Raw genomic sequence first — 57,671 nt, 5'->3', positions numbered from 1 at the left:
GCGTGTAAAAATGCGTGCTAAAGCAACTTTTGAAGAGGTTCAAGGTAGAGAGTGTATCGTTGTTCATGAAATCCCTTATCAGGTGAACAAGGCAGATATGATAAAGAAGACTGCTGATCTTGTAAATGATAAGAAAATAGAGGGTATTTCCAATATTAGAGATGAATCGGATCGTAACGGTATGCGTATTGTTTACATCTTAAAGAGAGATGCTATCCCTAATATCGTTTTGAATATGCTGTTCAAGTATACGGCATTACAAACTTCATTTAGTGTTAATAACATTGCCTTGGTTAATGGTAGGCCTCAGTTATTGAATGTGAAGGAAATGATTCACTATTTCGTTGAGCATAGGCATGAAGTAGTCGTTAGACGAACGCAGTTTGAACTAAAGAAAGCTGAAGATCGTGCGCACATATTAGAAGGATTAATTATTGCATCAGATAATATAGATGAGGTAATTGCTATAATAAGAGCTTCTAAAAATGCCGATGAGGCAAGAGCAAACTTAATTGAACGCTTTAAATTAAGTGAAATTCAAGCTAAGGCAATTGTAGAAATGCGATTGCGTCAACTTACTGGTTTAGAGCAAGACAAGCTTAGAACCGAGTATGATGAGATTATGCTTCTTATTGCTGATTTAAAAGATATTCTTGAGAAAAAGGAGCGAAGAATGCAAATCATAAAAGATGAGCTTCTTGAGATTAAAGATAAATATGGTGACGAGAGAAGATCTGTAATCAATATTGCAGGTGGTGATCTTAGTATGGAAGACATGATACCAGATGAGCAAGTTGTAATTACAATTTCTCATGCTGGTTATATTAAAAGAACTCCGTTAACAGAATACAAAACACAAAATAGAGGCGGTGTTGGTCAAAAAGCATCATCTACAAGAAATGAAGATTTCTTAGAACATTTGTTTGTTGGTACCAATCACCAATATATGTTGTTCTTTACACAAAAAGGAAAATGTTTCTGGATGCGTGTATTCGAAATTCCTGAAGGAAGCAGAACATCAAAAGGTAGGGCTATACAGAATCTAATAAATATTGAACAAGATGATAGTGTAAAGGCATTCATCTGTACACAAGATTTAAAAGATGAAGAATATATCAATGCTCACTATGTAATTATGGCAACTAAGAAGGGTGTTGTTAAGAAAACATCTTTAGAACAATATTCAAGACCACGTCAAAATGGAATTAATGCCATTACCGTTCGTGAAGGTGATGAGTTGTTGGAAGCTAAATTAACTACTGGTTCAAGTGAAATTTTCTTAGGACTTAAATCTGGTAAAGCGATTCGTTTTGAAGAAAGTAAGACAAGACCAATGGGTAGAAATGCTTCTGGTGTTCGTGGTATTACTTTGGCAAATGATGACGATGAGGTAATCGGAATGGTATCGGTTCATAACTTTGAAGATGAAATATTGGTTGTTTCTGAAAAAGGTTATGGCAAGCGTTCAAGTATCGAAGATTACAGAGTAACAAATAGAGGTGGTAAAGGAGTTAAAACTATTAGTGTGACCGATAAAACTGGTGGGCTGGTAGCTATTAAAAACGTTACAGATTCTGATGATTTAATGATTATTAATAAATCTGGTATTGCAATACGTATGAGCGTAGAAGATTTACGTGTAATGGGTAGGGCGACACAAGGTGTTAGATTGATAAACATTAAAGGTAATGACTCTATTGCGGCAGTTGCAAAGGTTATGAAAGATGAAGATGATTTGGAGGAATCAGAAATACTTGATATTGAGGTAGATGCTGAAAATGGCACGGAGATTGATAATTCTGAATCTGAAGAAGGAACAGAGACTGATAATTCTGAAACCGAAGATTAAGTATCAAAAATTTTAAACACTAATAATTAATATAATTAAAGATGAAGAATAGATTATTACTTGTAGCGGCGCTATCATTTACTATGGTCGGTATTGCTCAAAAAAATGAAATAAAAGCTGCTGAAAAGGCTTTAAAATCAGGTGATGCCGCTACGGCACAAACGGCACTTGAGGCTGCATCTGGTACTATTGCTGCTGCAGATGAGAAGATGCAAGCACAATATTATTTCACTAGAGGTAAGATTTATAGTGATTTAGCTAAAAAAGGAAATAATGAAGCATTTGAAAAATCTGCAACTTCTTTCAAAAAAGTTATAGAATTAGAAGAAGCTTCAGGTAAGCAAAAATATACTGCGGAAACAAAACAGTATATGGCAGCTTTAACTGCTGATCTTGTGAACTCTGCTGTTAGTGATAACGGCAATAGTAAATTTAAAGAAGCGGCAGAGAAATTATACATGAGCTACACGCTTAGTCCAAAAGATACTTCTTACCTATACTATGCTGCAGGTAGTGCCGTAAACGGTGGTCATTATGAAATGGCATTAGATTACTATAATAAGCTACAAGAGGTAGGTTATGATGGTAGTGCGGTAATTTACAAAGCTACGAACGCAGCTTCTGGTGAAGTTGAAGAGATGGATAAGGTTCAACGTGATCTTATGGTAAAATCAGGTACATACTCAAATCCTGTAGATGAGAAAACTCCGTCTAAAAAAGCTGAGATTGTTAAGAATACAGCTTTGATTTATACTCAATTAGGTCAAGATGAAAAAGCTTTAGAAGCTTATCAAGCGGCTAGAAAAAATGATCCAGAAGATGTAAACCTAATTCTAAATGAAGCTAACCTATATTTCAATCAAGGAAATAAAGATAAGTTTAAAGAATTAATGGCTCAGGCAATCGCATTGGCTCCTGATAATCCAGATTTACATTATAATGTTGGTGTAATAAGTATGGAGCAAGAGAATTTTGAAGATGCACGTGTATCTTACCAGAAAGCAATCGAGCTAGATCCTAAATACACTAATGCTTATTTAAACCTATCCACCACTTACGTTAATGAAGGTAATGCATTAATTGATGAAATGAACTCATTGGGTAACTCTAGAGCTGACATCGCAAAATATGATGAGCTTAAAGAGAAAAAAGATGGTTTGTTCAAGCAAGGTGCTGATATTTTAGAAGAGGCGTTGAAAAACAATCCTGAGAACGAAAATATCATGACTCAGCTGAAGAACATTTATGGAGCAATGGGAGATACTGAAAACTTCACGAAAATGAAGAAGATGTTAGGCGAGTAATTTGTAATCTCACCAATAAAATAAAAGGCCCTGATCAGGGCCTTTTTTTATACTACTTTTTTAATGACCCGTAATTGATGGGTATAAGTTCTAAGGTCGTTATTAAAAATACCGGTATGATCTAAGCGATCGATTCTAACTTTACCCATTACATGAATAACATAGTTGTTTTCCATAATAATCCCGACATGATCAATTTCGCCATTGGCATTGTCAAAAAAGGCTAAATCACCAGCTTCACTTTCCTCTACAAAACTAAGGGCGGTACCTTGACTAGATTGGTCTTGTGCAGTTCGCAAAAGGTTATATCCATTAATTTTATAAACCATTTGAGCAAATCCGGCACTATCGATACCGAAAGGAGATTTACCTCCTCTCAGTTCTGGAGAATTTAAATAGAGCAATGAAGTCTTAACTAAATTCTCTTTAGGTTGTGTGTCATTTAAAACTTTGCCTTCAAAATTAACCGACAACGACGGTGTGTTGGTAATGCAAGATCCTATAAGAATAGGGGTGAGTATTTGATTAGCATCTTCAACATACGATATTAACTCAGAAACATAGCTCCGATTTTTATTCGCCTGAATGACATTAAACTCATCTTCAGGTATAAAAAATAGTTGACTATTCATTATCCAGCCTTCAAACTTGTCGAAAATGGTTTTTATTCTAGACCAATTTTTTCTACATTCTAAAATCTTAAAGTGCTCCCCAAATAGAAGTTGTGTAACTAGTTCAGCTACTTCATCTGGCGTACTTCTAACAGGAATAATGCTTAACTGACAAATACCGTATTGCATGCAATTTTTTTATCCGCTTAAACCTTTTCAATAATTATTGCCGAGGCACCGCCACCGCCATTACAAATTGCAGCAGCACCTAACTTGGCGTTATTTTGTTCCAATACATTTAGTAAAGTAATAAGAATACGTGCACCAGAGCATCCTAATGGGTGTCCTAAAGAAACAGCACCACCGTTTACATTGACATTTTTATCATTTAAACCTAATATTTTCATATTCGCGAGACCTACTACAGAAAATGCTTCGTTAAATTCGAAAAAATCAATTTCTTCTAATTTCAAATTGGATTTAGCTAGGGCTTTCGGTAGCGCTTTTCCTGGGGCAGTGGTAAACCATTCAGGTTCATGAGCTGCATCAGCATAACTTTTTATTACGGCTAAAGGTTTTAGATTCAGCTCTTCTGCTTTTTCTCTACTCATTAAAACTAATGCCGCAGCACCATCATTAATAGTTGAGGCATTGGCAGCAGTAACTGTTCCGTCTTTTGAAAATGCCGGTCTTAAATTCGGAATCTTATCTATAAATACATTACTGAATTCTTCATCTTTGGTAACCATTTTAGGTTCTCCACGTCTTTGTGGTACAGCTACAGGAATCACTTCATTGTCAAATTTTCCATTATCCCAAGCATCAGCAGATCTTTTATAAGATTGAATAGCATAGGCATCTTGATCTTCTCTGCTAAATTCATATTTAGTAGCACATGCATCGGCACAAACACCCATGGCATTTTCATCATATGCATCAACTAAACCGTCTTTTTGCATTCCGTCAACTAATGTAGTTGGTCCGAATTTAGTACCTGTTCTCATGTGAACATAATGAGGTATTAAGCTCATATTTTCCATTCCACCAGCAACAACAATGTCTGCATCGCCTAAGGCAATAGCTTGCGCACCCTGCATTACTGCTTTCATACCTGAAGCACAAACTTTATTTATGGTTGTACACGGTACAGTATTAGGGATGCCGGCAAAGATGGCAGCTTGTCTTGCAGGTGCTTGACCGGTACCGGCTTGCACTACATTTCCCATTATAACTTCATCTACAAGTGTAGGAGAAAGGTTGATTTTTTTTAATGCGCCTTCAATAGCAATTGCTCCTAATTTCGGAGCTGGAACTGTTGATAATCCGCCCATAAAACTTCCTATTGGAGTTCTTACGGCTGATACGATAACGACTTCTTTCATGTTTTTTATTATTTGAATACACGAAATTACTAAATTCTATAGCAACCCAAGGGATATCGTTTCAATTACTAGTTATCAGTTTATTATTTTCTATTTTTGATAAACCTAATACAATTTTCTTTTGGATAATCTTTACAAACAGCAATCCCTCATTTTCAAATATATACTCTATGTAGTGGCGGTTGCGTTTATTGTGTTTTTCTTGCCTAAGGGAGGTAAATTCAAATATGAGTTTCAGAAAGGGAAGCCTTGGCAATTTGAAAATTTATATGCTCCTTTTGATTTTTCTATTCAAAAAACCGATGCTGAAATAGCCAAAGAAAAACAAGTAATTGAAAGTAATCAATTACCATACTACAGATATGATCAGGCTGAGGTGGCTAAAGTTGCAACAGAATTTGAGCAGAAGTTTGAAGATAAATGGGGTGGAACCGCACTTAGGGAAAATCAGAAAACAAGATTAAAATATTTCTCAAAATTGGTGTTAGATTCTGTCTATGCTAAGGGGATTTTGCAAAATAATGGTAAGCAAGTTCAACGTAATTTTATTTATTTAGTTAAGGATAATGAAGCGAGAAAAGTAAGAGTTTCTGATTTTTTTAGAGTAAATGAAATTAACAATCTGGTTCGTAAAGTTCTAGCTGAAAATAACTTATCGGCTTTTGAGAAAGATACACAAGCCTTGTTTTTCGATATTATAGCCCCTAATGTCAGTTTTGATAACAATCTTACTCAAAAAGCTAGAAATGAGGCATTATCAAAATTATCATATACAAGGGGTACAGTTGATCAAGGGCGATTAATAATTGCTAAAGGCGAAGTTGTAGAAGCTGAAAATCTAAAGATTTTAGAGTCGCTAAAGTCTGAATATGAATCAGAATTGTGGACTGCCAATAACTATTATTACATATTAATAGGTTACACAGTTCTCGTAGCTTTAGTACTTATTATGCTGTTCTTATTTTTGAAAAAATATAGGAGAACGGTATATGATAACAATGTCAAGGTAACCTTTATATTTTTCAATATTCTTTTGATGGTTTTTATAACCACCATGGTAATAAAATATAATGACCAATTGGTGTTTGTAGTGCCGTTGTGTATTCTGCCTTTAATTTTAAAGACATTTTTTGATGCCAGGCTGGGCTTATTTGTGCACGTACTTACTATATTGATTTTGGGCTTTGTAGTACCGAATAGTTTTGAGTATATATTCTTGCAGATAATTACAGGTATAGTGACCATACTTACTGTATCTGAGCTATACAAAAGAGCGAATCTTTTTGTGAGTGTAGGGCAAATAACGCTTATTTATATTATAGGTTATTTAGCCTTCCATACCATACACGAAGGAGATTTAAGCGATATTGAATGGAATACATTAGGACTTTTTCTTTTGAATGGAATGATTACACTATTCGTTCAGCCATTAATTTATATATATGAAAAACTCTTCGGGTTGGTTTCTGATGTTTCTTTATTGGAGCTTTCAGATACCAATTCTAAGCTTTTAAAAGAATTATCTAATAAGGCTCCGGGTACATTTCATCATTCGTTACAAGTAGCTAATTTAGCTGAGGCGGCAGCCAATGAAATTGGGGCGAATGCAATGTTGGTCAGGGTAGGGGCTTTGTATCATGATATTGGTAAAATGAACGAGCCTACTTATTTTACCGAAAATCAGGTTACTAATGTAAATCCACATGACGAGCTGAGTCCTAAAGACAGCGCACGAATTATTATTGATCATGTAATAAAGGGAATTGAAATAGCTAGAAAAAATAATATACCCGATCGAATTATAGATTTTATACGTTCGCATCACGGCACAACTTTGGTGTTTTATTTTTACAAAAAGCAGAAAGAATTGGAAGAAGATGTTAACGAAGAAGATTTTAGATATCCAGGTCCGTTGCCATTTTCTAAAGAAACAGCAATTTTAATGATGGCAGATTCGGTAGAGGCTGCATCAAAAAGTTTAAAGAATCCTACTTTTTTAATCATCGATGAGTTTGTTGATAAGATAATTTCGGGTCAAATGAAGGCAAATCAATTTTTGAATGCAGACATTACGTTCAAGGAAATTGAAAAAATCAAGAAAATTTTCAAGCAAAAGCTAATAAATATCTATCATTTGCGTGTGGAATATCCTGAGTAACAGGGGGGTATTTTTTTATTAAAAAAAAACATTAAAAATAGTTGCGTAAAACGAGTTATACTTATACATTTGCATCCGCTATTTAGAGCAACAGTTCATTGAAGAATTACTGGAGAGGTGCCTGAGTGGCCGAAAGGAACGGTTTGCTAAATCGTCGTAGGTGGAAACACTTACCCAGGGTTCGAATCCCTGTCTCTCCGCAACAATGTGTTGAGAGACATATTTTTTGATAACCAATTCGGGGTGTAGCGTAGCCCGGTTATCGCGCCGCGTTTGGGACGCGGAGGTCGCAGGTTCGAATCCTGCCACCCCGACTTTAACATTTTAACCCTGATAATCATTTGATTATCAGGGTTTTGTTTTTAAAGAACTTTTTTAAAATTTACTTTTTTACTCTAAAATCACCTTAATACGTTAACAAATCGGTCAACAAATTCCCTTTATCATTTTAACCTAATATAAACAGGGTCCTTTGTTGTTCAGTTCATAAGGGAACCAGGGTTTGAACCATTAAATATTTTGTTCGTTATTATTTTATTGTGTGAGTTTATTTCAAGATTGAATAACACTGTTATTAATACTCCATAGTTGTCAACTCACCTAAAAAACTGTTTTAGTGGCGGTAATCGTTCCGGGTCCTGGGTGAAATACCTTGAAGTGGAACAAAATACCACATATCAATTTCAGTTTAAGCGGACTTAATTCACGGTTTTGGCTTGTAATGAAGCATTCCTTCCCAGTCCCGATAGCTATCGGGACGGGAAGAGTTAGCGTAATGGAAAGTTTAAAGCGGGGATTGTGTCCAAGACGAATTGGGACGAAGCTTATATCCCGAAATGGAGAGCAGCGGAATGGAGTGGGAATTTGCTAAGGAATGGTTTAACTAGAGAAGACTTTAAGAATTAATATATAATATTAAGCATGACTATAATACTTATGAAATAATACTTTGTCATTTAAAACGAGAGTATCTATAAATTAAATTATCAACAAAATAAAATATTGTAAATTGGATAGTTTAGTCAATTGTTACCCGTAATACTAAAATGTAGAAATAAAATAATGAAGAAAATTATTGATAATCAAGAGCTTGAATTAATTTATAAAAGTGGAAACGGAGCTTGGACGTACCATCTTGTCATTCCCAATACAGCCGAAATAGATGGAGCTTGGGGTTCGCTAAAAGTATCTGGATTGATTGATGATTACGAGTTGAAAGAAATGAATTTGGCACCAAGGAAAGAAGAGGACAAAATGATTTCAATAAACCAAAAAATCAGAAAGGAAATAGGTAAGACTGGTGGGGATAAAGTTACGGTTACGCTATATCTACATACACATGATAGAATTAATAAGAATTCGCAAATTCTTAAATGTTTTGAAGATGCAGGCCTACTGGACTCGTTCAAATCATTAAATAAAGATGATCAAGATGAAATAATAAATGATATCACTTCAAAAAAAACAGAGGCCAAACAAATAGAACAAATAAACCACCATATCAACCAATTACTCAATTGGAAAAACTAATTGAGCAATGGCAAAAAGGTATCTTGTAAAAATTTATGAACTACTAAGTGAAGACTATAATTTATTTGCTGAAACTGACAACTTAGGGGATGTCAATGGATTGAATAGTACAATTTTCAAAAACTTTGTTTCAGTTATGCCTTAGGCAATGACACATAAAAAGTAAGTATTTATAGATTGTATCCCTTTATGAAAAGGCTACTACACCAAGGGAAATTATCGCCTTTGAAAGATAAACTGATTTATACACAACTTCGGTTCTAGTTCAAATTTCGAAATTCACTAGGCGAATGCCCTAGCCGTTGTTTAAAGAGCCTTGTGAAATGTTGTGGATATTTAAACCCTAATTCATATGCTATCTCACTTAAAGATTTTGATGGATCAAATATGCGTTCCTTAGCAACTTCTATCAGCTTATTCTGAATGTACTCTTGGGCCGATTTTCCAGTTTCCTTTTTTTACCAAATCTCCAAAATAGTTGGGCGAAAAGTGCAAGCGATCCGCAAAGTAACCCACAGTTGGAGTGCTATACTTTTGTAGTTTCTACATCTTCCAGGCTTTTGTTTTTATCGGCATAAACATGAATCGAATTTTCAAGTTGTAGAAGTTGTAGAATTTTCATCGCCTGTTCCTTGGCGTATTCAGAGGTTCCTGAACCAACAAAACCCTGTTCGTACATATGTGAAGCCACAATACCCCTAATTTCAACAGAAGGCGATACTATATGATGGGTAAGCTGAAACAAACCATCTGGATCACCACCCAGATCATTATCAATAATGACCCGCATACGTGGTTTCACAATGGATTTTAATTCTTCAAGCCCGTCCTGTGGGAAACAGGTCATGGCTGAAACCAAAACAAAAAAGAACATTAAGTATACTCTTGAATAACAGATATTGAAATTTTAGATAAAGAAGGTATTGATTTTTTTATAATTTAAAATAGACTTAGTTCCTGATTCTAAAACTATACCTCCCAGATACTAACTCTAAGTTAATCTTATCTGCTTCATTGTTAATCCAAGAAACGCCTTTTGCTTTTTTTAGTTTCTTGTCGTCAACCATAATCTTTTTTACATCATCGGTATTTAATTTCAAAGTAGCCGTCGTATTTGCCGGAACGGTTACCGAGTATATCCAACCATCATCGACCCAATTCCACTTACTGGCTATACGGCCATACATACTGTCATAATAGCCTTTAGCAAATTTCATTTCCTTAGTGGGATCTGGTGTGGGTTCCAATACAAAATGCTTGAATCCCGGATGCTCAGGATCGCGCTGAATACCCAAGGAATAATTATACATCCACGCGGCAACTGCTCCAAAGGAATAGTGATTAAAGGAGTTCATACTATTGTTTCCTCCAAAACCATCTTCAACGGTATAGGAATTCAGGCGCTCCCAAATGGTGGTAGCGCCATTTTTCACGGAATACAACCATGACGGATAGGTGGTCTGTTGTAGTAATTTATAAGCCATTTCATCCTTTCCGTTTTCCGATAAGGCATGATTCAGGGAAGCCGTTCCAATAAAGCCCGTCATTAAGGAATAGGCAGGGCGTTCTACCCCAAGCTCATCCATATTTGTGCGCTTAATGGTAGTTACTAGATTGTTGACCACTTTTTCCTTGTTCTTTTCATCGAGGACATTAAAATTTAACGGAATGGCGTAAGATGCCTGGGTGTCCACAAAATCACCAGCTTTTTTATACATTTCCTCAGGTAAAGGTGGTCCAAAACGGGTACTTTGATTTCCCAAATGTAGGGTCTTGCCGGTTGCTGAATCGATATAAGCACTATTTAAAAAAGCCTTGCGCTCTTGATATTGTTTTCTAAAATTTTCGGCATCTTCAGGTTTATTCAAGAGTTCAGCGGTATGAGTCAGAATCTCCAAATCCCGCAAATGGTAAACCGCCCACAGCATGGTATCCTCATTCTTAAAACCTTCTGGACTCAACCAGTCCCCTAACGGTCCTTCATTTAGAATTCCGGATTCCGAATCAATTTTTGAATTCAGAAACTCAACATATTGTTTCATAGCCTCATAATGTTCTTCTAGCACGGTCAAATCATCATATTGTTGGTATAATTCCCAAGCAATTATTATCCCGGCACTTCCCCAAAGCGTACCTCCAAATCCACCACCAACCGGAGCTACATCGGTAAAACGGCCATCTTTCCTTTGTATATCACGCATAGCCAAAAGGTGTCGGTCCAAAAAGGGTTCTATATCCGCCAAATAGGTAGCTGCTTCCGAAAATACATTGATATCCCCACTCCATCCCATACGCTCATTTCGTGCGGGTGTATCCGTAGGAATTGATAAAAAATTACCCCTTAGCGACCAAGTAATGTTTTCCCATAATTTATTGACCAATTCATTAGAAGTTTCGTATGACGATGCCAACTCTTTAATGGAACTGACCACTAATCCTTTTACATTTTCCAAGGGCAATGGCTCATTGATTCCTGTGATTTCCAAAAAGCGATAACCATGAAAGGTAAATCTAGGCCGTATAATTTCTTCTCCTCCCTTTCTTATATACATATCTTGGGTCAAGGCCGCTCGTATATTCTCGAGCATGACCATCCCTGTATTTTTTTCGTATTCCGATAAATCTGGATATTTTACCTCCGCATAACGCAGGGTAATCGTATCGCCCGCTTGACCTGGAGGCAATTGTATTTCTGGAAAACCAACCATGTTTTGGTTCATATCATATACAAAAACACCTGGGCGCACCTCTTCCACATTTACAGGCGTCAATTTCTTTACAATACTGGGGTTCTCTCCTATCTGTCCAATTAACTGTAATTCCTCATAATTGAAGTCTTTGGTTTGATATGTGGTTCCCTCCAAGGAAACAGAAATGGCAGATTTCCAGTTTTCATCTTTAAAACCAATGCTTGACCATCCCGTGATTTCGGCCTCTTTCTGGGCATCATATACCTCTCCTTGAAAGAAACTACCATAACGAATAGGACCATCAGCAAACAATTTCCATTCTTTGTCATTGGTAGTAACCACTTGTTCTGCACCATCATCATAGGTAATCACCAGTTCGGCCAATAGCGATTGCCGATCCCCGAAATAATTCCAATTTTCACCGCTGTAGGTAATATTGCCACTCCACCAACCTTCACTCAAGATTGCCCCAAAAGTATTCTCGCCACCTGATGTAATTTCATTCGTGACATCATAGGTCTGGTACATCTGCGTTTTATTATACTGTGTGAGTCCCGGATTAAAATAGTCTTCACCTACCCGTTTACCATTTAAATACAGTTCGTAAATACCGCGGGCGGTCACATAAATACGTGCTTTCGAAATCTTTTTTTCTTCGCATGAAAATTCTGTGCGTAGTACAGGAGCTGCATTTCTACTAGGGTCAGCTATCACAAAGATTGGCTCTTTCTCGGCCGATATTTCATATCCATTATTGGTTATATTGAAATTTGAAATGGATGTTGTTTTAGATTGAAAAATTCCATCGTACGCATCACTCTGCAAGTCTTCTTGAAAAAGAACATTGGAAGGTTTTCTGAAATTCTTGATTTTTACATCGGAAAAAATGGCTTTCTGACCCTTATCCACATAAAATCCGATATCCGCCACCATCGGAAAACTAATATAGTTGTTCCCTTTGCCTACCGGATTTAAATTAAAACCGGGATTTCCCCTTGGTGGAGGTGTACTATCATCATCGCCAGAAATTTTGTTCTTTTTGGCCCTCCCATCAAGAAAAACTTCGAAAAGACCAAAGTTACAGTCGGTATAAAAGGTATGCTCATCAAACTTGTTTTGATTATTGATGAGTTCCAATGGCACTTTGAAAGACCTAAACGGAACGGTACTACTGTCTTCCGAATCATAGCCCAATCGAAATACATTAAATTGGGCCAAACCATTTTCAGAGCCATCAACCTTTGCGATATCGAGTTCAAAACGAACATAGTTTTCATCTCGCCCGTTGGCAACACCTTGAATATTCTTATTCTTGTCCATTAAGCGAACATCATTGGCTCCAAAAACAAAAGAGGCTCTAGTACTTTTAGACTTTGAGTCCAGTTGTAGCGAATATTCCATTTTATAAACGGATAAATATTGGGAGTTCAACACCATATCGGCATCGCCCCCACCAATCCATTGAGCACTGTTCCATTGTTTAGAATTGGGATTCGCATCTAATAATCCAGTTTCAAACCAAGACCTTTTGGTACTTATCTTTCCTTCCTCATCCCAAACTTTTACTTCCCAAGTATAGCGGGTTTGAGGTTCCAATTCCTGACCATCATAGGAAATGGCTAAAGCATTTCCGCTCACTATTTTACCTGAATCCCAAACTTGAATATTGGACTCATTAAAAACCAAAATTTGATACGCAGTCTGAAATTGCCCAATCTTACTTGGATTAGTCTCCATTTGCCAGCTAAATCGAGGAGTCTTAATATCGATTCCCAATGGCGTTTCCAGATATTCTGTAGTTAGCACTTGTAGCGGAGTCTGCGTCCTAGCACTAAGTATGGAGAATAAGGAAAGAAAAACATAAAAAGCATTTATTTTCATAGTAAAGGTTACTTTAGTATTTGAATTTATAACGAAATAACTTGTGAACTTTAGGTATCTTTCAAATGTACCTATATTCTAAATAAAGGCTATTCCGTACTGTTATGTATAGCTATTCATTCATTAATCTTAGTTAAATTATTGCACTAAAAAGTATCTTTCCCTAAAAATGAGTTCATGTTGAAATTTATAGAAATAAACGAAAGTTCAATTATTCCCAAGTATAGACAAATTGTTAATTCTATACGTACAGCCTTGGAGAAGGGTGATGTAAAACTGAACGACAAATTGCCCTCTGTAAATGAACTTTTAATTGAGTTTGATATTTCTAGGGACACAGTGGTTCGTGCCTATGACCATTTAAAAAAATTAAATATCATACAATCCATACCCGGCAAAGGGTATTACATAAAAAAAGACAATGAGGAATTGCAAGCCAAAGTATTTCTATTATTCAACAAATTAAGCGCCCATAAAAAGTTGATTTATGATGCATTTTCAAAAGAATTAGGGAATAATGCCACCATAGATTTTTTTATTTATGAAAACAACTATAGGCAATTCAAGAGTTTAATCCAATCCACAAAAGAAAGAGACTATACCCATTATGTTATTATATGCCATTTTGAAGAAGGGGGTGATGATTTAGAGAATTTTATTAAGGATAATATTCCTTTAGAAAAACTTTTAATACTTGATAAGCAGTATTTGGCTTTGAATAAAAATATAGCAAGTGTATACCAAGATTTTGAACGGAATATATATACTGCACTTGTTGAATTAAATCACTTATTGAAAAAATATAAAAAGATTAAATTATTGTTTCGTGAAAAGACATACCACCCTATTGAAATAAAACAGGGATTTTTAAAATTCTGCTTAGAATATGCCTACGATTTTGAAATTATTGATACCATAGAATCGGAATACATTGAAAAAAATACAGCTTACATAAACTTAATGGAGAATGATCTTATTTTATTGATAAAGAAAATAAGATCAACAAAATTTCAATTAGGCAATGATGTGGGAATAATTTCTTACAATGAAACGGCTATCAAAGGAATACTATTGGATGGAATAACCGTAATTTCAACAGACTTTGAGCAGTTGGGAAAACATGCCGCTAAACTTATCCTAAAGAACGAAAAAAAACAGATTGAAAATCCGTTTTACACTATTGTCAGAAAATCATTGTAGGGAATAAAATATTTTTAGTTCTGAAACTCCAAAGTATCTAGTACAGAACAGTACAGGATAGTTATGATAACTTCGCTTCCTATCTTTGGTATCATAAAAATATATCTAAGAAGACCAAAAATGCAAAAGACCTTTAAATATGTAGATTACCTATGGGATGAACAGAAGGCTGCCGAATTGGGAGATGATCAAGTAGCCCTATTTTTATACCGTTCCAACATTCTTGGAGCAGACTTAAGAATTACCAATTATGGTGGTGGCAACACGAGCTGCAAGACCATCGAAAAAGACCCGTTGACCAATGAAGAAGTGGAAGTAATGTGGATCAAAGGTTCCGGTGGTGACATAGGTACCTTGACCAAGGCCGGGATTGCAGGTCTTTACACGGAACGTTTACGAAATCTTAAGAATGTATATGGCGGATTGGAAGACGAAGACCGTATGGTGGGTCTTTTCAACCATTGCATCTATGATTTGGACAGTAAGGCGCCATCCATCGATACACCATTACACGGTTTGCTGCCTTTTAAGCATATTGATCATTTACATCCTGATGCTTTAATTGCCGTTGCAGCGGCAAAGGACAGTGAAAAGGTCACCAAAGAAATTTGGGGAGATACCATGGGCTGGGTGCCTTGGCAGCGACCTGGTTTTGACCTTGGGCTTCAGCTGGAGAAATGTTTAAATGATAATCCGGGTATTCGTGGTATCGTATTGGGTAGTCATGGTTTATTTACCTGGGGCGATACCTCTTACGAATCCTATATTAACAGTTTGGAGGTCATTGAAATGGCTTCGGAATATATCGAGAAAAAAATAAAGGAAAAAGGCAGTGTATTTGGGGGACAAAAGATAAACAGTCTACCAAAAGAAGAAAGGTTAGAAAAAGCTGCGCAGTTAATGCCAATGCTAAGAGGACTCTGCTCTTCTGAAGTAAGAATGATAGGCCATTTTAATGATAGTGATGTAGTACTAGAATATATAAATAGTAATGATTTAGAGCGTTTGGCCCCTATGGGCACATCATGTCCTGATCATTTCCTACGTACTAAAATACAGCCTTTAGTGTTACAATTAGATGCCAATGAAGATTTGACAGATGTATCTAAGGTAAAAGAAAAGTTAGAACCGGCATTTGCCCAGTATCGTAAAGAATATCTTGATTATTATAATACGTGCAAAAAAGCGAATAGTCCTGCTGTTCGTGATGCTAATCCGGTGATTATAATTTACCCGGGTGCGGGTATGTTCAGCTTTGCAAAAAATAAGCAGACATCTCGTGTTGCCAATGAATTTTACGTTAACGCTATCAATGTCATGCGCGGTGCGGAGGCCATGACGGAATATACCTCCCTGCCAAGACAAGAAGCCTTTGATATTGAATATTGGCTTTTGGAAGAGGCAAAACTACAACGCATGCCAAAAGAAAAACCGCTGTCCAGAAAAGTGGCCCTGGTCACTGGAGCGGGCGGAGGTATAGGTAAAGCGATAGCCGATAAATTGGCTGCAGAAGGGGCTAATGTTGTATTGACGGATATTTCGGAAGACAGACTAAAAGAAGCATTGGCCACCTACCCAGGTGATACGACCAGTTATGCCCTATGTGACGTTACCAAAAGTGAATCCATCGCATCGGCCTATAAAAAAGCATGCCTGTATTTTGGCGGGGTCGATATTATAGTGCACAGTGCCGGCTTGGCCATATCAAAACCCTTAGAAGATACCACCGAAAAAGACTGGGACATTTTACAGAACGTATTGGTAAAAGGTCAATTTGACTTGGCAAAACAAGCCGTGGAAATTATGCGTAAACAAGATTTAGGTGGAGATATCATCCATATCGCTAGTAAGAACGGATTGGTTTCTGGACCTAACAATATAGCCTATGGTACCGCAAAAGCGGCGCAGCAGCATATGACCCGTTTATTGGCGGCTGAACTGGGCGGGGACCATATTCGTGTAAATACGGTAAATCCGGATGGTGTTATCGTTGGTAGTAAGATTTGGGAAGGTGACTGGGCCGAAGGTCGTGCCAAAGCTTATGGCATTACCGTAGATGAACTTCCTGCGCACTATGCCAAAAGAAACCTTTTAAACGAAATCATCTATCCTGAAGATATCGCCAATGGCGTGTTCGCTTTAGTGGGCGTCTTGGATAAATCTACCGGAAACATCATCAATGTGGACGGCGGTATGGCCAACGCTTTTGTAAGATAGTTAATTGAGTGAAGACTTGTTATACCTTAGTGGAAACAGGTCTATTTTTAAAGAATATCCTATGCAGTTAGATAAAGATCAAATAGCAACAGAGAATAAAAAGCAAGAGGACGGTCTTCGAGGCAGATTCAATTTTTTATCCGACCAACTGGACCATCAGGATAAGGACGTAAACGCAATACTTAGAAAATTGGCGGCTTTCCAGGTGGCCATTCCCAGTTGGGCCCTAGGTGCAGGTGGTACCCGTTTTGGTCGGTATTCTTATTTTGGGGAACCTGCTTCTTTAGAGCAAAAGATTGAGGATATTGGAAACCTTCATGCCCTCACCAAAACGGCCGGGGCAGTATCGCTTCATATCCCGTGGGATATCCCGCAGGATTACAATGCCATCAAAGATTTGGCCAAAGCCAATGGACTCGTTTTTGACGCGGTGAATTCAAATACGTTTCAGGACCAAAAAGATGCGAAGGAAAGTTACCGTTTCGGTTCCTTATCTAACTTGAACGCTGCAGCACGAAACCAAGCCATACAACACAATATCGATGTCATCAAAATTGGTGAAAAACTAGGCTCCAAAAGTCTGACCATTTGGTTGGCGGACGGTGCCAATTTTGCCGGGCAGCGTAATTTTCAGTCGGCCTTGACCCATACCGAGAACAGTTTAAAAAGTATCTATTCCGAATTGCCGAAAGATTGGAAAATGTTTATTGAATACAAACCTTACGAGCCTAATTTTTACAGTACCGTAATTCAGGATTGGGGTACTTCCTTTATGTTGGCGAACGCGTGCGGGGAAAAAGCATTTACTCTGGTTGATTTAGGGCACCATTTGCCCAATACCAATATCGAGCAGATAGTTTCTACACTGATGCTAAAAGGTAAACTGGGAGGTTTTCATTTTAACGATAGTAAATATGGTGATGATGACAGTACCGTGGGTAGTGTAAAACCTTATGCGCTTTTCTTGATTTTCAATGAATTGGTATATGGTATGGAAAATAATCCACAAAATCCTGATCTGGCTTGGATGATTGATGCCAGTCATAACATTAAGGATCCCTTGGAAGATTTATTACAATCACTGGAAGCCATTCAAGAGGCATACGCAAAAGCTTTATTGGTGGACCAGGTAGAACTGCAAGCGGCACAATCTAGAAACGATGTGACCCTATGCCAAGAGATTTTACAGAACGCCTACAGAACGGACGTTAGACCTTTATTGGCACAAGCCCGTGCGTTAAATGGCGGAGCCATAGACCCTTTAAAAACGTACCGCAACCTAAGTGTACGTGCCGGCTTGATAAAAGAGAGAGGTATGAATTCCGTAGCCACCGGACTGTAATAGCGTCCCTATGAAAAAAGTGACCGCTATTTTTGACATTGGTAAGACCAATAAAAAGTTTTTCCTTTTTGACACCGATTATCAAGAGGTGTACCGGGAGTACAGCACTTTTGAAACGATAGCGGATGAAGATGGGCATCCAACAGAAGATTTAAAATCGCTCCAAGATTGGCTAAAAAGTGTCTTTGACCGGATTTTAAAATCTGAAAAATATAATATAACCGCCGTCAATTTCTCAACTTACGGTGCCAGTTTAGTACATGTGGATGAAAATGGGGAAGTGGTTGCCCCACTTTATAATTACACCAAACACATTTCCCCTGAGCTAAAAGCTTCATTTTTTCAAAAATACGGACCTGAAGAAAAATTTTGTGTAGAAACGGGATCCTCCCTTGATGGCATGCTCAATTCTGGAATGCAATTATATTGGCTAAAACATTCAAAACCGGAAACTTTTAAGAAAATTAAATATTCCCTACACCTTCCTCAATACATCAGTTATATTTTCACGGAAATCCCGATTAGCGAATATACCAGCATCGGTTGCCACACGGCCATGTGGGATTTTAAGAAAAAGGATTACCATGATTGGATCTATGCCGAAGGTTTACATAAAATTTTACCACCCCTTGTTTCTACTGAGACCGGCATTACTATGAACTATAACGGGAAACGTATTAAAGTTGGGGTAGGGATCCATGACAGTTCTGCTTCATTATTGCCCTATAGTCGAAGTATCAAGAAGAAATTTCTCTTGGTTTCCACCGGCACTTGGAGTATTGCTTTGAACCCGTTTTCAGAAAAATTATTGACTGAGGAAGATGTTGCCAATGACTGTATCAACTACATGCGCATCAACGGGAAACCGGTAAAATCCGCCCGGCTATTTTTAGGGGAGGAATATTCGGAACAAGTAAAGCAATTGACCGAGCATTTTAAGGTGGACCCCGAACTTCACAAGTCCGTTAAGTTCTGCTACGATACCTATTTCGAGATCATCAAGGATTTTGTACCCATGTTCAGGTGGATGGGCATCAAAACCAAGAATATGCCCGAGGCCTCCAAAATAACCTACGACTCTTTTGAGCACGCGTACCATCATTTGATGATAGAACTCGTGATGCTACAAGTAGAAAGTATTAAAATAGCGGTTGGAAACGATGTTATTGAAAAACTATATATCGACGGTGGTTTTAGCGATAACGATGTGTATATAAAATTGGTTTCGCACTACCTTCGGAATATGGAACTACGTACAACGGATTCTTCCTTAGGTTCGGCATTGGGAGCAGCCATTGCGATATCGGACACTAAGTTGAATTCCAAGTTCTTAAAGAAAAATTATTGTTTAAAAAAACACGTTCCGTTCATTTTAAAATAAACAGCAGTTATGGCGATGAGTTTTGATTCAGATTATCCTTCAGTTGACGATTTAAGGACAAAGGCAAAGTTAAGGATTCCCAAGTTTGCATTTGAATATTTAGATGGTGGTTGTAATGAAGATGTAAGCCTGGCCCGTAATACATCTGAGATACGGAAAGTACAATTGCAACCACGATATTTAAGAAATCACGGTACAAGTTCCATAAAAACCAAAATAATGGGAATGGAATTCGATGCGCCTTTTGGTATTGCTCCGGTTGGTCTTCAGGGATTGATGTGGCCTAACACGCCCGCCATATTAGCAAAGGCGGCGTACAGCCATAACATTCCATTTATCCTTAGTACAGTGACTACGATGGATATTGAAAAAGCCAGTGAACTGACCGAAGGTAATGCATGGTTTCAATTATATAATCCAATAGACGATGCCATTCGCGATAGTATCATCGACCGCGCCGAAGCAGCGGGATGCCCAGTTCTTGTATTGCTTTGTGATGTACCAACCTTTGGCTATAGACCACGCGATTTTAAGAATGGACTAGCGCTGCCACCGAAAATGACGCTGGCCAATATCCTTCAAATTCTAAGAAAACCAACCTGGGCCTATAATACTCTAAAATATGGACAACCCACTTTTGAAACGTTAAAGCCATATACTCCGGAAGGATTGAACTTAAAGCAACTAGGAGCATTTATGGATAAAACTTTTTCAGGCCGGTTGAATGAAGAAAAAATAAAACCGATCCGTGATCGATGGAAGGGGAAGTTGGTTTTGAAAGGTGTAGCTTCTGAGCAGGATACTCAAGATGCAATACGTATGGGCTTTGATGGTATCATTGTTTCCAACCATGGTGGCAGACAGTTGGATGCTGCACAATCTACCATTAATTCCTTAGTAGAAATTGCCACAAAATATAGCGACCAGATAGAGATTATGATGGACAGTGGCCTACGCTCAGGCCCAGACATTGCTCGCGCTATGGCCAGAGGTGCCAAATTTACTTTTATGGGACGCTCTTTCGTTTATGGAACAGGAGCCTTAGGGAATAAAGGAGGAGACCATACCATTGGCATGTTAAAAACACAATTTAAACAGGTAATGGACCAACTTTGCTGTGAACGTGTGGAAGATTTACCTAAATACTTAATAGAAAAATAACCAACACTAAACAAACCTAATGAGTCAATTCAATATAGAAGAAGAAATAGAGGAAATCGCCAGGGGCGAATTTGAAAGACAACCGGTTCCGCAATCCAAACTTAAAAGTTGGAAAAGCTTTCTCGGAATGTATGCCGGTGAACATGCTGCGGGTACTGAATTTGTAATAGGACCATTGTTTTTGACTACGGGTGTTAGCGCTTTTGATTTGATTATCGGATTACTATTGGGAAACCTGATGGCTGTTTTAAGTTGGCGGTTCTTGACTTCTGAAATTGCGGTTAAAAAAAGACTTACCCTGTATTATCAATTAGAGAAAATTTGTGGTAAGAAACTGGTTATCGGCTACAATTTGGCAAACGGAATCCTGTTTTGCTTCTTGGCCGGAGCGATGATTACCGTATCTGCAACAGCAGTGGGAATACCTTTCGATATGGAAATGCCCAAACTAACGGACACTATGCCCAACGGAGCTACTTGGGTCATTATTGTTTTGGTCATCGGTGCGGTAATTTCGTTGATTGCTTCCAAAGGTTATGATACCGTTTCCAAAGCAGCGAACTGGATGTCTCCCGTAATTATTCTAGCCTTTGTGGCCTGTGGTATTGTTGCCTTACAACAATTGGGAGTAGGTAGTTTTAAGGATTTTTGGAATATTTGGGGTGAAGGCAAAGAGCCTTTTCCTGGACAGATAAAATACACCTTTTGGCATGTGTTCTTTTGGTCATGGTTCGCCAATGCCGCGATGCATGTTGGTATGTCTGACCTCTCAGTTTTTCGTTTTGCCAAAAAGTCAAGCTCTGGGTGGACCACCGCTGCGGGTATGTATGTGGGCCACTATATGGCATGGATTGCAGCAGCATTGTTGTATGCCGTTTACATACAATCCCCTGAAGCTCAAGCCATATTGACACAGGGTCAAGCACCTACTGTGGCACCGGGACCGTTGGCGTATAACGCAATAGGTATTTTTGGAATCATCGCCGTGGTCTTGGCTGGATGGACCACTGCTAACCCTACCATTTATAGGGCCGGACTCGCATTCCAGGCCGTAATGCCAAAAACCTCCACCTTTTGGGTCACCATTTTGGCGGGTTCCATTGCGACCATAGCCGGACTCTTTCCCGCTTTTGCTATGAAGTTATTGGATTTCGTTGCGTTATACGGATTCATTCTGGCCCCCGTGGGTGCCGTAATCGTGTTCGAACATTTTTTTCATAAACAAGCAGGAATCATTCAAAATTATGCACAATTAGCACATATTAAATTCAATAAATCCGTTCTGTTTGCTTGGGGTATCAGTTTTGGATTATTCTACTTTATTTCGGTTGAGTTTAATGTGTTCCTATCGTTTGTAACCTTACCTGCATGGTTGTTATGTGGGGTATTGTTCTTGGTATTCAGTAAATATTCTCAAAAAAAATTGGAATAAGCATAGCATGATGTTGTAGTAAAAGAGGGTAAAGAATATGGGACAGTTTTATACAATTTTATATGATTTTCTAGACTACACCTTTAAACATAAAATTTTAGCGATATTAATTATTGGTGGTTAACTTGGAATTTTGGAAAGAATCAAGGAATTATGGTCAAATATATTTATTTAATTGTGAAGGTTTATTGAACACATATCTAGCGCCAAGACTCAATCAAATGATATTTATTCGTATTGCAGGTTGTTAGAATAACACATTTTATAAATCAGAAAGTAAGTCATATTACTTTAAAGTTCATTTAAAACACCGTCAACAAATCGGTCAACAGTTAAGTATTCGAATTTTTAACTGATAGATAATTAATTAAAGGGTTAGGTTGTAATCCTAACACCTCGACTTTTATATTTTGTTAACATTTAAAATCTTATAATCAATTGATTATAAGGTTTTTGTTTTTAGGGTTATCAATACAAATCATTTAATCCCAATTGAAATGTCAACAAATTTAAAACTGTAAAAGTGTTGACCGATTTGTTAAAACGCCAAATGCGTTTACCAAATAAAGGTTAACTAGATGACGAAATCATGAAGTCATTTTCAATATTAAGTATTCTCTTCTGGGCAGATTTTTTCAGAATTAAGGACAATCAAGCATCACTTTATGCTAGGTACCAGTGCGGATTTAAATTTATTAAGAACGAATATTTCGCTTTTTAATTCTTGGTGTCGATCCAGGGGCAAGGTTTAAGATTATGCAAACTTTCATCAATTAAAAATGCAATTTCTTGCCTAAGCTCAATGGTCAGTCATGCATGGTCTTTTACTTTGTACTCGCTAACAACCCTTTAATAAAGTATCAAATAAATGTTACAACGCAAGCTAATTCTGCCTTGGTAATATTAGGAGCAAACAAAAAATGATTTATTATAGTTTCTTTGATGGCATATGGAATTTTACGAAAATCTTTCACTGATCCTAACTCAGTTATTAAATAAGCGTCATTATTAATGAATCAATTAAATTCCGATTATATTAGGTTCGCTGGTTAATTTGAAATAATAGGGAAAATCATAAACTATTCTTTTTTTTTGTTCATATTATGTGGACCTTTCACGTTTTTTTATGCTATGTTTTCAGCAATATATCCTCTTCCAATATATCAAAATCTAAGTAATATTATTATATTTCATTTTCATGCTTTTTATTTAAGATTTTAAATATCCTCGGTAGTATAAACTCCATTAACCATTCGTAAAATCCTATCCAGATTTTTATTTTGTAATGCTATAGGCAAAAGTTCTTCAGGAATATTTTGATAACACTTTACAGTACAAAATCGTTCAATGGCAGCTGTTCCCACAGAAGTGGTTGCAGGAAAAGTAGAAGATGGATAAGGCCCTCCATGATGCATAGAAGGGCAAACCTCTACACCGGTAGGATATCCATTAAAAATTAATCTGCCAACTTTATCTTCTAATGAGTCTTTAACAGAGGAAAGCTCCGAATCACCATCAGCAAAAATTGTTCCCGTTAAATGACCACCAAAAGTTTCAACTATTTTATTTAATTGATTTATGGTATCACAATTAATCAAGATAGCGACAGGCCCAAAGATTTCATCCTCTAGATTAGGGGATTGTAAAAAATGCTCGGCATCGATTTCAAATAGTTTTCCACCTTCATCTTTAGTTGAAACCATTTCTATACCAGCAACAGTAGCTGTTTTTGCCACATCTTTTTGAAAACTACTATGGATTCTAGCGTTCAAAAAATGACCGATAGAAATTGATTCTAGAGCATTTTTTAGATTACCAACAAACTCAGGGCTATTTTTATCTTTCAGGATTAATATCAGGCCTGGTTTGGTGCAAAATTGACCCGTTCCAAGGGTTATGGAATTTGCTAGACCTTTTGCAATTTCAACTCCGTTATTTGCAATAGCCAAAGGTAGAATAATCATTGGATTTGTGCTTCCCATTTCTGCGAACACAGGTATTGGATTTGGTCTAGATGCTCCTAAATCGAATAAGATCCTACCCACATGAGTACTTCCTGTAAAACCGACCGCTTTTAATTGTGGATGTTGAACCAAGGCTTGACTTACTTCTGGGGAAACTCCCTGTACCATTGAAAACATTTCTGGAGGATAGTTGTTTTTCAGAATTGCTCTTTGCATTGCCTCCGCACATAGCTTGGAAGTACCTGGATGGCTAGGATGTGCCTTCACAACAACACAATTACCTGCGGCAATTGCAGATGCGGTATCACCTCCCAATGTTGAGAAAGCTAACGGAAAATTTGAAGCCGAAAAAACGGCAATAGTTCCCATGGGCCTAAAAATACGCCTAATATCTGGCTTTGGAAGTGGTTTTCGGTCAGGTATGGCCGTATCGATTCTTGCCTGTTGCCAATGACCTTGTTTTACCAAAGCGGAAAAGGCACGGAGTTGTCCACAAGTTCTTGCACGTTCTCCTGTAAGTCGTGCTTCACCCAATCCGGTTTCCATATCACAAACTTTTATGAGTTCATCTCCCAAAGCCTCTAACTCTTCTGCCATGGATTCCAGTAAAGTGGCCCTTTCAGCGGTACTCTTTTTCTTAACTGTTTCAAATGCTATAGCTGCCTGTTCTACTGCTGTATTAACCTGTTCTTGATCACCTTCAATATAAACTTTGCCTTTTTCTGCCGTAGCTGGATTATAGGACCAGAATTCTTTACCCTTTCCTTTGACCCAATTTCCTGCTATGTAATTTTGTTCAGTATTAATCGCTTTTGCCATTGATAGTTTTATTTTTAAGATTTACATTAATCTAAGTCCTCGAATCGATTTAGTTTTGACTAAACCGAATTAGTTTAAATATCTGACTTTAATTCATCCCCACTATACTAAAAAATATATTCTTTAAAAGGTTAATTTATTTTACTCTTCACATTCAACATTTTGATTTAAAAATTTATCTCGTTTTCCAATTTATCAAACGTGTTATTACTGATACTCTTATTAGAAAAAAGACACTTTTCTAAAAGTTCAATTTTATCTGTAATTTATTATATAGTGTCTTATCGAATATATTATTCTATATATACTCTTTGGATTAGTAGCATATTACAATTGGGTTTATTATAGTTCAAATATGTTAAATCCATTTTTTTATTGTAGAAATAATAACAAATTAATATATTGCCAGCATATTAAGTGTGAAATATACAATTATTTAATCTTAACAAATATAATTTAATATTAAGTTTACAGTAAAATTTTAACATCTTATATAGTAAAATGGCAATAATTAATGCATTAGTTCTTGAACAAATGTTTCTGAAACATTATCAGGAGTGGTGTTTATTGTCCTTTAGTTATGTTGGTGATTTGGACGATTCGAAAGATGTTGTACAAAGTATATTTATTAAACTTTTACAAAAAGAATGTAATGAACCTATTAAGGATCTTAAAAGTTATATAAATACTTCAATTCGAAACGAAAGTTTAAAAAGAATCAAAAAGAAGCAACGAACTTTTTCAATTGAGAATTATTCAAGTGAAGTTCCATCTTATGAGCATGAATTGATTCGCTCAGAAATATCACAAACTTTATTTAGGGAAATCGATGCCCTGCCTGATCAGAATAGGAAGGTGTTTGAGCTTTGTGTTTTAGAAGGTATTAAATATGAAAATGCGGCCGAAATAATGGGTATTACGGTTAATACTGTAAAATACCACCTAAAAAAGACATTCAAAATTTTACGATTAAATTTAAGGGATGTGTATTTATGGATGCTATAAAATATCATTTTGATAAAATAATATTAAAATAATTCACATATTCGCTACCCGTTTTGTTTTTTAAAGGGTCTTATAAGTAAGAGGGAGTTTACCTCTTATTTAAATAAGACCAAGTTGATAGCAGAAATTATCCTTAAAAAGTTACGTGAACAATTAAGTAGAGAAGAAGAAATTCTTTTCAAAAAGTGGTTGTCCGAAAATGACGAAAATTTTTTAACCTATAAGCGGCTTAAAGAGTTACATCGAAATAACGTCTTACTTCCAAATAGCAAAGATATTAATCCGCAAGAAGCTTGGAAATTAATATCAACTGAGATTCAAAAAAATAGACCTACTAAAAACAATAGATTTTTATATAATAGTTTATTCCGTTATGCTGCAGTTTTTGTCAGTTTAATAGGGTGCTTTTTTATTTACAAGTCATTAAATACTCAAAATGTAATTGAAACGCAAATAGATCCTACGGCAGTTATTTTAGAAAGGGGAAATGGTGAAATACAGGTGCTCAGCCAACAAGGAGAATATAGTATTGTAGCTGATAATGGAAATATTCTAGGTAGAAAAGATGACGGAGTTGTTGACTACTCACTCAATCAAGTTGTAGAAGATGATGATTTTGAGTTAGAGTATAATACTGTTCGTGTTCCAAACGGTAAAACTTTTAAGATCGTGCTTTCAGATGGAACTGCGGTTAATCTTAACTCAGGCTCTTCTTTAAAATATCCTGTAAAATTTATAAAGGGAAAAAATAGGGAGGTTTCCCTTATTGGTGAAGCTTTTTTCGATGTTCGTAAAAATGAGCATAGCCCTTTTATCGTAACAACCGGAAAGATGGATGTTCGGGTGTTGGGAACTAAATTCAATGTTACTTCTTACCCAGAAGATACAAATCAAATTACAGTTTTAGTTGAAGGTTCTGTTCGGCTTTACGAAGCAGGGGAGACTTATAATGAGGATGATTCCACTTTGCTTTCACCAGGTTACAAGGCAGATTGGAATACAACCTACAAACAAATGGTAGTAAATAAAGTAAATACCGAATTGTATACAGGTTGGATAGAAGGTAAGTTGGCTATGAAGAAAATGAAGTTCTCAAATATAATACAACGATTACAACGTCATTATAATGTAAAAATCAATAATGATTACGAAGCTTTAAATGAAAGATTTTTTACGGCAACATTTGAAACTGAAACCATGCGGGAAGTATTGGAGACCTTCAAGATTGAAACATCATTTGAATATGAAATAATTGGAGATAGTATACATATATACAAACAACTAAACAATGATAAAAAATAGGCCTATGAAACAAAAAAAGCTTACGAATGCCCATATAAAACGTACTCGGTTTTAGGGAACAACAAAAAAACATAACCAATAATCAACTTATGATATGAAAAATAATAGATCCATTGGGACCAAAATATCCAATACAATGAACATTGGTTTAAGAACCAAACTCTTAACCATACTTTTGATTACGACTTTCTTTTCAATCCAAGCGAGTTCATTTTCGCAAAAAACGAAAATGACCCTTAATTTGGAAAATGTACAAACTATTAAGGTGATGGAAGAAATTGAAGTCGCAACTGACTTTAAGTTTCTCTATGATGTCAAAAAGATAGACACATCAAAATTGGTGTCCATAAATGTGAAAAACACAGCTTTAGACGAAATCCTTTCAGTGCTTTTTAATGATTCGAACATTGATTTTATTTTTAAGGGAAATCAAATTGTATTAAAACCGAAATCAAAAGTTCTAAACAATAAATTACCAAAAAAACAAAATAAGGAAACAACTACTGTTAGTGTTCAACAAAGTATTTCGGGTAAGGTATCCGATGTTAATGGGCAGCCTATTCCAGGAGTGTCTGTTGTGGAAAAGGGAACTTCAAATGGTGTTGCAACGAATTTTGATGGTGAATACTCAATTACCCTTACACAGCCTAATGCCATTTTAATTTTTAGTTCCATTGGTTTTGCTAGAAAAGAGTTATCAACCGGCCAATCCAGTGTTATGGATGTCACTATGGCAGAAGATATGCAAAGCTTGGACGAAGTGGTCGTAACTGGTCTAGGAATTAAAAGAGATGCCAAAAAATTAGGGTATGCAGTGACCTCGGTTGATACCGAAGAGCTTACCAAAACCAGAACAGTAAACGCTATGGAGTCTTTGCAAGGTAAGGTTGCGGGCTTAAACATTAGCCCTCCATCAGCAGGTGCTGGTGCCAGTGTTCAAATTCGTTTGCGTGGTCAATCCGCTTTTGCAGGTGCAAGTAATTCACCATTATTTGTAATCAACGGTCTTCCCATAGACCAAGGTGCTAGAGGTGCCAATGGGCGTGATAATTCAAGGGATCTTGGGGATAACCTACAGAATCTAAATCCAGACGATATTGAAAGTATGACCGTACTTAAGGGTGCTACTGCCGCGGCTATTTATGGTGCTAGGGCAGCTAATGGTGCGGTAATTATAACAACAAAAACAGGTAGTTTAAACCAAGGTATTGGCGTTGATTTTACATCAAGTATTACTACCTCACATGCGTTGAATTTTTTGGATGAAATAAGACAGGCCGAGTATGGGCAAGGAACTGGTGGAATGCGACCACAGACACAGGGAGAGGCCCAAGGTACAGGGCAGTTTAGTTTTGGAGAACGATTTGATGGAGCACCCACTGTAAACTTTGACGGTGTGTCTAGACCTTATTCTCCTAACCCGTATCAACTCTATGATTTCCTTAGAACAGGAACAAACCTAACCAATACCGTTGGGTTTTCAGGAGGAAATGAAAAAGGAAGTTTCCGTGCTTCATTTGCGAATACTTCAGCTGAGGGAATTCAACCGTCAAATGAATATAAGAAACGTATATTTAATGTAGGTATAAACTATAACGTAACAGAGAAGTTGAATATGCTTTTAAACGTTAATTATACCAATGAGGAGAATATAAATCCACCACAGATTGGTACACAAGGTCCCGGTGCCGTAGGTTTTTTTAATAGATTGGCTATCTCTACTCCTGTAGAGGCGTATCAACAAAGTGCCATTGATCCTGTTACCGATGCAGAACTTCGTACCAATGGATTTTTAGGAACCATAAACAATCCCTATTACCAATTGCAAAAAAATCAATTCTTTAATGATAATAGAAACCGTCTATTGGGCACGGCTACTTTAAGGTATCAATTTACAGATTGGCTCTATCTTCAAGGACGCTATAACTATGACTATGCAACCAATTTTACGGAATGGAATGAGCTTAATGGAGCTGGAGCTACAACTACCTTAGAAGGCGATACAGGATTTTATAGAGGTCGTTATGATATTCAACAGACCCAAACCCGTGATGTAAATGCTGATTTCCTACTAGGTGCAAACAAAGAACTTGGAAAGTTTTCTGTTGATGCAAGTTTCGGAGGTAACACTTGGCGTTCACAATTTCAAAGAAATGCCCAATATTCAAGACTGTTTGTTGTCCCTGACCTATATTCTATCACGAATGGTACAAGTTTTGAAACTGATCAAGCCGGTTTTCAACCTTACCAGTTTAGTACATTCAGAATTAATTCATTATACGGTTTAGCCGAATTTGGTTACGATAATTTAATGTACTTGAATTTTACGGGAAGACAGGATTGGTTCTCAGTGCTTAATCCTGAAAACAATAGTGTATTCTACCCCTCAGTATCCGGTAGTTTCATTTTCTCAGAATTATTTGAAGAACGCAATTGGTTAGATTACGGTAAACTAAGAGGTTCTTGGGCCGAGGTAGGTAGTGCAAATGGTGTTGGTACGTATGAGGGTGTTCTAAACTATACCTTGAATCCACCTTTTAATGGTCAGACAACTGCCGGTGTTTCAGGCAGCTTCGCTCCAAATCCATTTTTACAACCCTTTACAGTAACGGAGAAAGAAATTGGTTTGGAAATGCGGATGTTTAAAAGTCGCCTTCGCCTAGATATAGCTGCTTTTGATAAGGTTACCACTGACCAAGTGCTGGATGTAACCTTATCCAATGCATCTGGATATGATAATTCAAAGCAAAACTTAGGATCGTTAAGGAATAGCGGATTGGAAACTTTGATAGAAGTCGTGCCAATACAAACCGATGATTTCAGGTGGACAAGTACTTGGAACAACGCTTACCTTTCGACTGAAGTATTGGATGTTGGGAACGATAGTGGTACACTTTTATTGATTTTCTTTAATGGGACCGGAAACGAATTCCTTGGGGAACTAAGATATACCGAGGGATTACCAATGAACCAATTATATACCAGAACTTATAGAAGAAATGAAAGTGGTCAGATTTTGGTCAATGATGATGGTAGATTATTGGCTACAAACGGCGATACGCCCGGAGCTGAAAACACAAATGGATTTTTACCGGTAGGTAGCTCCATACCTAAACACATAGGGGGATGGAATAATAATTTTTCCTATAAAAATCTGAATTTTAGTTTTTTGATCGATTATAGGTTTGGTGGAACAATGTTATCATCTACACATTTGAATATGACAAGGCAAGGGCATTCCCAGTTTTCACTTGAAGGTCGAAGAGAGGGAGAGAACGGTGTAATTGTACCAAATAGTGTATATGAAAGTAATGGACAAACAAATACTACGGCGGTAAGCAATTTACAATCCTTTTATGCAGATTACCGTAATCTTCAAATTGGAGATCCATTTACATTTAAATCTGATTTTATAAAGTTGAGAAGTATTTCATTATCCTACGACCTTACGAATATTGTTAGCAATATGGCAGATATGAAGTTTATAAAGGGATTGACCATAGCTGCTTCTTGTAGAAATGTTGCTATTCTTTATAAGGATATTCCTGGACTTGATCCTGAAGCTATTCAGTCCTCTGGTGATTTTAGGGCCGGTTATGAAAATTCAGCACTGCCAACCACCCGTAATTTTAATTTTAGTCTTAATGTTAAATTCTAGAACCATGAAAACGATACAATTTATATTATCCATAGTTTTAGTCTGCCTTATTTTTCAAGGGTGCGACGATGAGTTTGTGGAAGTGAACACTAATCCCTACGCGGTTAACGAAGTAGATGCCGCACTTTTATTTGCCGGAGCTCAAAGAAGCCATTTAGGAACTTGGGCAGCGGAACATACCATTGTACAGCACTTCGTAAATCCGTATAATCAAGGAGCAACCCTTGGTTTTAATTTTAACGAGGATATTGACGGTGTAAACAATCCCAAATGGAATGATTCATACCCATCTGTAATACGAAACCTGGTACAGGCTACTAATTTGCTCGGAGAGGATACCGACCGTGTCAACTTACTAAGTATGATTCGTATTTGGAAGGCCCAAGTATTTATGGGGTTGGTAGATAATTATGCAGATGTACCTTATTTTGAAGCAGGTAAAGCTGTTAGTGATATTATTTATTTTCCGGCATATACTGATGATGAAGCAATCTATGAGGATCTTTATAATGAAATTACCGGTGGTTTGTCAGGATTGAATTCAAGTGGCGAATTTGTTTCAGATGATCTTTTTTATGGAAGCAATGGTAGTCAACCTACTAATTCGGCTTCGGCACAGGTTGAAAAATGGAGAAAGCTTGGAAACTCTTTATTATTGAGATTAGGTATGCGCTATTCAAAAATAGAACCCAGTAGAGCGGCGTCTATTGCTTCTGAAGCTTTTGCAGGAGGCGTGATGACTTCTAACGATGACAATGCATTTGTCAAATATGATGGGAACGTCTATACCTGGGGAGATAATAATCAGCTCCGAGATTTCTCTTTCTTTAATTATGTTGCCGAACCATTGGTAAATCAATTAAAGGAAACCAATGATCCAAGGGGTAAGTATATGATTGCCAAATTTGAAGATCCAGGGGCAGTAGCAAACGAAACAAATCCAAATACGGATTTGGATGACCAATTTGGCGTTCCAGTTGGTGTTTCCGATTTGCAATTATCAGACACATCCCTTGGGTACAGAGGGCCAAAAGGAACAGGTCTTGATTACAGTCAGGTTAACATTTTCGCAGCAGCATCTCCTGCGGCACCAGCATTTTATGTCACCTATGGGCAAACCTCTTTATTATTGGCCGAAGCCGCTTTTAGGGGTTGGATATCCGGTGACCCTGAAACTTTATATGAGAACGGAGTAAGGGCGAATATGAATATTTACACATTGTATCCTAATACTGCACCGATACCTACGGCTGAAGTAGACGCTTATTTGGCCGAACCAGAAGTGGTCTATGATGCTTCAAATGCTTTGGAACTTATAAATACTCAATATTGGTTGGCAAATTACCGTAATGGAACCGAAGCATTCGCAAATGTTAGAAGAAGTGGATTCCCAGACTTGGAAAGAAACGATTTCAACGATAACCTATTGGCAAATGATGGGGATGGTTTTGTACACAGAATGACATATCCTGATAGAGAAGGATCGGCAAATTCTGATAGCTATATCGCTGCAGTTAGCGCGATAGGAGGAGATAATCTAATTTCAAGGGTTTTTTGGGATAATTAATTTTCAGGTGAATTGTTTGTTAGTTTCTTATGAAAAAGGGATAAGCACCCCTAAACTGATTTTGATCCAGCGAAAAAGCTTGGCGAGCTTGAAGCAAATTAAAAAATAGAAATTCTGATTTGAATGAAAAAACTGAGTTAGTAGTTTGAGTTAGTTTGAGTTTGGTCGGAGAACTCCCCAAAAAAAAAAGGGAGTTCACCGCCTTACTTGTTTTAAGAAGAAAAATTATAAAAACATCTTGTATGGGTAATATAAATAGTAGTTTAAAGATGAGGAAGATATTGATATGCATGTCATTATACCTTTTATTAGTTTCTGTTGCATGCAGTTCAACAAATTTAATGGCTCAAAATAGTAATAATAAAATAGCTAAAGTTGAAAGTACGGTTACCAAAATATATACTGCAATGGTAGCAAAAAACAAAGATGTACTTGAGGATTTGACTTTTGAAAAATTGAGCTATGGTCACTCTAGCGGTAAGATTGAAAACAAATCTGAATACGTTGATGGAGTCTTGAACGGTGCTTTTCAATTTTCTTCAATTATACCTGTAGATCAAACAATCACCATAGCCGAAGACGTAGCTATTGTACGCCATATTTTTAAAGGGGAAGGCACTAACAACGGTACGCCAGCCAAGGTGAACATTGGGTGTCTTTTAATATTTCAAAAAGATAATGGTGATTGGAAATTATTGGCAAGACAGGCATTTAAACTATAACACTTTTACTCTTGGGAAAATTAAATATTTATTCAATTTCGTTAGGCTTGGCTAGCCTTTTGTTTCTAGTTATTATCGGTATGATAGTTACAGGGAACATAGACAAAGCCGGACTTTTTATTCTTGGTTTCTTTGGTTTATTGGCTTTTGGTTTCAATGGCTATGAAAAAATGAAGGGACTACTATTTACAATCATGATTTTTGCTGGTGTTACGGCTGCTTTATATTATCCTTCCTATTTCACCAATTTTGGGGATTTCAAATACACCGTTTTAATCATTCCATTGATACAGATTATCATGTTCGGGATGGGAACAACAATGAGCATCAAAGATTTTGGTGCGGTATTTCAATCGCCTAAGGGAGTTTTTATCGGAGTTTCTGCCCAATTGATAGTGATGCCCATAGTGGGTTACTGCCTGGCACAGTTAAGCAATTTTCCGCCTGAAATTGCCGCGGGTATTGTACTAATTGGTTGTTCGCCAAGCGGGGTGGCATCTAATGTTATGGCTTTTTTGGCCAACGCCAATGTGGCCCTTTCCATAACTATAACCTCTATTGCTACATTATTGGCGCCATTTCTTACACCACTTATGATGAAAATATTTGCTGGAGAATTCATTGAGATTGATGTTTTGGCAATGATGTGGAGTATCGTTAAAATGATAATTATACCTATCGGTGCCGGACTTGTTTTTAATAAAATATTTGGAAATAGTGTTAAGTGGTTGGATAAGGCTATGCCTATAATTTCTATGCTTGCCATTGGACTTATTATTACAATTATCACGGCAGCTGGAAGGGACAGCCTGTTGGAAATAGGTGGAATTCTCATGGTTCTTGTACTTGTACATAACTTTTTCGGCTATTTACTGGGATATTGGTATGCCAGACTCTTCCGTATGTCAGAAGAAGATTCAAGAACAATTGCGATTGAAGTTGGTATGCAGAATGCGGGTCTGGCTTCTGGTATTGCCAACAGTCTAGGCAAAATAGCTACAATGGGTTTAGCTCCTGCAGTTTTTGGGCCTTTAATGAACATAACAGGCTCTATACTTGCCTCTTATTGGCATGGGAAACCTACAGAGAAAACCCCAGAATCTGTCCTAAACAATTGAAATTTGAAAAACTAGAACATATATAAACAAACACTTTAACTTATGAAAAATTCAAGAAGATCTTTTATATCCAAATCGCTGATGGCCAGTGCCGGTTTAGGAATGGTTTCAAGTACTTATGGTAACGAATACGTTACGGCAATAGATGAAAATCCTAAACTTTCTTCCCCATCGGATTTAAAAATTACGGATGTAAAATGTGGATTTATTCGTCGTGGAAGCGGCCTGTTTGTAAAAATACACACCAATCAAGGAATCTATGGTTGCGGAGAGGGCGTTGATGCCGTACCCGGTACTTACCACCTGGTCAAAAGAATGGGATTTTTTTTAAAAGATCAAAGTCCGTTTAATGTCCATAAAATATTTGAAGATATTCGTCGTGCAGGTCATTTCGGTGGTGGGCAGTCAGGTACTTACGTTGCCGTTCTTTCGGCAATAGAAACTGCTTTATGGGATTTGGCGGGTAAAGCTTTGGACTTACCTGTATATAAATTACTTGGAGGCAAATTTAGAGATAAGGTAAGGGTTTATTGTGATACGGCATTGTACCGTGTTCGTTTCCCATCACCAGATGATTTTGCAACTGCGGCAAAAGATGCTATTAAAAACTGGGGTTTTAATGCACTTAAATTTGATATAGATTATGCAAGCGATCCTGATAAGTATGATAGGTATAATTGGACCGCAAGTCCTGGAGAAATTATAAGAATGTATGATCAACTTGCTGCCGTTAGAGAGGCAGTCGGACCAAAAATAGATTTATGTGTGGATATGCACGGACGCTATGATCATGTAACAGCCCAAACAATTGCAAAGAAAGTCGAGGATTTAAACCTTACTTGGTTAGAGGAGCCTATTCCTGCAGAAAATTTTGATGCCTTCAAAACGCTTACAGAAGAAACAAGTACACCAATCTCGGCAGGTGAAAATGTATATTTAGGTCACGGTTTTAAACAATTGTTGGATAATGGTGTAGATATAATAATGCCAGACCTCCAAAAATGTGGTGGGCTTGGTGAAGGGCAGAGAATTGCTAACCTAGCCAATTTATATTATAAACCTTTCTCACCTCACATGGTTGCATCGTTTCTTGGAGCAATGGCTTGTGCACATGTATGTGCCTCGGTACCTAATTTTCATTTAATGGAATGGCAATCCTATTTCCATACAGATCCAATGTTTAAAGAAATAGTTACGTATGATGAAGGAGATTGGGTTAAAGATAGTTTCGTTAAAGTTTCAGATAAACCGGGTATTGGAGTAGATATCAATGAGGATGCGATGAGAAAATATGCACCAGAAGGTATACCGTTTTTTGAATAATTAATAACAATTTAAATAGAGACAATTATGTTACGCAAAAAGTATTTGCTCCTAATGGTTCTTGTCGGTCTGGCAAGCCAGTTGATGGGGCAACAGATCAGTAAGGAAGAACTTATTTTTTTAACTCCTCAATGGACGGGAGAGCGTTATGAAGACGGAAGGCCAAAAGTTTCCGATGAACTTTTAGAAAGGATGAAAGCTGTAAGTGTTGAGGAGGCCTGGGCCGTGATGAAAAATGAAGGATACCGGTATCAAATTGCTGAAGATTGGAAATTGATTAATGCGGATAGCGTTTTGGTAGGTCGTGCCGTTACGGCAACATTTATGCCAGGCCGTCCAGATGTGTGGAAAGCCATAGATGACCGTGGAAAAGCAGCAGGAAAGCGTGGACAGAATACTTGGCCTGTAGATATTTTGGTGAAGGGCGATGTTTACGTGGCCGATCAATTTGGTGCTGATAAGGATGGACCTACTATTGGAGATAATGTAGGTAATGCAATATTTGCTAAAACTGGTAATGGAATTGTATACGACGGAGCACTTAGAGATGTTGAAGGACTGGTGGAAATTGGAGGATTTACTTCCTTTTATACCAGTTACGATGCATCACACCATAATCCTCCAGGTGATTTGAATACTATGCTGGTAGGTATAAATCAACCTACTAGAATTAGAACCGTAACTGTAATGCCTGGAGATGTTGTTTTGGGTAAAATGGGTGTGGTTACTTTTATTCCACCACATTTGGCTGAGAAAGTGGCCACAACATCTGAAGTTGTTCGTTTGCGTGATATGTTCGGTCATCTTCGGATAAAAGAAGGTGTCTATACTGCAGGACAAATTGATACTCGCTGGGCCGAGGAAATTGAAAAGGATTTCAGCAAATGGCTTAACGAACATATTGATGACCTTCCAGTATCCAAAGAACAAATTGAGGAAATATTAAAGAAAAGAACTTGGTAAAATAATTTTAATTTGATAGTAGCATATTGAGCTAGAATAAAAAGAATTTTTAGCTTGTTGTCCTATTAATTTTATCCATTGCTATGATAAAAAATAAATGGTTTTATTTCTTTCGAATAGTCCTCCTCACAATTGTTATGGCAAGCATAACGATTGGGTGCGAAACTGGGACGAAGAAGAGTTTAGAACATACTACATGGTCCCATTACGGTGGTAGCCCGGACCAATCAAAATTCTTTGAGTCACCCGGCATTACAAAGTCCAACGTGTCAGAAATGGAAATACTGTGGAGCTATCCATCGGGTGATGATCGGTTTTATTTTTTTAGCCCAATTATTGTGGACAGTACCATGTATGTATTGGGAAAGAATAGTTCCCTAATCGCTATTCATGCCAGGACTGGGGAAGAGCTTTGGATACACACAGATCTTCCCGGCATTACGAGAAGGGGAATCAACTATTGGGAAAGCGAAGACAAAAAAGACAAAAGACTACTATTTACCCTAAACAATTCCATTCAGGCAATAAATGCTGAAACAGGTAAATCAATTTTAGATTTTGGAACAGAGGGATATGTTGACCTTAGGGAAGGATTGGATCGTGACCCTACATCGGTAACTAGAATTCAATCCATGATGCCCGGGGTAATCTATGATGACCTTTTAATATTAGGTTCAGCACCTGGGGAAGCTTATTTTTCTCCACCAGGTCATATAAGGGCTTATAATGTGGTAACGGGTACATTGGAATGGACCTTTCATACCATTCCTCACCCCGGGGAATTCGGCTATGATACTTGGCCCAAGGATGCTTACAAATATGTTGGCGGTGCCAATGTGTGGAGTGAAATTTCGGTAGATTCCGAACGTGGAATCGCTTATTTGCCCATCGGATCGCCTACTTACGACTATTACGGTGCCGATCGGTTGGGAAGTAATTTGTTTGCTAACTCCCTAGTCGCCGTAGATGCCCGAACGGGCGAAAGAATTTGGCACTACCAAACCGTTCATCACGATCTTTGGGATTATGACCTTTCACCGGCGCCTCAATTATTAACTGTAGATAAGGATGGTAAAAAAGTGGACGCCGTGGCCATCGCTACCAAACATGGTTTTGTTTTTGTGTTCGACCGTGTAACCGGTGAATCATTATTTCCCATTGAGGAAAAACCATTTCCTAAAAGCCAAATGCCAGGGGAAGAATCTTGGCCAACACAGCCCATAACATCACTACCAAGTTTTACAAGACACGAGGTTACCAAAGAAAATTTGAATCCTTTCTTTTCGGATAGTCTCAGGCAAGATTGGTTACAACGATTAGATTCTGCTAAAACTGGGTTGTACGTACCACCTTCAGATAAATATGAAACTTTAATAATGCCAGGAGCCTTAGGAGGTGCAAATTACGGGAACACCGCGGCAGATCCTTACAACGGGATAATGTACATTCAAACCCAAGAATATGCTTCCACCTATCGGCTGAGCAAGGTAGAACCACCAAAAACCGAATTAACGGCAAATGATGTGGGTAGGGTAAAATCGCTCTATAATTCTTCATGCATATCCTGTCATGGTCCAAATATGGAGGGTGGGGCAGGCCCTTCCTTAAAAAACATAGGACATCACATGTTTTATTCTGAATTTAGGAATACCGTTGTCAATGGAAAGGGGGTAATGCCAGGTTTGGTCCATGTAGATGAAGCTTCTTTAAAAGCCTTGTTCCAATTTCTTGGGGGTGATCCAGAACGAAGGAATTTTAGACGCGGCAATCAGGAGGTAGCAACTGTAGATGGCCCCGTTGTAGCTTCGGGAGGGGTAGCAATTCCATCTGATGCACAACGTGGAGCACCAATGGAGAAATATCCAGAAGATGTTGAGCGTCCAAAAGCCAGATACACTACGGATTATGGCTTGGATTGGCCCGGTCTTATCGACCCGCCTTGGTCTTCAATTCTAGCTTATGACCTTAACAATGGCTCCATAAAGTGGCGTCGACCCATCGGGGTAGATTCCCTTTATGTACAGGGAGATGAAAGCAAAGGTGCGCCTAACGGTACCCAGCGAAAGGGAATGGTCATTACTTCTACTGGAATCGTATTTGCGACGGCTAAAGGTGGAAGGGTTTATGCTTTTGACAGCGAAGATGGAAGCATCCTCTGGGAGACTACCTTGAGCAATGAGACCAATGCCCAACCAAGCATGTTTACCTTGAATGGAAAAGAATATTTGGTTATCAATGCCACTTCCAATTTTAGAAGCGATAGTTACGACCATTCAAAGAAGCCCGGGGCAATTGCCAAGGGATATGTGGTATACGGGATTCCGGATAAGAAGTAGTTTTTTTTAGCAAGAGTTCCTAATTATAATTTTTGAATCAAACAAAATATAGTACACTATTATGAAACCAATCCTTAGTTTTTTGTGCTGTCTAATGGGCAGCATCTCCATTGCGCAAAACTTGAATGATAGGGTCGTCCACAATGACCCTCCTACATATCGTGAATTGAGTGGGGTACATGCCGGTGCCGGTAAAATGGGGTTTACACAGCTTATCGGTAGCAACGATATGGCCACTAATTTCTTGTATTTACATTCGGGTTTAATTCATCCTAAATCGGGTATTGGCCATCATTTTCACCATACCATTGAAGAAATGTATGTTATTCTTGATGGGGAGGCAGAATTTACCATTAATGGAAGAACATCGAAAATTAAAGGTCCAGCCTTGGTTCCCTGTAAGCTTGGTGATTCTCACGGAATTTATAATACTTCTAGCAAACCGCTTAAATGGTTGAATTTTGCTGTAAGTGAAGTAAAGGCACAGGGAGATGCTTTTGACTTGAATGATGATCTTGTTAGTTCTAAGACGGATGAAATTCCAACGTTTGTAGCATCTAGATTGGATAAAAACCAACTAAAACCAAATGACAAAGTTTACAAAGGACAAGGAGTTCTATTTAACCGTATTTTAAGACCAGATGTATTCCGAACAGATTGGCATCATGTGGACCATTTGGTTGTTCCTTCTGGCAGCAATACTGAAAAGCGACAATTAGAGGGTGTTGAAGAAGTGTACTATGTGATTAATGGAGGCGGTGATGTAACTGTGGGGTCAGAGTCTACCACAGTTAAAAAAGACGATTCCTTTTATGCGGGTTTAGGAGAGGAAATTTCATGGACCAGTTCAGGTAATGATAATCTTGAAATTTTGGTCATAGGTATTGCGGCATCAAAAGATAGTGGACTAATCGTTAAGCCTTTGGAGAAACCTAAGGCGATGACCTTGCAAATGGATTTTGTGGTGGACAAGAAAAACGCAGTTGCTTTTGAAAAAATGTATTATTCAATCTATGTGCCCGCCATGGTCGTGCAAGATGGATATCTTAGCTCAAAATTACTTCGATTATTTTCGAATGATTTGGCTAAGGAAATTCAAGCGGAACCTACCGCATTCAATTACCAGATACAGATATCTTTCGATACTGAAGAAAATCGTAGAAAGTGGGTAGCAAGTGAGCAACATCAGATTGCTTGGCCAGCTGCCTCAGGTCTAGCCAAAGAATTTAAGTGGCGGGGGTACGACGTTATGGGTGATGATGTTCGAAAACCATAAGAATGGCCAAAGTAATTGTGATATGTGCGATGATTGATTTTTATATCGGTTTAAAGATGGTTTCATATTTTTAAGATTGATAATGATAATAGTCAATATTACTTTTTAGGAAGAAGTTTGCTTAGTGAGGAAATAGCTTCGGATATAATTTAAGTTAGGCAATTGAGTAACTATTAAATGAATACATGGAAAAAAATCAGATAATCCCAGGAATGGCGAATAAAGGTACTTGGATAGGAAGATGCCACATACCAAAAGAAATAGCTTATCGAAATATAGCGGGTCCACATGTAATATGGGTGCATATGGGAATGGTCTATGACCTATCCCACTATTTTAAATCTACTGGTGAACTAATTAATAGTCCTAATTATAAAAAGGTTTTAAATACAGAGGATTCCAAAATAACGGAAGTAGCAAAATTAGATGAAATCCTGGATAATTCACTTTTTCAAAATAGAGATGAGAATAAACCTTATTTACTATCTCCAAACGATACCCAAGCGATTAAGGCCTGTGGTGTAACTTTCATCAAAAGCCTGTTGGAACGTGTCATTGAGGAAAAGGCCAAGGGAGACGCGAGATTAGCAAAGCAAATACGTGGGGAAATTACCTCAACCATAGGTGAAGGTCTTAATAATGTTAAGCCGGGATCTGAACATGCAATGAAGTTAAAGGAGGAATTGAAGAAGATGGGAATCTGGTCCCAATATTTAGAGGTGGGAATTGGTCCTGATGCTGAAGTCTTTACCAAGTCCCAACCATTTTCAGCGGTAGGTTTTGGTGCCGAAGTTGGCGTACATCATGACTCAGGTTGGAATAACCCTGAACCTGAAGTGGTCTTGGTAGTCACCAATAAAGGACAAATTGTGGGGGCAACTTTAGGGAATGATGTAAATTTGAGGGATTATGAGGGCAGAAGTGCCCTGCTCCTAGGAGAGGCAAAAGATCAAAACGGTTCTTGTGCCATCGGGCCTTTATATAGAATGTTGGATGAGACGTTTTCGATGGAAGATCTAAAAACCGCTAAGGTATCTCTAAAAATAGAAGGAAAGGATGGATTCTTATTGGAGGACTCTAGTGATATGGGTGAAATAAGCAGATCACCAGAGGAACTTGTAAACCAGGTTTTGAGTGACAATCATCAATATCCAGATGGGTTTGTACTTTTCTGTGGTACCATGTTTGCACCAACCTTGGACAGGGGTGAAGAGGGAATGGGTTTCACCCATAAAATTAACGATGAAGTAGTTATTTCCTCCCCAAAACTAGGTAGATTAATTAATTGGGTGAATTTAACGAATCAAATTCCTAGATGGGAATTTGGTATAAATGCATTCGTGACTTACACCTTGGAACGCATGGGTGTAAAATAGGAGATATTTATGGTGTAAACATGCAAATCAAACAAATTCGTAATTCCTATATCAATAACTAAAAAGCCCAACTCTATTTTTTAGACAAACATGGAATTGGGCTTATTTCTCACTACAATAAGCTAATCACTTGAACTTGGAAGCATCCAAATTAAAGAATCGTACTTTGTTATTAAAGAAAATATCACGCTTTTGATCTTCCGATAGATAACCCAGGACTAAAAGTGCCAAGTGTAAAATTTCATAGGTGATGAAGACCACAATACACATTTTCAAAAAAAAATATTTAGAGGTAATTTACGTAACCTTTCATATGGGTTGGAATCTCATAAATTTTATCATAACTAACTATGTAAAGCGTTTTCATATCCTCTCCACCAAACCCTAGGCTTACAGGAAATGAAGGAAGGTTGATTATACCTGTAAAGTCTCCTTGGGAATCAAATATCTGTACTCCTAAATAAGTGGCTACATAAATATTCCCCATGGTATCGATGGCCATTCCGTCTGCACTAGAGGATTTGCCTTTACGGTCAAGTACGTTGCCCGTTAAACGTAATTCGGCAAATTTTCTTCCATTGGATATGGTACCATCATCGTTTACGTCATAAGCCCAAACAAAATTTTCCTTGGAGCTATTTATGGGATACCAAGACTCATCATCATAACAATTATTAATGTAAAGCGTTTTGCCGTCCGGCGAAAGTAAAATTCCGTTAGGCATGGCAAATTCGTTGGGTTCTACTAACCGAATAACTTTTTTATCAGGTGATATGTAATAAACCGCCCTTCCAGGCTGAAATTTTTCAGTTTCCATAGTAAACTGCGGATCCGTAAAATAAATTCCGCCTTTGCTATCGGTAATGATATCGTTTGGACCGTCTATAGGTTTTCCATTGTAGGAATCCGCAATGACCCGTACCACTTCTCCAGAGGTGGTCATTTCAACGACGCGATGCCCTATCATATCACAGACTAGCAAATTCCCATTTTTATAGGGATATAGTCCGTTCGCCTGCATTTTACCTTCAATAATATTTGTATATGTTCCGTCTTCTTCCATGGCTACAATAGTGCTTTTCTTTGGGTCGGCGTTCCAATTCTGGTCAAAGTACATGTTGGAAAAATATAGTTTACCGTTCATCCATTTAGGTCCTTCACTAAAGGTCAAATTCGGTTTTGTCTTAGCACCGTCGATTAGTAGTTTTGGTTTAGCATCTTTTGGAATTATTTGGTGATATTTCTTAAGTGAAGCTTGCTGCTTCTTCATATAATCTTCACGTATCGGATTAAAAATTTCAAGTGCATCAAAGCCTGTATCACCCGTAATGTTAGCATGTACCATATTCCCGGGTACAAATGCAATATCTTTTGGCTCTAGATTTAGCTTTTTATCCAAAACCGTTTCTGTTAGGCTTCCCCTTAACAAAAGAGTAATCTGTTCCTCTGGATGAATATGTGCTTGGGATTCAGCATTTGGGTCTGCCGTCACTAAACTGAGCTGCATATTTCCTGCGGAAACAAGTCTGGTAAATACACCTTTTTTAATTTGGGTTAACTGAATATCATAAAAGTCATAAACGGTATTGGGAACAATGGTAGCTTGTATGCTGGTGCTTCTTTCTTGGATTTCAGATGGTAAATCGGTTATACCTATTTTTTCTAAATAATCCAACCTAATAGGATTATAGACTTCCATGACCTTAGCTGCTTCGTCACCAACTACAATTTCGCTATCGCTTCCTTTTTTCTGAAAAATAAAATCCATTTTGGGAGTTCCGCTATGGGTGCCATCCGGTTCTTCACGGTTTTTGGAAATCATTTTGAGATTGTTATCCTCGTTTTTGAGATTAATAGTTCCTTCCATGACAATGAGAAATCTATCCGTGGTTAATTTTTCATTAGGTATCGTAATATTTGGCCCTAATTCTAATATGCTTACTAAATTTTCTTTCCCCCAGAAAATTTTTGCTATGACACCATCATATAATTTCACACTATCCAAAAGTTGAAGGTTTTTAGCGGTACCTACATCCAAGTTGGGATTTATTCCTGTAGAAGGTTGGTTCGGCAGTTCTCTTACGTTGAGTCCATATTCCTTTATCAATTCGTTATTTCGTTCTTCCCATTCTGGTCTGGAAGTAGTATTACAACTATAAATTGAAATTAGAATAAGTAATATGGAAACAGCTTTCAAATTATAAGAAATACGATTCATGTTCTTTTATTTTCTGTGATTACCTGTATTTAAAATGACTTTCTTAAAAATACCTAAAAGTTGCGCCTATTACTTAAATAAAAGCTGCGTGAATTTGAAAATGTCATGGCGCCAAACGGGCCATGTGTGCCCTCCTGGATATTCGCTATACTCATATTCAATGTCCATTTCGTCAAATTTCTCCATCATCACTTGACAATTTTTGTAGGCAATATCCTCTTCACCTCCCATGGAAATAAAGAAGCGGTCTAAATTACTATTAATTTTTTCGGCATGCTCTTTCATAAAGGAATATTGTGGACCAGATAGTTCATCGTTATTTGCAAACCAGCCTGAACTAAAAACCCCTAAATAAGAGAACATGCCGGTATTCTGAATACCGGCATAAAGTGTCTGTAACCCGCCCATAGAGAGTCCGGCCAAAGCTCTGCTGTCAGCATCTGTCTTTACACGATATTTATTTTCAACGAAAGGTATTGCACCTTGTTTTAATTCATTTTCAAAGGCTTTCAATGAATTTTCATTGAACCCGGCAAGACCGCCTGAGGAAACATTTCCGTCTAGCATGGCAATAATCATGGGTTTTACTTTGTTGGCCGCAATAAGATTGTCCATTATAAAATTTGTCTTGCCTTGTTGCGCCCAACCTCGTTGGTCTTCCCCGCCCCCATGCAAAAGGTACAAGACAGGATACGATTCTTTTGTTATATCATAACCGGGAGGGGTATACACATACATTTGGCGCCAAGACTGTGTCGTTTGTGAAAAATATTCGTTGACCCTTAAATCGCCATGAGGTACATTGGTCTTGGCGTAATAATCATCCCCTCTAAAAGGAATTTCAATGCCGCTGGCCATGCGTCCCATACCGTAAAACGATTCGCTTGCCGGGTCTGACACGGCAACACCATCTATGACTAACGAATAATAATGAAACCCTTCACCAATGGAATCTGTGGTTACCGACCAATAGCCTTCTTCGTCAAAATCCATATCATACTTTTGGCCTAAATCAATCTGAACGGTCTTGGCATTTTCTGCTTTGGTCTTGAAAACGACCCTGCTATCGGGCAATATTTGAGGGTATTGCGACCTTCTGATATTTGTACTAGCAGGTGTGCCCAATACACTGTATTTATCAAATTTCCCTTTATCCACCGGTTTAAAAAGTAATTGTGAGAACATGTACAGATCGTTTTTCCATACTTCAAAGTCGTGTCCTCCCGGTTCTATATAAAAAACATGGGGCACTTGATTTTCTCTAAAATAATCGCTTGTTCTTTTACTGAAAGGCATAAGGTCGTCTTTGTCTCCGCAAGAAATCCAAAGCAGTTTTATTTGTTCTTTGGCCAAGGCAGGGTTTGTCAATAATTTCTCAGGAGCCATAGTATTGGGCGCAGAAGAAAATCCGCCTATCCAAGCAAATTTATCCAGGTTGGTAAGGCCAAAGTTCAATGTTTGACCACCGCCCATGGATAGGCCGGCCAAAGCCCTATGCTCCCTATCCTTATAAACTTTAAAATTCTTTTCTACATACGGAATGAGATCGTTTAGCAAATCCTTTTCAAAATTGGCAAAAGCCGCTATTTTATCGCCTGAGAAGATATTGCCTTCGGCCCTGTCGTTCTTCATTGCCCTGCCATTGGGCAGAATCACTATCATGGGCTCTAATTTACCTTCGGCATATAGATTGTCAAATATAACTTGCGGCGTACCTTGGGTACACCACTCTTTTTCATCTCCCCCGATTCCATGAAGCAGATACAACACGGGATATCTTTTAGCTTTATTAAAACCTGGTGGAGTGTACACCAAAGCTTTTCTTGTGGTACCCACAGTTTTAGACTTATAAGTTATACTATCGATTTTTCCTTTTTTGATTTGTTCTTTTGGCACATCAAAACCTATTGGGGCGTGCTTGATCATTACAGGGTCATTCGCCCTGTTTCTCATTAAATTAAGCACCTTGGTCGCATATCTTTTTCCTAAAATGCGGTATCCCTCGGCATTAAAGTGAAGGTTGTCCTTAGCATCCGGAACACCCTTAGAGGATACAATATGGGAATTGGGTATGGTCTCTGGCAAGGTGGCAATAATAGCATTCATGCTTTCGCAAACCCCACTTTGGTCGGCATGCACCACTTCACCTGCAAACAAGGGGGTTTCTTTGGCATTCAAACCTAAATCTTTAATTAGGTTGTCATAAACAATTTTAACCTTTTTGGGCCACAACGAATCACCTGTGTTTGATTCACCTTGATGCAACAAAATGCCTTTGATCACACCATCTTTTTGAGCCACTTTGGCCATATCTACCAATCGTTGATACGGATTGTTATCGTATTCTTTGGCCATGTTTTTTAACCAATCTGGGGCTGTAGACAGATATTCTTTGGTCTTATCTTTATCAAACAGTTCTATTTTACATCCGCCAACGGCGACATTGATTACCCCAATTGTTATGCTATCCGGTAATCTTTCGACCATCGCCCTACCAAAATAGTCGGTTGGCGTCAATCCGGTATTACAACGACTAAGGGGAGGCACTGCGGTGTACCATTTACCCATTTCTCTATCAAGGTCTGGACAGTCTACAACCTGTAGCACTTTAAAACGTTCATTGACGTTCACGGTGTCTTGTGCTTCAATTTTAGCGTTTCCTTCCATATTCGATTGACCAAAGCTTAAATATATATGGAAGTTGGAATTTTGGGAATACAATGAATTTACTACCAAAAAAAGGAAGGTATATAGCTGTAAGCGAATTAGTTTTTTCATTTGGTTTTATTTATACTTATTTTTTTAAACAATTGTTATAGGGAATGTGCTAAATATAGTTTGCAAATCATATAAGAAAGGCCACCGGAAACTATAAAAGGCTTTACATTTCTTTTCTTTAAACATGGACAAATTTTCAGAATTTAAATGAACAGAATAGTTCCTTTTTATAAATGGAATTATAGCTATCAACATATTGTATGTGCTACCCAAAACAACTTGTAAACTTTTGGCTTTGGACGCATCTATCTGAAAATCGACACGATAATTGGGTAAAATTGTTGGGTGCTCATGTCCAGTAATGTTTGTTTTAGCTGGTACGCCATTTTCTTCCGCAAAACCTTCAGAAAGAGATATGAAATTAATTATGGCAGTTAAAACATATTTTTTCATTCTATATATTTAATTGGGCGTAATTATTTGATAATTTCCACTCAAGTGCATTAGACTAAATAGATAGAGCAATCCGTCATAATATGGATCAAAATAACCATCTTCATAAGGTTCTAATTTAGCATTCCAAATGGCATCAATAAAGTCCTTACTGCCTTTATCGTTTTTTATTAGTGCTGTTGTTGCAGCGGTAGAAACTAGGCCAATAGAATGTCTAAGTTTTTTTTCTGGACCTGCTTGAAGTATAAAATCTGGTTTGGTGCCATCTAAATTAAACTGGTCGTCATAAGTGTCTAATCCTTTTGATCTTAAGAAATTTTGAAAACGGGTTGCATAGTCTTTTTTCCATTCTGCATCCTTACCTGTCCAAACATAATCCATAGCTATATTCATTGGAACACGCCAAGAATCGTAGCGAAAACCTGGTGGCATCCAACGTGTAGGGTGCGGTTCGCCACTAAATTCGGTATAGTCAGAATTAAGACCTGTTACTGGGTGTGTTGCTCTGTGTAAAAAAACGCGTGAGGTATCTGCACAAGCCATATAAAATTCTTCATGCCCATCTTTGGCATAAGCAGCCCATATTTCATAAAAGGCGGGTAAATGATAAGAGGGGTCTGTCCAGTTATAATTGTTGCCTTCTGGCACAAAAGTTATTTGTTTATGCTCTGTGTTGATGAGGTTGTATATATTACCCGCACCATCTTTACTCCACATGGCATCTAAAATTCCTTTGGCTTCTTTGTAATAATCAATGCCAGTTTTATTTCCCCATTTATTGGATGCAAATAACAAGCTTGTTACATAATAAAATTCGCCATCAGATGCAGAACCAGGTGAATTTTGCTTCATGGTTTCCGGGTTGAAACTCCATGCAAAATACCCCTCTCTTGGGCCACTTTGATGTTGCAAGTAAGTTTTGGAAAAACGCCATAATTTGTCAAAAACATCTTTTTTTTCCAACTGAACGGCAATCATCATACCATAAGACATGCCTTCGGTTCTAACATCTTTATTTTTAACATCTGAAACATAGGCCATAGAATCCCCAACTTGAAAATACACACGATTTGGGCCTTCAAAAACATCATAATAGGCTTTTGACAATTTTTTATTAATGTCTTTCTTTTTATACCCATACTCTTGGAAGAGATTTTTGTATTTCACATTTTTAAAGTTGTTGGAATTTTGGGCATTAGTTAAGTAAGCTACTAAAACCATAAAAACCATTAAAGCACTTTTTCTCATAATTTTCAATTCTAAAAGATTACCCATTTTATAATTATTTAAAAACCCGTTGAAGAGATTGTGTTAGATATAATTTACAGTTCATCCAAGTATGGCCGCCCGAAACAAAAATAGGTTCCACATTAATTTTCTTTTCTTTAAACATGGCTAAATTGCCTTGAACACTTTCATAGAGAAAATCGTCTTTTCCTATACTGATGGTGAACAGTTTTAATTGCTCATTTATTTTTTTGGCATCGGGGTTCCAATTGGTGAAATTTTGAGCGAACTCTTGGGTAGCTGTGTAAGGCGCAAAAGAGAAGATATATGAGAACTTATCCGTATTTGTTAAACCGATATTCAATATTTGCCCTCCACCAACAGAAAATCCTGCAATAGCTCTATTTTCAGAATTTGTATGAACTGGATAGTTACTTTCTATAAAAGGAATTATATCATTCATTACATCTTTTGTGAAATCTGGCATGGGCGATGGACGAACATTCCCGTAAGGCATTATAATTAGCATAGGAACAGCTTTACCATCGGCAATTAAGTTGTCTGCGATTAAATTGGCCTTACCAACTTTAGTCCAAGTTTCTTCAGTATCCGAACCACCGTGAATTAAATATAGCACAGGATATTTTTTTGTTTTATCCTGCCTATCAAAACCAGGAGGTGTGTAAACCAAAAGGCGTCTGGTTGTATTCAAAGTTTCAGAATCATAGTAGCGGTAAGTCACTTTACCATGAGCAACATCTCTAAGGGAGTATACCAATGGTTTATTACCAGGAATGTCAACAATACTTCTTTTAAACCTTTCGTTAGCAAAAACGTAGGTGTTATTAGGGTCTGCAACCTCAATACCATCAACTTTATAGCTGTATGGGTAAATATCTGGTGTTACTTTTTTAATGGTTGCTGACCATATACCGTTTTCATCCTTGGTCATAGCTAATTGTTCTTCAAGAATTTCGGTACTTAACAATACTTCTTTTGCATTTGGAGCATAATACCTAAAGGTAACATCGTTTTTTGAGTTTACATCAGGAGAACTTAATCTAGGAGCTCTTTGTGCATTCAGAATTTGAAATGAAACAAATAGCACTAAGGTGATTATATATGTTAGTTTCTTCATGATGTCTTTATTTAAAAAGTAATTGAGCAGACTCTGTTACAAATTTCTTCACATTCATCCAAGTATGACCGCCAGAAGTAATAAGACCTTGAAACTTAATATTATGTTCATCCATATACTTCATATAATCCATTACTGGTCTATACAGGAAATCTGAATTACCAACACTCACCCAATTCAATTTCAACATTTTATTAGTTTGTTCTGGGTTGCTACTTACGGAAACGAAATCGGTATCCATATCTTCGGGCGATGCCGAAGCAGCATAGGAGCAAACCCAAGCGAAGGTGTCCATATTGCCATAAGCTATTCTAAGTGTTTGTCCGCCACCTCTTGAAAAACCAGCAATGGCTCTGCTTTCTCTGTCCTTAATGGTTCTGTAATTAGATTCAATGTAAGGGATGATATTTTTAATCAAATCGTTCTCTATCTGTTTCATTCTAAGGTTTGAAGCTTCACTATCGCGAGGTGGATCTTCTGGTTTAACATCGCCCTTTTGCTCTGCAATTCTTGCAGCTACATTTCCATAAGGCATTACAACTATCATAGGTTCGGCAAGACCCTCTGCAATAAGATTATCTAAAATGAAATTGGTTCTGCCAACTTTATAAAAGGTTTCTTCTGTATCGGTAGTACCGCTTATTAAATAAAATACAGGGTAACTTTTATCAGGAGAATCATCATACCCAGGTGGCGTGTAAACTACCACGGAACCCGTAGAGCCTTTTAAGGAAGGGTAATATTCGTAAGTAACGGCACCGTGAGGAACATTTCTTAACTCATACATTCTTGGTTCATCGCCTGGAACCAATAGAATACTACCTTTAAAACGTTCATTAGGGAAATAATCAACATTTCCCGGATCCATTACAGAAGTACCATCTACAATAAAGTTATATGGATATATATCTGGTTGTATTGGACCAACGGTAACACGCCAAATACCTTGATCGCCTTTGGTCATTTCAACAGGTCCGCCACTTAAAAATTGACCGCTTAATATAACTTTTTCAGCATTTGGGGCCAAGTACTCAAAAGTGACGGTTTTATTACCATGTACCTGTGGCGAACGCACAAATGGACCTCTTGGAGGTTGCGCTTGCATGGTAAATGCCAACGCGAACATAAAGGTGAAGATTAATAATTGTTTGGTTCTCATAGTTAATTATATAGTTTGTTTAATTCATCCAATCATTTCGCTTTAGCCATGCAAACAATGGGTCCATCCAATCTTGATGTCTAAATATAAATCCATGCCCGCCTTTTGGGTAAATATGCATTTCAGCATCTACTTTATGGTGTCTTAAACTTTCAAAATAAGATATGCTGTTATCTACATCTACCGTAATGTCATCTGCAGTGTGTGTTAAATAGGCAGGAGGTGTATTCTTTTTTACTTGTTGTTCGTTTGAAAATAGTTTTATATCCTCTTCTGAAGGTGTATTTCCAATAAGCGCATCACGTGAACCTCCATGGGTTAAATCTGAAGTCATGCTGATTACCGGATATACTAAAATTTGGAAATCGGGCCTTAAACTGGTATTGTTGGGGTTATCAATATAGGATGTTTCAAAATGTGTTGCTGCAGAGGAGGCTAGATGTCCACCAGCAGAAAAGCCCATGACACCAATTTTTGAATCATTAATGCCCCATTTTTCAGCATTCTCACGCACCAATTTAATAGCTTGTTGGGCATCTTGAAGCGGACCAATTTTTCGGTCTTCCATAATGTCATCATTGGGCAAACGATATTTCAATACAAATGTGGCAATACCCTGTTCAGCCAAAGATTTGGCATTGCCCACACCTTCACCTTGGTAAACAACAACGCTATAACCACCTCCCGGCACTAGGATGATAGCAGTGCCATTGGCTTTTTCTGGATTTGGTTTAAAATACTCTAATGTTGGATTGGTGACATCTCTATACATGCCTTCTCCAGATTCTTTTATTTCAGATGGTTTTGAATTTGGAATTTCTGAAGAATATAGATTTATTATTTCCTGAGCATTTATAGCGGAAAATGATAATAAAAATAAAACTATAGAGTAAAAAATATTTTTTTTCATGGATTAGCTTTTTAATTTCACCTCTGTTTTTTTTTGGTCTTTCAACCACTAAAACTCTTTTGTTTTTCTATTTAGGCGAGGCATCATTTGTCGTAGTAGCATAGAGCCCTAGTAAACATCCGGTAAAACCTCCCGCTACATCAGTAGATAAGATGTCGCCAGATACGGTAACTCCCAAAGTCTTAAAATCTGCTCCTTTCAATGCGAATTGGAACTCATATTTATCGCCATTGGCAACAATTTTCAAATTAATGGAATTGTCCCAGTCAATTTTTTGCGCTGCCAGTATTTCAGATTTCAATTCGGCCTGTCTGTTGGATTTATAGTTTTTTTCAAGAACCACATAGTAGTCCTTGTCTTTTTTGGTTACCCCAAAAACGTAATTTGAATTTTCATTTTGATAAGCTGTAACTCCGGCCAAATCTTTTTCCGATTTTGGTTGATAGTTCAACGTAGTGGTAAATGAAAAGTTTTTATGCTGTTGCCGATGAAATAGCGTTGAGGTAGGTTTTCGTTCTTTGATGTTGGTGCTATAAGGAGTAATTTCCAACCCTTTCTTGGTTTGCTTGATGAAGGCTTCTCGTGGTCCACGTAAACCGATCCATCTAAAATCAAGCTTGTCCGAAGAAAAATCTTCCTCATAAGTGAAATTCCCATTGGGTATAAAGCCATTTTGACCGGTTTTATTGGTGACCCCTTCCGGCATTTTAAGTTTTGGCTCCATAGGTACCAAACCATTTTCAAATACTGGAAATTCACCTGACCAATCTACAGGAAGAATGAAGGTTTCCCGTCCTGTATTTACACGATTTTCTTCATTGGGTCTAATGGCCAGGAATACGCCGTAATATTCGCCATCCGGACCTTGGACCAAATCGGCGTGCCCGGCCCAGTCTACCTTATTTTCTCTTTCTTTTGGAAAATAGCGTTGGGTCAAAATAGGATTGCTTGGAGCGGGAATGTAAGGTCCTTTTGGACTATCACTTTTAAAAACCACCTCACTGTGCCAATCTCCGGTTCCTCCTTCGGCACACATTAGATAATAACTTCCGTCTTTTTTATAGATATGTGGAGCTTCTATCCAAATAGGTTTTTCAGTAATATCCACACCACCATCTACGATGATTTTATCCGTACCGGCAATCACTTGATCGTTCTCGATATCATATTCCCATATTTTAATGACCCTATGTCCGTTGTACAATTCTTTTCCTTCATCCGGGGCATCATTGTGAACAATATATCCTTTGCCGTCTTCATCAAAGAAGATAGAGGGGTCAATACCACCAAAATCTAGCTTAATGGGGCTGCCCCAACCTTTCATAGGATCTTTTGTTTTTACGATGATATTTCCAAGTCCACCGGAAAAAGCCGTAACAATCATATAAAAAGTATCATTATGAGGGTTGTAAGTTATGCCAGGAGCATAAACACCCTGACTAATACCAGTATCATGAGGGTTGAATTCAGTAATGTCATCTAAAACACCGCCTAAATCAGTCCAGTTGACTAAGTCTTTTGAGTGGAAAATGGGTACTCCAGGAAACATTGCAAAAGAGGAGCAAACCATATAATAATCATCTCCCTTACGAGTAATGGCGGGGTCAGGATAACAACCTTGCAAAATAGGGTTAAAAAATTCATCTTTCTCCAAGGTATATTTGTTGTAGACCTCATCATTACCTTCATAGATGACTTTAGTGAAAATAGGTGTGTTTTTTTTTGGTGGATAAGTATTGTATTCGGCAACGGTAAAACTTACCATTGCAAATAGCGATATAAAAGCCAATGCAAATAGTGTATGTGTTTTTCTCATTTTTTATGTATTCAAATATTTGTATTAAATTTTATTGATCTATCCAGTATTTATGTGCCCACGCAATCCAAGTACTCCAGTTAGGTCCTGTGCTATGCCCGCCCGCATGTTGCCTAAAAGCTATTTCACCATCGGTCAATGCATTTCCCATAGTAGGATAGGTGTTTGTGGAAAGTCCATTCTTATCCAATAATTTATAAACAGGCCCGGCTTTCACTCCTGCTAGGAACATTCCTTTACCATCCACCCAATTTCCTTCGATATGCGGAGACCCTACACTTATAAAAACAGGTCTAGGCGCACATAATGCGATAAGTTCATGGGCATCAACGGGCAAGTCATTTACCGTGAGTGTGCTAGCGTATTTAATGAAATTACCTGCAAACCAATGATACTCTCCACTAGAAGCCAAATTTTCTAACATCTCACCAAAATTCCTTCGTAACAAGGATGCGCCTCCAGCCCCTGAGCTACCAATGAAGCCCAAGGAAAACCTTGGGTCAAAGGCCATGGTAACCAAGGCCGCCTTACCATAGCGAGAAGTTCCTTCAATACCAATTTTTGAGGCATCGATTTTTGGATTAGTTTCATAGTAGTCCATGGCTCTTTCTGCTCCCCATGCCCAAGCACGGAGCACTCCCCAATCTTCTGGACTCCTATGTTCTCCTTTATTGATCAGACCTATTATCCCTGAGTTTAACCCCGCACCGTTATCCGCTTGAATAGATGAAGGTACCAATATGGCATAGCCCCATTTTTGTGAGATCAGTTGTTGTTTCCATAAAGGTTCATAGGAGGACATAAAATAACTGTTGGGCTCTGCAGGCGGAGGACCAAAAGGCGATTTGATAAAGCCAAAACGGGTAACCAAAGGCACCGCTTCTTTTGTGTCTTTCGGGAGGCCTATTAATAACTCTATGTTGACTTCGATATTTGGGAAGTAGGAATTGTCTACCTTGCCCATTAATAAGGTTTCCGTAACCGGATACGGACCGGCAGTAGTATCTTTTTCAGACATGACAGTCCAACTTACATGAGGAATATTATAGGGTACACGACCGTACATCGCCTTTTCAAATTGTGCTACTATTTCTGGTCTTCTGATATCCCACCAAGTTTGTTCTGTTAAAACTTGAGTACCATTCGAAGTAATTAATGGGTCTGGAAGGGAATAGGAACCAACTTTGTTCTCGTCTGTATTTGCCGAATTAGCATCCGAAGGATTACCGGAAGGTCCAGGACGATTAGGAATGGTGATACCCAATTGCTCCTTCATTTGTGCAAAGTCTTGTTGGGTGTATTTGGCTATACTGTCCCTTGACATCGTATTGTTTTGAGCACTTGATAGAGAAGCGCTCAAAAAAATAAAAAAGTAAAGTAGTTTTTTCATATTTATTGATTTACCCAATTTTTTCCTTCAGCGCTCCTTCGCCATTCAAAATAGTTGTTTAACACATTTAAGGAAGCCTCACTAGGCACCGGACCTACATGTGGTTTTTGTTGAAAATACATCACTTCAGGTTTTTTTTCAGTAAATGCAGGCCATTTTGGAAGGTTGTCTCCGTTTGGATTACCGAATTTGGTAAAATTTGTCCAATAGGTACCCATTGCTTCGGAAATAGCACGGTCGGATGCTGACAGATTAGGATTATTTTGTTCTAGATTTTGGAAAACGTAGGCTACTTCCTGACCGTGTGGCGAACCATACCCAAATTGTTCTGAATCTTTGGGATACTCCTGATGCTGATCGAAGTAGTAGTAATACACTTTTGAATTTCCTTTCTGAGATTGTAATCTGGCCCAACTCCAGGTATGCCAGCCAAAAGCGGCATCACGGGCCAAATCCCTAGCAGTTTTAGGAACGGAATTTTCACCAACGGGATAAGCCTCCAACAAATCTCTAGAAAACTGGCCGTATCTGTTTTCAACGTTTGCTATAAATTCTTCTGGAGTTTTTTCACGTGAGAAACTAGCGCCTTCATCGGAATTATAACCGATGAGGACTGGTACATCATTAAATTTTCCATGCTCATATAATTTATACTGATCATCGGGAATCACATGGCCGTCGATAATGGGCCAAGCGCCTCCCATGCCCATGCCCATAGGAAGTTCGTCTATTGGAGTGTTTCTCAGATTTTGTATCGAATTTGCCCCTACCTTTTCGGCATAGTCCAAGCCTTCTTGTTCTGCAGTGCCTAAAGTTTTCATATTTTCTCCAGGGAATGTTACGGGTCTGGATGGACCGAAAGAGCCACCACTTTGGGAAATGGCACCTTGAAACAATCCTTTAGCCAAAGGGGAGGCACATAACATACTCACCGAAATACCTCCGGCAGATTCTCCGAAAATGGTAACCTGATTGGGGTCGCCTCCGAAGGCGGCAATGTTGTCCTTGACCCATTGTAAACCCGCAATTTGGTCTAGAATACCGTAGTTGCCAGAAATTTTATCTGGATTTTCAGCACTTAATTCAGGATGTGCCAAAAAGCCTATTTGGCCTACGCGATAGGCAATACTGACCAAGACTACTCCTTTTTTGGCAAGAGCCGCCCCATCGTAAACAGGTTCAGATGTAGCACCAAAGCTAAAACCACCACCATAAATCCATACGAGCACGGGAAATCTTTCTTCGGGAGAGGTTGCAGGGGTCCAAACATTCAGGTACAGACAGTCTTCGCTCTTTCCATTTTGGTCGTTCCCTTGAATGGGAACAGGGCCAAATTCGCTTGTTTGCTTAACGCCTTCCCACGGTTTTACGGGTTGAGGGGCTTTCCATCGTAAATCGCCTACGGGAGGTGCTGCAAAAGGAATTCCCTTAAAAATGGTTAGGCTATCTTCTACACTTCCCTGAACGATACCATCGTCAATTTTGACTTGACCTAGAGTTGCTTCCGGCTCTTGCTTACAGGAAACAAAAGAAATTATGAACATTGCAAAGATTGATAGTATACTATATTTCATAACTGATGATTTTGTTTAGTTGTTTAAGCCTTTCCAAAGGTTGGGTAGAAACCTATAGTACAATAGATGGCGCCAAGTAGACCAATCATGACCTCCATTTCCGCCCACATAGTTTTCATGTTCTATATCGTGATTTTTTAAACCATCGACCAGACCTTGAACCCTTGCGTTAAAAAAACCTTCCGCTTCTTTTGTTCCTTGTCCCACAAATAAATAATCTATACTATTATTTACATTGGGTGTGTTCAAAAATGCTTTTAAAGATGTTTCCGGATCAGTATCACCGGCGCTCAGAATTCCAAAATTGGCAAAAAGGTCAAGTGACCTAAAACCAATGAACATACTATGACGCCCTCCCATAGACAATCCTGAGATAGCCCTTCCATTTGGGCTTTCTATCGTGCTGTAATTTTCATCAATTACAGGAATAACATGATTTCTTAGTTCTCTTTCAAAAATATCAAATGTGAGCTCTGCATGTTCTGGGTGATTTCGGTGAACCACCTGATTGTTGGGTATGGCAATAATCATTGGCTTTGCCTTACCCTCTGTCAAAAGATTATCCATAATAAAGTTTGCTCTTCCGTCAAAAATCCAGTTTGATGGTAGTTCGCCACTACCCCCAACTAAGTAAAGTACCGGATATTTTGTTGTAGGGTCATAACCGGGAGGAGTATAAACATACAGTTCCCGTTCGCCATTGGTAACATCCGAATGATAAATATGTCGGGTGACATTCCCATGGGGTACATTTTTAGCATCATAATATGCTGGACCGTCTCCATGTACGATTAATTGGCTATAGGGAGGCATGGCCGTAAAAGCGGCCTGTGTGTTGTTCGGATCGGCCATTTGAACGTCGTCTACCCTTAAATGATATGCATACATATTAGGCGGAAGTGGCCCAATGGTCAATGTCCAAAGTCCTTCGTCCCCTTTGCTAAAAGGGATCGGCTCTCTTCCTTTACCCAGGGCAGTGTTAATCGCCCCTGGATTTAATTCCACTTTTTGAGCCTCCGGAGCAATAATTCGGAAAGTAACGGTCTGGTCATCATGCACCTCAGGGGAATTTACTCTTGCACTAAAAGGTATTAACCCTTCCGTGTCCTTTTGAGGGTTATAGTCAAGATTGACATTCGCTTGCTGACCAAAGCCAAGAGCTGAGGTTAACAGCAGAGTCGAGGTGAAAATTTGTAAATAAAAATTCTTAATAATCATAGTAGTGTTTTAAAGTTTCATCGTTTGCTTCAATTTTTAAAAATAAGCTGGGCAAATTCATATAGACTTCTACGCCATGTCAACCACTCGTGGGCCGTCTTGGGTGATTCATAAAATGTATATGCAATACCTTGTTGGTCAAGCATGTTTTTGAAGGCGCCAATAGACCCTGGAAAGGGATTAGGTTCTTTGGTGCCCATACTCAAAAAGAAAACATCCATTTTTTCATCAAGCGACGCACCCTCATCAAACACCCCATTCAAGAAAGTGGCGGTGTCTATAG

At 37.9% G+C, this 57,671-nt stretch carries 38 protein-coding genes, 2 tRNA genes and 1 pseudogene (2 of these 41 running past the window's edge); 23 read left to right on the top strand and 18 right to left on the bottom strand.

The annotated features are described in order from the left end of the window. Together gyrA and DFQ03_RS11815 are read left to right on the top strand one after the other, a co-directional pair. Positions 1-1,849, top strand: partial view of a DNA gyrase subunit A gene (gene gyrA, locus DFQ03_RS11820; protein ID WP_133673383.1) — the 3' portion only. Its footprint begins 710 nt before the window's first position; 1,849 of the gene's 2,559 nt are visible here — the last part of the coding sequence; its start codon lies off the left edge, out of view; it ends in the stop codon at positions 1,847-1,849. Between the two features lie 41 nt (positions 1,850-1,890). Then, positions 1,891-3,153, top strand: a complete 1,263-nt coding sequence (locus DFQ03_RS11815; RefSeq protein WP_133673382.1) for a tetratricopeptide repeat protein — start codon at positions 1,891-1,893, stop codon at positions 3,151-3,153. Between the two features lie 47 nt (positions 3,154-3,200). Here DFQ03_RS11815 and DFQ03_RS11810 read toward each other — a convergent pair whose 3' ends face one another. Next, a complete protein-coding gene (locus tag DFQ03_RS11810) occupies positions 3,201-3,953 on the bottom strand; it encodes a C40 family peptidase (protein WP_133673381.1) in 753 nt (250 codons plus the stop codon). 17 nt (positions 3,954-3,970) lie between these two features. Then, positions 3,971-5,146, bottom strand: a complete 1,176-nt coding sequence (locus DFQ03_RS11805) for an acetyl-CoA C-acyltransferase (RefSeq protein ID WP_133673380.1) — start codon at positions 5,144-5,146, stop codon at positions 3,971-3,973. 121 nt (positions 5,147-5,267) lie between these two features. Here DFQ03_RS11805 and DFQ03_RS11800 point away from each other — a divergent pair, with 121 nt between their 5' ends. The 4 genes from DFQ03_RS11800 (at position 5,268) to DFQ03_RS11785 (ending at position 8,834) form a co-directional block, all read left to right on the top strand. Then, entirely contained in the window at positions 5,268-7,304 is a 2,037-nt protein-coding gene (locus tag DFQ03_RS11800; RefSeq protein ID WP_133673379.1) for an HD family phosphohydrolase, read from the top strand. A gap of 111 nt (positions 7,305-7,415) precedes the next feature. Then, positions 7,416-7,504: transfer RNA gene (locus DFQ03_RS11795), tRNA-Ser, on the top strand. A gap of 39 nt (positions 7,505-7,543) precedes the next feature. Then, positions 7,544-7,618: transfer RNA gene (locus DFQ03_RS11790), tRNA-Pro, on the top strand. A 748-nt stretch (positions 7,619-8,366) separates the two neighbouring features. Then, positions 8,367-8,834, top strand: a complete 468-nt coding sequence (locus tag DFQ03_RS11785; protein WP_133673378.1) for a DUF1905 domain-containing protein — start codon at positions 8,367-8,369, stop codon at positions 8,832-8,834. Positions 8,835-9,094: 260 nt separating this feature from the next. On the opposite strand, the pseudogene DFQ03_RS11780 reads toward DFQ03_RS11785, so the two are convergent. The 3 genes and pseudogenes from DFQ03_RS11780 to DFQ03_RS11770 all read right to left on the bottom strand — a co-directional run. After that, positions 9,095-9,356 (bottom strand): annotated as a pseudogene (locus tag DFQ03_RS11780) (helix-turn-helix domain-containing protein); the annotation flags it as partial. Between the two features lie 4 nt (positions 9,357-9,360). Next, entirely contained in the window at positions 9,361-9,681 is a 321-nt protein-coding gene (locus tag DFQ03_RS18950; RefSeq protein WP_208295918.1) for a hypothetical protein, read from the bottom strand. A 103-nt stretch (positions 9,682-9,784) separates the two neighbouring features. After that, positions 9,785-13,405 (bottom strand): alpha-L-rhamnosidase, encoded by a 3,621-nt coding sequence (locus DFQ03_RS11770; RefSeq protein ID WP_133673377.1) that lies wholly within the window; start codon positions 13,403-13,405, stop codon positions 9,785-9,787. A gap of 177 nt (positions 13,406-13,582) precedes the next feature. Here DFQ03_RS11770 and DFQ03_RS11765 point away from each other — a divergent pair, with 177 nt between their 5' ends. The 6 genes from DFQ03_RS11765 to DFQ03_RS11740 all read left to right on the top strand — a co-directional run bounded on the left by DFQ03_RS11765 (position 13,583) and on the right by DFQ03_RS11740 (position 22,138). Further along, the gene (locus DFQ03_RS11765) at positions 13,583-14,605 is read left to right on the top strand and encodes a GntR family transcriptional regulator (RefSeq protein WP_133673376.1); all 1,023 of its coding nucleotides are present in this window, start codon (positions 13,583-13,585) and stop codon (positions 14,603-14,605) included. A gap of 120 nt (positions 14,606-14,725) precedes the next feature. Further along, positions 14,726-16,822: a bifunctional aldolase/short-chain dehydrogenase gene (locus tag DFQ03_RS11760; RefSeq protein WP_133673375.1), complete on the top strand. Its 2,097-nt coding sequence runs from the start codon at positions 14,726-14,728 to the stop codon at positions 16,820-16,822. A 61-nt stretch (positions 16,823-16,883) separates the two neighbouring features. Then, on the top strand, positions 16,884-18,164 hold the full coding sequence (locus tag DFQ03_RS11755) for an L-rhamnose isomerase (RefSeq protein ID WP_133673533.1): 1,281 nt from the start codon (positions 16,884-16,886) through the stop codon (positions 18,162-18,164). Between the two features lie 10 nt (positions 18,165-18,174). Next, positions 18,175-19,545, top strand: a complete 1,371-nt coding sequence (locus DFQ03_RS11750; protein ID WP_133673374.1) for an FGGY-family carbohydrate kinase — start codon at positions 18,175-18,177, stop codon at positions 19,543-19,545. 9 nt (positions 19,546-19,554) lie between these two features. Then, positions 19,555-20,706: an alpha-hydroxy acid oxidase gene (locus tag DFQ03_RS11745; protein WP_133673373.1), complete on the top strand. Its 1,152-nt coding sequence runs from the start codon at positions 19,555-19,557 to the stop codon at positions 20,704-20,706. A gap of 19 nt (positions 20,707-20,725) precedes the next feature. Further along, positions 20,726-22,138 (top strand): purine-cytosine permease family protein, encoded by a 1,413-nt coding sequence (locus DFQ03_RS11740; protein WP_133673372.1) that lies wholly within the window; start codon positions 20,726-20,728, stop codon positions 22,136-22,138. A 1,217-nt stretch (positions 22,139-23,355) separates the two neighbouring features. Here the strand turns inward: DFQ03_RS11740 and DFQ03_RS11735 are convergent. Further along, complete coding sequence (locus DFQ03_RS11735; protein WP_133673371.1) at positions 23,356-24,921, bottom strand: aldehyde dehydrogenase (NADP(+)); 1,566 nt, start codon at positions 24,919-24,921, stop codon at positions 23,356-23,358. Between the two features lie 501 nt (positions 24,922-25,422). Between DFQ03_RS11735 and DFQ03_RS11730 the strand changes: the two genes are divergently transcribed. The 11 genes from DFQ03_RS11730 (at position 25,423) to DFQ03_RS11680 (ending at position 41,567) form a co-directional block, all read left to right on the top strand. Further along, complete coding sequence (locus DFQ03_RS11730) at positions 25,423-25,926, top strand: RNA polymerase sigma factor (protein WP_133673370.1); 504 nt, start codon at positions 25,423-25,425, stop codon at positions 25,924-25,926. 114 nt (positions 25,927-26,040) lie between these two features. Further along, on the top strand, positions 26,041-27,228 hold the full coding sequence (locus tag DFQ03_RS11725) for a FecR family protein (RefSeq protein WP_133673369.1): 1,188 nt from the start codon (positions 26,041-26,043) through the stop codon (positions 27,226-27,228). A 229-nt stretch (positions 27,229-27,457) separates the two neighbouring features. Then, a complete protein-coding gene (locus tag DFQ03_RS11720) occupies positions 27,458-30,886 on the top strand; it encodes a SusC/RagA family TonB-linked outer membrane protein (RefSeq protein WP_208295917.1) in 3,429 nt (1,142 codons plus the stop codon). A 4-nt stretch (positions 30,887-30,890) separates the two neighbouring features. Then, the gene (locus tag DFQ03_RS11715; protein WP_133673368.1) at positions 30,891-32,453 is read left to right on the top strand and encodes a SusD/RagB family nutrient-binding outer membrane lipoprotein; all 1,563 of its coding nucleotides are present in this window, start codon (positions 30,891-30,893) and stop codon (positions 32,451-32,453) included. Between the two features lie 269 nt (positions 32,454-32,722). Continuing rightward, complete coding sequence (locus DFQ03_RS11710) at positions 32,723-33,175, top strand: nuclear transport factor 2 family protein (protein ID WP_208295916.1); 453 nt, start codon at positions 32,723-32,725, stop codon at positions 33,173-33,175. An 11-nt stretch (positions 33,176-33,186) separates the two neighbouring features. Next, entirely contained in the window at positions 33,187-34,293 is a 1,107-nt protein-coding gene (locus DFQ03_RS11705; RefSeq protein ID WP_243834488.1) for a bile acid:sodium symporter family protein, read from the top strand. A 42-nt stretch (positions 34,294-34,335) separates the two neighbouring features. Further along, entirely contained in the window at positions 34,336-35,616 is a 1,281-nt protein-coding gene (locus DFQ03_RS11700; protein ID WP_133673366.1) for a mandelate racemase/muconate lactonizing enzyme family protein, read from the top strand. Positions 35,617-35,643: 27 nt separating this feature from the next. Continuing rightward, complete coding sequence (locus tag DFQ03_RS11695) at positions 35,644-36,579, top strand: RraA family protein (RefSeq protein WP_133673365.1); 936 nt, start codon at positions 35,644-35,646, stop codon at positions 36,577-36,579. 137 nt (positions 36,580-36,716) lie between these two features. Then, positions 36,717-38,915: an outer membrane protein assembly factor BamB family protein gene (locus tag DFQ03_RS11690; RefSeq protein WP_208295915.1), complete on the top strand. Its 2,199-nt coding sequence runs from the start codon at positions 36,717-36,719 to the stop codon at positions 38,913-38,915. 61 nt (positions 38,916-38,976) lie between these two features. Then, positions 38,977-40,191: a cupin domain-containing protein gene (locus tag DFQ03_RS11685; protein ID WP_133673363.1), complete on the top strand. Its 1,215-nt coding sequence runs from the start codon at positions 38,977-38,979 to the stop codon at positions 40,189-40,191. Positions 40,192-40,376: 185 nt separating this feature from the next. After that, entirely contained in the window at positions 40,377-41,567 is a 1,191-nt protein-coding gene (locus DFQ03_RS11680) for a fumarylacetoacetate hydrolase family protein (protein WP_208295914.1), read from the top strand. Between the two features lie 286 nt (positions 41,568-41,853). Here the strand turns inward: DFQ03_RS11680 and DFQ03_RS11675 are convergent, their stop codons facing one another. From DFQ03_RS11675 to DFQ03_RS11620, 12 genes are all read right to left on the bottom strand, one after another. After that, positions 41,854-43,785 (bottom strand): SMP-30/gluconolactonase/LRE family protein, encoded by a 1,932-nt coding sequence (locus tag DFQ03_RS11675; protein ID WP_133673362.1) that lies wholly within the window; start codon positions 43,783-43,785, stop codon positions 41,854-41,856. 69 nt (positions 43,786-43,854) lie between these two features. Further along, the gene (locus tag DFQ03_RS11670) at positions 43,855-46,563 is read right to left on the bottom strand and encodes an alpha/beta hydrolase-fold protein (protein WP_133673361.1); all 2,709 of its coding nucleotides are present in this window, start codon (positions 46,561-46,563) and stop codon (positions 43,855-43,857) included. Between the two features lie 24 nt (positions 46,564-46,587). Then, positions 46,588-46,956: a hypothetical protein gene (locus DFQ03_RS11665; RefSeq protein WP_133673360.1), complete on the bottom strand. Its 369-nt coding sequence runs from the start codon at positions 46,954-46,956 to the stop codon at positions 46,588-46,590. Between the two features lie 9 nt (positions 46,957-46,965). After that, entirely contained in the window at positions 46,966-48,231 is a 1,266-nt protein-coding gene (locus DFQ03_RS11660) for a glycosyl hydrolase family 8 (RefSeq protein WP_133673359.1), read from the bottom strand. 7 nt (positions 48,232-48,238) lie between these two features. Then, positions 48,239-49,321, bottom strand: a complete 1,083-nt coding sequence (locus DFQ03_RS11655) for an esterase (protein WP_133673358.1) — start codon at positions 49,319-49,321, stop codon at positions 48,239-48,241. 7 nt (positions 49,322-49,328) lie between these two features. Then, positions 49,329-50,480, bottom strand: coding sequence for an esterase (locus DFQ03_RS11650; RefSeq protein WP_133673357.1), 1,152 nt, complete (start codon positions 50,478-50,480; stop codon positions 49,329-49,331). Between the two features lie 19 nt (positions 50,481-50,499). Next, positions 50,500-51,390 carry an alpha/beta hydrolase gene (locus DFQ03_RS11645; RefSeq protein ID WP_133673356.1) on the bottom strand — a complete coding sequence of 297 codons (891 nt, stop codon included), beginning with the start codon at positions 51,388-51,390 and terminating at the stop codon, positions 50,500-50,502. A gap of 67 nt (positions 51,391-51,457) precedes the next feature. Next, on the bottom strand, positions 51,458-53,155 hold the full coding sequence (locus tag DFQ03_RS11640; protein ID WP_208295922.1) for a glycoside hydrolase family 43 protein: 1,698 nt from the start codon (positions 53,153-53,155) through the stop codon (positions 51,458-51,460). An 82-nt stretch (positions 53,156-53,237) separates the two neighbouring features. Continuing rightward, positions 53,238-54,596: a glucuronyl esterase domain-containing protein gene (locus DFQ03_RS11635; RefSeq protein ID WP_133673354.1), complete on the bottom strand. Its 1,359-nt coding sequence runs from the start codon at positions 54,594-54,596 to the stop codon at positions 53,238-53,240. Between the two features lie 2 nt (positions 54,597-54,598). Continuing rightward, entirely contained in the window at positions 54,599-56,170 is a 1,572-nt protein-coding gene (locus DFQ03_RS11630; protein WP_133673353.1) for a carboxylesterase/lipase family protein, read from the bottom strand. 15 nt (positions 56,171-56,185) lie between these two features. Beyond that, positions 56,186-57,229 carry an esterase gene (locus tag DFQ03_RS11625; protein ID WP_208295913.1) on the bottom strand — a complete coding sequence of 348 codons (1,044 nt, stop codon included), beginning with the start codon at positions 57,227-57,229 and terminating at the stop codon, positions 56,186-56,188. Positions 57,230-57,417: 188 nt separating this feature from the next. After that, positions 57,418-57,671: the 3' end of an alpha/beta hydrolase gene (locus tag DFQ03_RS11620; RefSeq protein ID WP_133673351.1), read on the bottom strand. The gene runs 913 nt beyond the window's last position; the window shows 254 of its 1,167 coding nt (coding positions 914-1,167); its start codon lies beyond the right edge, outside the window; it ends in the stop codon at positions 57,418-57,420.

Origin of the sequence: Maribacter caenipelagi, from assembly GCF_004364175.1 — a bacterium.
In the GTDB taxonomy this organism is placed as follows: domain Bacteria; phylum Bacteroidota; class Bacteroidia; order Flavobacteriales; family Flavobacteriaceae; genus Maribacter; species Maribacter caenipelagi.
The sequence above is the reverse complement of the archived record's forward strand: the minus strand, read 5'-3'. Positions and strand labels throughout refer to the sequence as shown.

Excerpts from the sequence above, each read along its gene's own strand:
- DFQ03_RS11650 (WP_133673357.1), bottom strand. The coding sequence starts at position 50,480 with ATGAGAACCAAACAATTATTAATCTTCACCTTTATGTTCGCGTTGGCA.
- DFQ03_RS11745 (WP_133673373.1), top strand. The coding sequence starts at position 19,555 with ATGGCGATGAGTTTTGATTCAGATTATCCTTCAGTTGACGATTTAAGG.
- DFQ03_RS11700 (WP_133673366.1), top strand. The coding sequence starts at position 34,336 with ATGAAAAATTCAAGAAGATCTTTTATATCCAAATCGCTGATGGCCAGT.
- DFQ03_RS11760 (WP_133673375.1), top strand. The coding sequence starts at position 14,726 with ATGCAAAAGACCTTTAAATATGTAGATTACCTATGGGATGAACAGAAG.
- DFQ03_RS11655 (WP_133673358.1), bottom strand. The coding sequence starts at position 49,321 with ATGAAGAAACTAACATATATAATCACCTTAGTGCTATTTGTTTCATTT.
- DFQ03_RS11720 (WP_208295917.1), top strand. The coding sequence starts at position 27,458 with ATGACCCTTAATTTGGAAAATGTACAAACTATTAAGGTGATGGAAGAA.
- DFQ03_RS11750 (WP_133673374.1), top strand. The coding sequence starts at position 18,175 with ATGAAAAAAGTGACCGCTATTTTTGACATTGGTAAGACCAATAAAAAG.
- DFQ03_RS11740 (WP_133673372.1), top strand. The coding sequence starts at position 20,726 with ATGAGTCAATTCAATATAGAAGAAGAAATAGAGGAAATCGCCAGGGGC.
- DFQ03_RS11815 (WP_133673382.1), top strand. The coding sequence starts at position 1,891 with ATGAAGAATAGATTATTACTTGTAGCGGCGCTATCATTTACTATGGTC.
- DFQ03_RS11785 (WP_133673378.1), top strand. The coding sequence starts at position 8,367 with ATGAAGAAAATTATTGATAATCAAGAGCTTGAATTAATTTATAAAAGT.
- DFQ03_RS11635 (WP_133673354.1), bottom strand. The coding sequence starts at position 54,596 with ATGAAAAAACTACTTTACTTTTTTATTTTTTTGAGCGCTTCTCTATCA.
- DFQ03_RS11730 (WP_133673370.1), top strand. The coding sequence starts at position 25,423 with ATGGCAATAATTAATGCATTAGTTCTTGAACAAATGTTTCTGAAACAT.
- DFQ03_RS11735 (WP_133673371.1), bottom strand. The coding sequence starts at position 24,921 with ATGGCAAAAGCGATTAATACTGAACAAAATTACATAGCAGGAAATTGG.
- DFQ03_RS11675 (WP_133673362.1), bottom strand. The coding sequence starts at position 43,785 with ATGAATCGTATTTCTTATAATTTGAAAGCTGTTTCCATATTACTTATT.
- DFQ03_RS18950 (WP_208295918.1), bottom strand. The coding sequence starts at position 9,681 with ATGACCTGTTTCCCACAGGACGGGCTTGAAGAATTAAAATCCATTGTG.
- DFQ03_RS11630 (WP_133673353.1), bottom strand. The coding sequence starts at position 56,170 with ATGAAATATAGTATACTATCAATCTTTGCAATGTTCATAATTTCTTTT.
- DFQ03_RS11710 (WP_208295916.1), top strand. The coding sequence starts at position 32,723 with ATGAGGAAGATATTGATATGCATGTCATTATACCTTTTATTAGTTTCT.
- DFQ03_RS11670 (WP_133673361.1), bottom strand. The coding sequence starts at position 46,563 with ATGAAAAAACTAATTCGCTTACAGCTATATACCTTCCTTTTTTTGGTA.
- DFQ03_RS11755 (WP_133673533.1), top strand. The coding sequence starts at position 16,884 with ATGCAGTTAGATAAAGATCAAATAGCAACAGAGAATAAAAAGCAAGAG.
- DFQ03_RS11810 (WP_133673381.1), bottom strand. The coding sequence starts at position 3,953 with ATGCAATACGGTATTTGTCAGTTAAGCATTATTCCTGTTAGAAGTACG.
- DFQ03_RS11805 (WP_133673380.1), bottom strand. The coding sequence starts at position 5,146 with ATGAAAGAAGTCGTTATCGTATCAGCCGTAAGAACTCCAATAGGAAGT.
- DFQ03_RS11765 (WP_133673376.1), top strand. The coding sequence starts at position 13,583 with ATGTTGAAATTTATAGAAATAAACGAAAGTTCAATTATTCCCAAGTAT.
- DFQ03_RS11680 (WP_208295914.1), top strand. The coding sequence starts at position 40,377 with ATGGAAAAAAATCAGATAATCCCAGGAATGGCGAATAAAGGTACTTGG.
- DFQ03_RS11695 (WP_133673365.1), top strand. The coding sequence starts at position 35,644 with ATGTTACGCAAAAAGTATTTGCTCCTAATGGTTCTTGTCGGTCTGGCA.
- DFQ03_RS11770 (WP_133673377.1), bottom strand. The coding sequence starts at position 13,405 with ATGAAAATAAATGCTTTTTATGTTTTTCTTTCCTTATTCTCCATACTT.
- DFQ03_RS11685 (WP_133673363.1), top strand. The coding sequence starts at position 38,977 with ATGAAACCAATCCTTAGTTTTTTGTGCTGTCTAATGGGCAGCATCTCC.
- DFQ03_RS11715 (WP_133673368.1), top strand. The coding sequence starts at position 30,891 with ATGAAAACGATACAATTTATATTATCCATAGTTTTAGTCTGCCTTATT.
- DFQ03_RS11640 (WP_208295922.1), bottom strand. The coding sequence starts at position 53,155 with ATGGTAAGTTTTACCGTTGCCGAATACAATACTTATCCACCAAAAAAA.
- DFQ03_RS11690 (WP_208295915.1), top strand. The coding sequence starts at position 36,717 with ATGGCAAGCATAACGATTGGGTGCGAAACTGGGACGAAGAAGAGTTTA.
- DFQ03_RS11660 (WP_133673359.1), bottom strand. The coding sequence starts at position 48,231 with ATGGGTAATCTTTTAGAATTGAAAATTATGAGAAAAAGTGCTTTAATG.
- DFQ03_RS11665 (WP_133673360.1), bottom strand. The coding sequence starts at position 46,956 with ATGAAAAAATATGTTTTAACTGCCATAATTAATTTCATATCTCTTTCT.
- DFQ03_RS11645 (WP_133673356.1), bottom strand. The coding sequence starts at position 51,390 with ATGAAAAAAAATATTTTTTACTCTATAGTTTTATTTTTATTATCATTT.